The organism is Pseudomonas sp. Irchel 3F3, assembly GCF_900187545.1.
In the GTDB taxonomy this organism is placed as follows: Bacteria; Pseudomonadota; Gammaproteobacteria; order Pseudomonadales; family Pseudomonadaceae; genus Aquipseudomonas; species Aquipseudomonas fortuita.
On record NZ_FYDS01000005.1, the window covers coordinates 114,418 to 172,088 of the forward strand.

Annotated in this window: 51 protein-coding genes and 1 tRNA gene (2 of these 52 only partly in view); 29 read left to right on the plus strand and 23 right to left on the minus strand. The window is 62.2% G+C overall.

The window, feature by feature from the left end; translation table 11 throughout:
- The 4 genes from CKW35_RS11810 to CKW35_RS11825 form a co-directional block, all read left to right on the plus strand.
- A protein-coding gene (locus CKW35_RS11810) for a carbohydrate porin (RefSeq protein WP_023047125.1) crosses the window boundary here: on the plus strand, positions 1-1,265 show its 3' portion. It extends 70 nt beyond the left edge of the window; 1,265 of the gene's 1,335 nt are visible here — the last part of the coding sequence; its start codon lies off the left edge, out of view; the stop codon is at positions 1,263-1,265.
- A 32-nt stretch (positions 1,266-1,297) separates the two neighbouring features.
- Positions 1,298-3,709 (plus strand): glucose/quinate/shikimate family membrane-bound PQQ-dependent dehydrogenase, encoded by a 2,412-nt coding sequence (locus CKW35_RS11815; protein WP_095115982.1) that lies wholly within the window; start codon positions 1,298-1,300, stop codon positions 3,707-3,709.
- Between the two features lie 240 nt (positions 3,710-3,949).
- A complete protein-coding gene (gene lon, locus CKW35_RS11820) occupies positions 3,950-6,367 on the plus strand; it encodes an endopeptidase La (protein ID WP_016488814.1) in 2,418 nt (805 codons plus the stop codon).
- Between the two features lie 107 nt (positions 6,368-6,474).
- Positions 6,475-6,867 carry a protease inhibitor I42 family protein gene (locus tag CKW35_RS11825; RefSeq protein WP_016488815.1) on the plus strand — a complete coding sequence of 131 codons (393 nt, stop codon included), beginning with the start codon at positions 6,475-6,477 and terminating at the stop codon, positions 6,865-6,867.
- Between the two features lie 6 nt (positions 6,868-6,873).
- On the opposite strand, the gene CKW35_RS11830 is transcribed toward CKW35_RS11825, so the two are convergent.
- Together CKW35_RS11830 and CKW35_RS11835 are read right to left on the minus strand one after the other, a co-directional pair.
- On the minus strand, positions 6,874-7,809 hold the full coding sequence (locus tag CKW35_RS11830; RefSeq protein ID WP_016488816.1) for an alpha-xenorhabdolysin family binary toxin subunit B: 936 nt from the start codon (positions 7,807-7,809) through the stop codon (positions 6,874-6,876).
- A 1-nt stretch (position 7,810) separates the two neighbouring features.
- A complete protein-coding gene (locus CKW35_RS11835) occupies positions 7,811-9,001 on the minus strand; it encodes an alpha-xenorhabdolysin family binary toxin subunit A (protein WP_024717449.1) in 1,191 nt (396 codons plus the stop codon).
- Between the two features lie 202 nt (positions 9,002-9,203).
- On the opposite strand from CKW35_RS11835, the gene cmoA reads away from it, so the two are divergent.
- Together cmoA and cmoB are read left to right on the plus strand one after the other, a co-directional pair.
- Positions 9,204-9,947, plus strand: a complete 744-nt coding sequence (cmoA, locus tag CKW35_RS11840) for a carboxy-S-adenosyl-L-methionine synthase CmoA (protein WP_016488818.1) — start codon at positions 9,204-9,206, stop codon at positions 9,945-9,947.
- A complete protein-coding gene (gene cmoB, locus CKW35_RS11845; protein ID WP_016488819.1) occupies positions 9,944-10,900 on the plus strand; it encodes a tRNA 5-methoxyuridine(34)/uridine 5-oxyacetic acid(34) synthase CmoB in 957 nt (318 codons plus the stop codon). The genes cmoA and cmoB overlap by 4 nt, the downstream gene beginning before the upstream one ends.
- 69 nt (positions 10,901-10,969) lie before the next feature.
- On the opposite strand, the gene CKW35_RS11850 is transcribed toward cmoB, so the two are convergent.
- Complete coding sequence (locus CKW35_RS11850) at positions 10,970-11,173, minus strand: hypothetical protein (RefSeq protein WP_016488820.1); 204 nt, start codon at positions 11,171-11,173, stop codon at positions 10,970-10,972.
- 258 nt (positions 11,174-11,431) lie between these two features.
- Between CKW35_RS11850 and CKW35_RS11855 the strand changes: the two genes are divergently transcribed.
- Together CKW35_RS11855 and CKW35_RS11860 are read left to right on the plus strand one after the other, a co-directional pair.
- Positions 11,432-12,106, plus strand: a complete 675-nt coding sequence (locus CKW35_RS11855) for a heavy metal response regulator transcription factor (RefSeq protein ID WP_016488821.1) — start codon at positions 11,432-11,434, stop codon at positions 12,104-12,106.
- The gene (locus CKW35_RS11860; RefSeq protein WP_095115984.1) at positions 12,103-13,485 is read left to right on the plus strand and encodes a heavy metal sensor histidine kinase; all 1,383 of its coding nucleotides are present in this window, start codon (positions 12,103-12,105) and stop codon (positions 13,483-13,485) included. Before CKW35_RS11855 ends, CKW35_RS11860 begins: the two co-directional genes overlap by 4 nt.
- A 66-nt stretch (positions 13,486-13,551) precedes the next feature.
- On the opposite strand, the gene pdxJ is transcribed toward CKW35_RS11860, so the two are convergent.
- The 10 genes from pdxJ to rpoE form a co-directional block, all read right to left on the minus strand.
- Complete coding sequence (gene pdxJ, locus CKW35_RS11865; RefSeq protein WP_219740260.1) at positions 13,552-14,274, minus strand: pyridoxine 5'-phosphate synthase; 723 nt, start codon at positions 14,272-14,274, stop codon at positions 13,552-13,554.
- A 61-nt stretch (positions 14,275-14,335) separates the two neighbouring features.
- Positions 14,336-15,019, minus strand: a complete 684-nt coding sequence (recO, locus tag CKW35_RS11870) for a DNA repair protein RecO (RefSeq protein ID WP_016488824.1) — start codon at positions 15,017-15,019, stop codon at positions 14,336-14,338.
- Positions 15,020-15,175: 156 nt separating this feature from the next.
- Positions 15,176-16,078 carry a GTPase Era gene (gene era / locus CKW35_RS11875; protein WP_003252061.1) on the minus strand — a complete coding sequence of 301 codons (903 nt, stop codon included), beginning with the start codon at positions 16,076-16,078 and terminating at the stop codon, positions 15,176-15,178.
- Entirely contained in the window at positions 16,071-16,760 is a 690-nt protein-coding gene (gene rnc / locus CKW35_RS11880; RefSeq protein WP_016488825.1) for a ribonuclease III, read from the minus strand. The genes era and rnc overlap by 8 nt, the downstream gene beginning before the upstream one ends.
- Before the next feature lie 161 nt (positions 16,761-16,921).
- Positions 16,922-17,776, minus strand: coding sequence for a signal peptidase I (gene lepB / locus CKW35_RS11885; RefSeq protein WP_016488826.1), 855 nt, complete (start codon positions 17,774-17,776; stop codon positions 16,922-16,924).
- 5 nt (positions 17,777-17,781) lie between these two features.
- Positions 17,782-19,581, minus strand: coding sequence for a translation elongation factor 4 (gene lepA, locus CKW35_RS11890; RefSeq protein WP_024717450.1), 1,800 nt, complete (start codon positions 19,579-19,581; stop codon positions 17,782-17,784).
- A gap of 182 nt (positions 19,582-19,763) precedes the next feature.
- Positions 19,764-21,170 (minus strand): DegQ family serine endoprotease, encoded by a 1,407-nt coding sequence (locus tag CKW35_RS11895; protein WP_371262331.1) that lies wholly within the window; start codon positions 21,168-21,170, stop codon positions 19,764-19,766.
- 209 nt (positions 21,171-21,379) lie between these two features.
- Positions 21,380-22,345 carry a MucB/RseB C-terminal domain-containing protein gene (locus CKW35_RS11900; RefSeq protein WP_095115988.1) on the minus strand — a complete coding sequence of 322 codons (966 nt, stop codon included), beginning with the start codon at positions 22,343-22,345 and terminating at the stop codon, positions 21,380-21,382.
- Positions 22,346-22,353: 8 nt separating this feature from the next.
- A complete protein-coding gene (locus CKW35_RS11905; protein ID WP_016488830.1) occupies positions 22,354-22,950 on the minus strand; it encodes a sigma-E factor negative regulatory protein in 597 nt (198 codons plus the stop codon).
- A 31-nt stretch (positions 22,951-22,981) separates the two neighbouring features.
- Positions 22,982-23,563: an RNA polymerase sigma factor RpoE gene (gene rpoE / locus CKW35_RS11910; protein WP_003252049.1), complete on the minus strand. Its 582-nt coding sequence runs from the start codon at positions 23,561-23,563 to the stop codon at positions 22,982-22,984.
- A gap of 445 nt (positions 23,564-24,008) precedes the next feature.
- Here rpoE and nadB point away from each other — a divergent pair, with 445 nt between their 5' ends.
- Positions 24,009-25,613, plus strand: coding sequence for an L-aspartate oxidase (gene nadB / locus CKW35_RS11915; protein WP_023047119.1), 1,605 nt, complete (start codon positions 24,009-24,011; stop codon positions 25,611-25,613).
- A gap of 102 nt (positions 25,614-25,715) precedes the next feature.
- On the opposite strand, the gene CKW35_RS11920 is transcribed toward nadB, so the two are convergent.
- Positions 25,716-26,174 (minus strand): protein YgfX, encoded by a 459-nt coding sequence (locus tag CKW35_RS11920; protein ID WP_016488832.1) that lies wholly within the window; start codon positions 26,172-26,174, stop codon positions 25,716-25,718.
- On the minus strand, positions 26,158-26,412 hold the full coding sequence (locus tag CKW35_RS11925; protein WP_016498168.1) for a succinate dehydrogenase assembly factor 2: 255 nt from the start codon (positions 26,410-26,412) through the stop codon (positions 26,158-26,160). Before CKW35_RS11925 ends, CKW35_RS11920 begins: the two co-directional genes overlap by 17 nt.
- A 134-nt stretch (positions 26,413-26,546) precedes the next feature.
- Between CKW35_RS11925 and CKW35_RS11930 the strand changes: the two genes are divergently transcribed.
- Positions 26,547-27,488 (plus strand): folate-binding protein YgfZ, encoded by a 942-nt coding sequence (locus CKW35_RS11930; RefSeq protein WP_016488834.1) that lies wholly within the window; start codon positions 26,547-26,549, stop codon positions 27,486-27,488.
- Between the two features lie 55 nt (positions 27,489-27,543).
- Positions 27,544-28,350, plus strand: coding sequence for an HDOD domain-containing protein (locus CKW35_RS11935; protein WP_016488835.1), 807 nt, complete (start codon positions 27,544-27,546; stop codon positions 28,348-28,350).
- A gap of 126 nt (positions 28,351-28,476) precedes the next feature.
- Here CKW35_RS11935 and CKW35_RS11940 read toward each other — a convergent pair whose 3' ends face one another.
- Together CKW35_RS11940 and CKW35_RS11945 are read right to left on the minus strand one after the other, a co-directional pair.
- Complete coding sequence (locus CKW35_RS11940) at positions 28,477-29,856, minus strand: sensor histidine kinase (RefSeq protein ID WP_070086524.1); 1,380 nt, start codon at positions 29,854-29,856, stop codon at positions 28,477-28,479.
- A complete protein-coding gene (locus tag CKW35_RS11945) occupies positions 29,849-30,520 on the minus strand; it encodes a response regulator (RefSeq protein ID WP_016488837.1) in 672 nt (223 codons plus the stop codon). The genes CKW35_RS11940 and CKW35_RS11945 overlap by 8 nt, the downstream gene beginning before the upstream one ends.
- A 200-nt stretch (positions 30,521-30,720) precedes the next feature.
- Here CKW35_RS11945 and CKW35_RS11950 point away from each other — a divergent pair, with 200 nt between their 5' ends.
- From CKW35_RS11950 to CKW35_RS11975, 6 genes are all read left to right on the plus strand, one after another.
- The gene (locus CKW35_RS11950; RefSeq protein WP_016488838.1) at positions 30,721-32,010 is read left to right on the plus strand and encodes an OprD family porin; all 1,290 of its coding nucleotides are present in this window, start codon (positions 30,721-30,723) and stop codon (positions 32,008-32,010) included.
- Positions 32,011-32,056: 46 nt separating this feature from the next.
- The gene (locus tag CKW35_RS11955) at positions 32,057-33,037 is read left to right on the plus strand and encodes a tripartite tricarboxylate transporter substrate binding protein (protein WP_016488839.1); all 981 of its coding nucleotides are present in this window, start codon (positions 32,057-32,059) and stop codon (positions 33,035-33,037) included.
- 199 nt (positions 33,038-33,236) lie between these two features.
- The gene (locus CKW35_RS11960) at positions 33,237-33,695 is read left to right on the plus strand and encodes a tripartite tricarboxylate transporter TctB family protein (protein ID WP_016488840.1); all 459 of its coding nucleotides are present in this window, start codon (positions 33,237-33,239) and stop codon (positions 33,693-33,695) included.
- Positions 33,696-33,698: 3 nt separating this feature from the next.
- Positions 33,699-35,213, plus strand: coding sequence for a tripartite tricarboxylate transporter permease (locus CKW35_RS11965; RefSeq protein WP_016488841.1), 1,515 nt, complete (start codon positions 33,699-33,701; stop codon positions 35,211-35,213).
- Positions 35,206-36,231 (plus strand): AbrB family transcriptional regulator, encoded by a 1,026-nt coding sequence (locus CKW35_RS11970; RefSeq protein WP_095115990.1) that lies wholly within the window; start codon positions 35,206-35,208, stop codon positions 36,229-36,231. The genes CKW35_RS11965 and CKW35_RS11970 overlap by 8 nt, the downstream gene beginning before the upstream one ends.
- 122 nt (positions 36,232-36,353) lie before the next feature.
- Positions 36,354-38,036, plus strand: coding sequence for a bifunctional metallophosphatase/5'-nucleotidase (locus tag CKW35_RS11975; RefSeq protein WP_095115992.1), 1,683 nt, complete (start codon positions 36,354-36,356; stop codon positions 38,034-38,036).
- A 25-nt stretch (positions 38,037-38,061) separates the two neighbouring features.
- Here CKW35_RS11975 and ung read toward each other — a convergent pair whose 3' ends face one another.
- A complete protein-coding gene (gene ung, locus CKW35_RS11980) occupies positions 38,062-38,754 on the minus strand; it encodes a uracil-DNA glycosylase (RefSeq protein ID WP_016488844.1) in 693 nt (230 codons plus the stop codon).
- 125 nt (positions 38,755-38,879) lie between these two features.
- Here ung and CKW35_RS11985 point away from each other — a divergent pair, with 125 nt between their 5' ends.
- On the plus strand, positions 38,880-39,986 hold the full coding sequence (locus CKW35_RS11985; protein ID WP_016488845.1) for an enoyl-CoA hydratase/isomerase family protein: 1,107 nt from the start codon (positions 38,880-38,882) through the stop codon (positions 39,984-39,986).
- A 30-nt stretch (positions 39,987-40,016) separates the two neighbouring features.
- Here CKW35_RS11985 and CKW35_RS11990 read toward each other — a convergent pair whose 3' ends face one another.
- Positions 40,017-40,466, minus strand: coding sequence for a hypothetical protein (locus tag CKW35_RS11990; protein ID WP_016488846.1), 450 nt, complete (start codon positions 40,464-40,466; stop codon positions 40,017-40,019).
- Between the two features lie 212 nt (positions 40,467-40,678).
- Between CKW35_RS11990 and CKW35_RS11995 the strand changes: the two genes are divergently transcribed.
- From CKW35_RS11995 to CKW35_RS12025, 7 genes are all read left to right on the plus strand, one after another.
- Positions 40,679-42,160, plus strand: coding sequence for a diguanylate cyclase (locus tag CKW35_RS11995; RefSeq protein ID WP_016488847.1), 1,482 nt, complete (start codon positions 40,679-40,681; stop codon positions 42,158-42,160).
- Positions 42,153-42,365, plus strand: a complete 213-nt coding sequence (locus CKW35_RS12000) for a cysteine-rich CWC family protein (protein WP_083283714.1) — start codon at positions 42,153-42,155, stop codon at positions 42,363-42,365. The genes CKW35_RS11995 and CKW35_RS12000 overlap by 8 nt, the downstream gene beginning before the upstream one ends.
- 9 nt (positions 42,366-42,374) lie before the next feature.
- The gene (locus CKW35_RS12005; protein ID WP_016488848.1) at positions 42,375-43,067 is read left to right on the plus strand and encodes a pseudouridine synthase; all 693 of its coding nucleotides are present in this window, start codon (positions 42,375-42,377) and stop codon (positions 43,065-43,067) included.
- A gap of 345 nt (positions 43,068-43,412) precedes the next feature.
- Positions 43,413-44,300, plus strand: a complete 888-nt coding sequence (locus tag CKW35_RS12010) for an alpha/beta fold hydrolase (protein WP_095115995.1) — start codon at positions 43,413-43,415, stop codon at positions 44,298-44,300.
- A 110-nt stretch (positions 44,301-44,410) separates the two neighbouring features.
- Positions 44,411-44,484, plus strand: a tRNA-Gly gene (locus CKW35_RS12015).
- 210 nt (positions 44,485-44,694) lie between these two features.
- Entirely contained in the window at positions 44,695-46,401 is a 1,707-nt protein-coding gene (locus tag CKW35_RS12020; RefSeq protein WP_016488850.1) for a SulP family inorganic anion transporter, read from the plus strand.
- Between the two features lie 217 nt (positions 46,402-46,618).
- Positions 46,619-47,629: a DUF4917 family protein gene (locus tag CKW35_RS12025; protein WP_016488851.1), complete on the plus strand. Its 1,011-nt coding sequence runs from the start codon at positions 46,619-46,621 to the stop codon at positions 47,627-47,629.
- Here the strand turns inward: CKW35_RS12025 and CKW35_RS28850 are convergent.
- The 4 genes from CKW35_RS28850 to CKW35_RS12045 form a co-directional block, all read right to left on the minus strand.
- Positions 47,597-47,860 (minus strand): SWIM zinc finger family protein, encoded by a 264-nt coding sequence (locus CKW35_RS28850; protein ID WP_134792750.1) that lies wholly within the window; start codon positions 47,858-47,860, stop codon positions 47,597-47,599. The genes CKW35_RS12025 and CKW35_RS28850 overlap by 33 nt on opposite strands.
- A 301-nt stretch (positions 47,861-48,161) precedes the next feature.
- Positions 48,162-48,437, minus strand: a complete 276-nt coding sequence (locus tag CKW35_RS28555; RefSeq protein ID WP_083283771.1) for a hypothetical protein — start codon at positions 48,435-48,437, stop codon at positions 48,162-48,164.
- Between the two features lie 189 nt (positions 48,438-48,626).
- Positions 48,627-49,841, minus strand: coding sequence for an SAM-dependent methyltransferase (locus CKW35_RS12040; RefSeq protein ID WP_016488853.1), 1,215 nt, complete (start codon positions 49,839-49,841; stop codon positions 48,627-48,629).
- Between the two features lie 143 nt (positions 49,842-49,984).
- A complete protein-coding gene (locus CKW35_RS12045; protein WP_095115996.1) occupies positions 49,985-50,602 on the minus strand; it encodes a TPM domain-containing protein in 618 nt (205 codons plus the stop codon).
- 186 nt (positions 50,603-50,788) lie between these two features.
- Here CKW35_RS12045 and bglX point away from each other — a divergent pair, with 186 nt between their 5' ends.
- The 4 genes from bglX to CKW35_RS12065 form a co-directional block, all read left to right on the plus strand.
- On the plus strand, positions 50,789-53,080 hold the full coding sequence (gene bglX / locus CKW35_RS12050; RefSeq protein ID WP_095115998.1) for a beta-glucosidase BglX: 2,292 nt from the start codon (positions 50,789-50,791) through the stop codon (positions 53,078-53,080).
- 147 nt (positions 53,081-53,227) lie between these two features.
- Positions 53,228-54,985: an ATP-binding protein gene (locus CKW35_RS12055; RefSeq protein WP_016488856.1), complete on the plus strand. Its 1,758-nt coding sequence runs from the start codon at positions 53,228-53,230 to the stop codon at positions 54,983-54,985.
- Entirely contained in the window at positions 54,979-56,313 is a 1,335-nt protein-coding gene (locus CKW35_RS12060) for a sigma-54 dependent transcriptional regulator (RefSeq protein ID WP_060519969.1), read from the plus strand. Before CKW35_RS12055 ends, CKW35_RS12060 begins: the two co-directional genes overlap by 7 nt.
- Before the next feature lie 230 nt (positions 56,314-56,543).
- A protein-coding gene (locus tag CKW35_RS12065) for an MFS transporter (protein WP_024717451.1) crosses the window boundary here: on the plus strand, positions 56,544-57,671 show its 5' portion. 192 nt of this gene lie beyond the right edge of the window; the window shows 1,128 of its 1,320 coding nt (coding positions 1-1,128); it begins with the start codon at positions 56,544-56,546; its stop codon lies beyond the right edge, outside the window.

The following is a 57,671-nucleotide window of genomic DNA, read 5'->3' on the forward strand; positions in this document are numbered from 1 at the left end:
GCGAAATGTTCGCCAGCGACTCCCCATGGATGCTCGGTGACTGGGGCGGCACTCGCAGCGAATTGCTGGAAAAAGGCTACGACTTCACCCTCGGCTACACCGGCGAGATGGGCAGCAACCTGCACGGTGGCTTCGACCACGACCGTACCGCTCGCTACAGCGACCAGTTCACCTTTGGCAGCCACCTGGACCTGGACAAGATTTTCGGCTGGCATGACACCGAGTTCCAGCTGACCCTTACCGAGCGCCACGGCGACAACATCAGCAACGACCGCATCAACGATCCTCGCGTCGGCGGCTTCACCTCGGCCCAGGAAGTCTGGGGCCGTGGCGAAACCTGGCGGCTGACGCAGATGTGGATCAAGCAGAAGTACTTCGAGGGTGCGCTGGATGTGAAATTCGGTCGCTTCGGCGAAGGCGAAGATTTCAACAGCTTCCCTTGCGACTTCCAGAACCTGGCCTTTTGCGGCTCGCAGGTAGGCAACTGGGTGGGTGGCATCTGGTACAACTGGCCGGTCAGCCAATGGGCCCTGCGCGTGCGTTACAACCTCAGCGACACGCTTTACACCCAGGTGGGCGTGTTCGAGCAGAACCCCTCCAACCTCGAATCTGGCAACGGCTTCAAGCTCAGCGGCAGCGGCACCCAAGGCGCGGTAATGCCAGTCGAACTGGTATGGACCCCACGTATCCAAGGTTTGAAAGGGGAATATCGCGCTGGCTACTACTACAGTAATGCCAAGGCACAGGATGTTCTCAAGGACAGCAACGGCCAGCCGGCCGCCCTCAGCGGCGCCGCCTACCGCAGCAGTTCGAGCAAGCACGGCATGTGGCTCGGCGCCCAGCAGCAAGTAACCTCGCTGGCATCCGACCAGTCGCGAGGCCTGAGCCTGTTCGCCAACGCCACGGTGCACGACAAGAAGACCAATGCCATCGACAACTATGTGCAGGCAGGACTGGTATACAAAGGGCCTTTCGACGCCCGCGCCAAGGACGACATCGGTTTCGCCCTGGCCCGCGTGCACGTCAACCCCGCCTACCGCAAGAACGCCCGCCTGGCTAACCAGGCCGCAGGCCTCTACGACTATGACAATCCAGGTTTCCTGCCGGTGCAGGACACCGAGTACAGCGCCGAGCTGTACTACGGCATCCACTTGGCCGACTGGCTCACCGTACGCCCCAACCTGCAGTACATCCGCCACCCGGGCGGGGTGTCGCAGGTCGATGGCGCCCTGATCGGTGGCCTGAAGATCCAGAGCAGTTTCTAACCACCCTTTTTTGACCTGACGGAGAACCTACGATGAGCACTGAAGGTGCCAACCAAGGAAGCCGCTGGCTCCCTCGCCTGATCGGCGCGCTGCTGTTGCTGATGGGCCTGGCCCTGTTGGCCGGTGGTATCAAGCTAAGCCAGCTGGGCGGATCGCTGTACTACCTGATTGCCGGTATCGGCTTTGCCCTCTCGGGCATCCTGCTGCTGGCCCAACGCCGCATTGCCTTGGGCCTGTACGGCCTGGTGCTGCTGGGCAGCACTGTATGGGCGCTGCTTGAAGTGGGCCTGGACTGGTGGCAACTGGTGCCACGCCTGGCCATCTGGTTTGCCATCGGCGTGGTGCTGCTGCTGCCGTGGGCACGTCGTCCGTTGATCGGCCCGGCCAGCAAAGCCAACACTGCACTGCTCGGCGTTGCGGTGGTTGCTTCGGGCGCATGTGCGCTGGGCAGCCAGTTCACCCACCCCGGCGAAGTGTTCGGCGAACTGGGCCGCGAAAGCAGCGAAATGGCCAGCGCCGCCCCATCCATGCCTGATGGCGAATGGCAGGCTTACGGCCGCACCGAGCATGGCGACCGTTATTCACCGCTGCGCCAGATCACCCCGCAGAATGCCTACCGCCTGGAAGAAGCCTGGCGCATTCGCACCGGTGACCTGCCGACCGACAACGACCCTGTGGAGCTGACCAACCAGAACACCCCGCTGAAGGTCAACGGCATGCTCTACGCCTGCACCGCACACAGCCGCTTGCTGGCCCTGGACCCGGACACCGGTGCGGAAATCTGGCGTTACGACCCGCAGGTCAAGAGCCCGACCGGCACCTTCAAAGGCTTTGCCCACATGACCTGCCGCGGCGTTTCGTACTATGACGAAAACCGCTATGTCAGCCGCGACGGCAGCCCGGCGCCGAAAATTACCGACGCCGGCCAGGCCGTAGCCCAGGCCTGCCCACGCCGCCTGTACCTGCCTACCGCAGATGCCCGCCTGATTGCCATCAACGCCGACAACGGCAAAGTCTGCGAAGGCTTCGCCAACCAGGGCGTGATCGACCTCACCACCGGCATCGGTCCCTTCACCGCCGGCGGCTATTACTCCACCTCGCCTGCCGCGATCACCCGTGACCTGGTGATCATTGGTGGCCACGTCACCGACAACGAGTCGACCAACGAGCCGTCGGGCGTGATCCGCGCCTACGACGTGCACGACGGCCACCTGGTGTGGAACTGGGACAGCAACAACCCGGATGACACCAAGCCGTTGGCCGCCGGCAAGATGTACAGCCGCAACTCGGCCAATATGTGGTCGATCGCCAGCGTCGACGAAGACCTGGGCATGATCTACCTGCCGTTGGGCAACCAGACCCCGGACCAGTGGGGCGCCGACCGCACCCCGGGCGCCGAGAAGTACAGCGCCGGCGTGGTCGCCCTTGACCTGGCCACCGGCAAGGCCCGCTGGAACTACCAGTTTACCCACCACGATTTGTGGGACATGGACGTGGGCAGCCAGCCGACCTTGGTCCACCTGAAGACTGACGATGGGGTGAAACCCGCGATCATCGTGCCGACCAAGCAAGGCAGCCTGTACGTGCTCGACCGCCGCGACGGTACGCCGATCGTGCCGATTCGCGAAATCCCCACCCCGCAAGGCGCAGTGAAGGGCGACCACACCTCGCCGACCCAGGCCCGCTCCGACCTCAACCTGCTGGGCCCTGAGCTGACCGAACAGGCCATGTGGGGCGCTACGCCATTCGACCAGATGCTGTGCCGCATCCAGTTCCGCGAACTGCGCTACGAAGGCCAGTACACCCCGCCTTCCGAGCAGGGTTCGCTGATCTACCCGGGCAACGTGGGTGTATTCAACTGGGGCAGCGTGTCCGTCGACCCGGTCCGCCAACTGCTGTTCACCTCGCCCAACTACATGGCCTTCGTGTCGAAGATGGTCCCGCGCGAGCAGGTGGCCGAAGGCAGCAAGCGCGAAAGCGAGACCAGCGGCGTGCAGCCGAATACCGGCGCGCCGTACGCGGTCACCATGCACCCATTCATGTCGCCGCTGGGCGTACCGTGCCAGGCACCGGCCTGGGGCTATGTCGCCGCCATCGACCTGTTCACCAACAAGGTGGTGTGGAAACACAAGAACGGCACCACTCGTGACAGCACCCCGGTTCCGATCGGCCTGCCGGTTGGCGTGCCGAGCATGGGCGGTTCGATCGTCACCGCCGGTGGCGTCGGCTTCCTCAGCGGCACCCTGGACCAATTCCTGCGCGCTTATGATGTAAACAACGGCAAGGAACTGTGGAGTGCCCGCCTGCCAGCGGGTGGCCAGGCCACGCCGATGACCTACACCGGCAAGGATGGCAAGCAGTATGTGCTGGTAACCGCCGGCGGCCATGGCTCGCTGGGCACCAAAATGGGCGATTACATCATCGCTTACAAATTGGCTGACTAAGTTACCGAGCCCTGCTTGCAGGGCTCATTCCCCTGTACCGGCCTCATCGCCGGCAAGCCAGCTCCCACAGGTAACCCACCATTTTCAAGGTCGGTGGAATACCTGTGGGAGCTGGCTTGCCGGCGATGAGGCCGGTGCAGGCCATCACAGATGAAACCCTCCCCTGATCCCTTCATCTACCATTGAAACCGATTCCCCTGCGCCCCATCTAAGCACCATAGCCATTCACGCAGGTGCCCCATGAGCGACCAGCAGGATTTCCCGGAACACCCTGACGAACACAGCGAAGTCGAGCACACCTCCCCGGCCGAACCCGGCCACGCCCTCGCCCTGCCCGGCCAGCAACTGCCGGACAAAGTCTACGTGATCCCGATCCACAACCGCCCGTTCTTCCCGGCCCAGGTACTGCCGGTCATCGTCAATGAAGAACCTTGGGCCGAAACCCTCGACCTGGTGGCCAAGTCACCGGACCACTGCCTGGCGCTGTTCTTCATGGACACCCCGCCGGAAGACCATCGCCATTTCGACACCTCGGCCTTGCCGCAATACGGCACGCTGGTCAAGGTGCACCATGCCAGCCGTGAAAACGGCAAACTGCAGTTCGTCGCCCAGGGCCTGACCCGGGTACGCATCCGCAACTGGCTCAAGCATCACCGCCCACCCTACCTGGTCGAAGTCGAATACCCGCGCCAGTCCGCCGAGCCGACCGACGAGGTCAAGGCTTACGGCATGGCCCTGATCAACGCGATCAAGGAGCTGCTGCCGCTCAACCCGCTGTACAGCGAAGAGCTGAAGAACTACCTCAACCGCTTCAGCCCCAACGACCCGTCACCGCTCACCGACTTCGCCGCCGCGCTGACCTCGGCCACCGGCAACCAGTTGCAGGAAGTACTCGACTGCGTGCCCATGCTAAAGCGCATGGAAAAGGTCCTGCCGATGCTGCGCAAAGAGGTGGAAGTCGCGCGCCTGCAGAACGAGATCTCGGCCGAGGTAAACCGGCAGATCGGCGAACACCAGCGGGAGTTTTTCCTCAAGGAGCAACTCAAGGTCATCCAGCAGGAGCTGGGGCTGACCAAGGACGACCGCAGCGCCGACCTGGAACAGTTCGAACAGCGCCTGGAAGGCAAGACCCTGCCGCCCCAGGCGCGCAAGCGCCTTGATGAAGAGATGGGCAAACTGGCCATTCTCGAAACCGGTTCGCCCGAGTACGCCGTCACCCGCAACTACCTCGAATGGGCCACCGCCCTGCCGTGGGGCGTGTACGGCAAAGACAAGCTCGACCTCAAGCATGCACGCAAAGTCCTTGATCAGCACCATGCCGGCCTCGACGACATCAAGGAACGCATCATCGAATTCCTCGCCGTGGGCGCCTGGAAAGGCGAAATCAGCGGCTCCATCGTGCTGTTGGTGGGCCCGCCCGGGGTGGGCAAGACCAGCATCGGCAAATCCATTGCAGAGTCGCTTGGCCGGCCGTTCTATCGTTTCAGCGTTGGCGGCATGCGCGACGAGGCCGAAATCAAGGGCCACCGCCGCACCTACATCGGCGCACAACCCGGCAAGCTGGTACAGGCCCTGAAAGAGGTCGAAGTGATGAACCCGGTCATCATGCTCGACGAGATCGACAAGATGGGCCAAAGCTATCAGGGCGACCCGGCTTCGGCATTGCTGGAAACCCTTGATCCGGAGCAGAACGTCGACTTCCTCGACCACTACCTCGACCTGCGCCTGGACCTGTCCAAGGTGCTGTTCGTGTGCACCGCCAACACCCTCGACTCGATCCCCGGGCCGTTGCTCGACCGCATGGAAGTGATCCGCCTGTCCGGCTACATCACTGAGGAAAAACTGGCCATCGCCAAGCGCCACCTGTGGCCCAAGCAACTGCAAAAAGCTGGCGTTTCCAAGACCAGCCTGAGCATCAGCGACAGCGCCCTGCGCCTGGTTATCGAGGGCTATGCCCGCGAGGCCGGCGTGCGCCAGCTGGAGAAGCAACTGGGCAAACTGGTGCGCAAAGCGGTGGTCAAGCTGATGGAAGACCCCGAAGCCAAGCTGAAGATCGGCACCAAGGACCTGGAGGCCGCACTGGGCATTCCCGTATTCCGCAGTGAGCAGGTACTGGCTGGCAAAGGGGTAATCACCGGCCTGGCCTGGACCAGCATGGGCGGTGCCACGCTGCCGATCGAGGCGACCCGCATCCACACGCTCAACCGCGGCTTCAAGCTGACCGGCAAGCTGGGGGACGTGATGAAGGAATCGGCCGAAATTGCCTACAGCTACGTCAGCTCCAACCTCAAGCAGTTTGGCGGCGATCCTGGCTTCTTCAACGAAGCGTTCATCCACCTGCACGTTCCTGAAGGCGCCACGCCCAAGGACGGCCCGAGTGCCGGCGTCACCATGGCAAGTGCCCTGTTGTCCCTCGCCCGCGATCAGGCACCGAAAAAAGGCGTAGCCATGACGGGCGAGCTCACCCTCACCGGCCAGGTGCTGCCGATTGGCGGGGTACGCGAAAAGGTGATTGCGGCGCGGCGGCAGAAGATCTTCGAACTGATCCTGCCCGAGCCTAACCGCGGCGACTTCGAGGAGCTGCCGGACTACCTGCGAGAAGGCCTGACAGTGCATTTCGCCAAGCGCTTTGCCGACGTGGCCAAAGTTCTGTTCTGACCTGTTCCGTCCTCCTCGCGGCTTTAGCCGCGAAGAGGACGGCACTGGGCACACAAAACCCCACCAGCATCGGTTATCCTCAGGCATCGTCAGCCTACGGAGCCAACATGACCGCCCCTCGTCTGCTCGTTCCCCTGAGCTTTACCCTGCTTTCTGCCTGTGCCCAATACCCCACACAGCCTGTCGAGCTGGATGCCGAAAGTGAATGCCCAACGCGACTGCAGGTAGGCCAGACACTGACGTTGAGCTTGCCCGGCAATCCATCCACCGGCTATCGCTGGCTCGTCAAGAATGCCGCATCAGCTGTGCTGCGCAGCCTCGGCCCGGAGGTCTACAACGCCCCCGATGATCAAGACGTGGTCGGAAGCGCCGGTGTCTCCACCTGGCGCTTCCAGGCTACCAGCACCGGAGATGCCCAGTTGCTACTGGTCTACCAACAGCCATGGGCTGCAGAAGTCGCCCCGGTACAAACCTTCGACTGCAAGATTGTCGTCCGCTGAGGGCAATCAACTGCGGTCATACAGCAGTTGCACCACCTTCAGGTACTCACACAAACCGTCCAGCGCGACTGTGGCAGCTTCCAGATCCATGGTTGCGCTGAGTCTGGCGGCCTGCGCCTGCCACTCAGACTCTACCTTGCGAAGCTCATGTAGCCACCCGTTCTTCAGCGGCACCAAGCCCGACAGCGCCGTGACCGCTTCCAGTTCTTCCCGCGCCGCTTGCAGGGTTCGCTGCACCTGCCGCTGGTCGTCCACTGCAGCCTCGATCTTGCTATCCAGCCGGCCACGGGCTTTGCCCAGGTCGACGAATGTCTTGGCCCCGTCAAGCGCATCAGCATGCCGTGCAAGCTTTTGCGTCACAGCCTTGAACAGGCCGGCGTCGAATTTCGGATCGGTGATCAATCCCATTATCTGATCGACTTCATCATCGCTCGGGATGAGGCCTTTCAGTGCGCTTGCAACCGAAGGTTTCTCGAACAGCTCGATAGCCTGGACAATATCTGCACGCTGCTGTTGCAGTTGCATCAATCGTTCATCGAATGCGACTGCCTGTACTTGAAGGCCGGCCGTTCGCGCTGCCAACTCTGGCAAGGCGTCGACAAGCGCCGATAGCGAAAACAGCTCCAACCGCAAGTTTTTCCTGGCCAAGTGCGCGTGATGCTGATTCAAACGCTCCAGTACACTGGCGAGCCTGCGCTGCGAAGCGGCGCTGTCCACACCCGGAATAAATCGCCGATCCTCCAGCAATACGATACCGCCTATCAAGCTCTCCTTGAACGCGCGCTCGACAGCCAGCAACAGTGTACACAGTTCATCCAGTTGCTCGCGTGCGGCAGGCAGCACGTTCATTTCCCAACTTCCAATGAGCTGGAATATCTGATCCTGCAGATTTTGCATCTCTACAACATCTGGCGTGACGGTTTGAGTATTGGCAATTTCCATGTCAGGCTTCCTCATACTCGTCAATCAGTTCATTGAACAGCTCTGACAGCGTATGGCACACACTGCCTATTTTGGTCCACGGTTTGATAACCTCCGAAAAATCAAGAACAAAGGATTCAAGCTGGACGACGGTACTCAGTTCTTTGGCTTCATTGACAGAGTTGTCGGCATACGAAGCGAGGAACAACCAAACATCGGCCAACCGCTTGGTCGCCGCCGACAGATCCTTGCACCTGAATTGCAAATCTCTGACCAGCGTCGAAACACGCTCGAAGTCCTTCAAGGCCGGCGCCAGCTTGCCCAGTGCATTGGCCAACTCATCGCGTCTTTCAATCAGCGCATTCTTTGTAGCCCTGATAGCTTCTGCCTTGTTTCCGAATACGCCACCGGTTATCACCAGACCGATCGGCCCCAACAAGATACCGGTGAATGCATAGCCAACATGGGCATCGTACTCAGCCTTCAACTGGTCGACCTGCTCGTCCCACTGATCGAGTTGCTTGCGTTTTTCCAGGATTTCCTCATGGGAAACCTTCTCATCGAAGTGCTTCAACAAGCGTCCCATACGCGGCTTGAGTTCACGCTTGATTTCATTGTTGAACCAGTTGGCACGGCTGTCGACGTCAACGATACGCCGGCGAGTGCATTCAATTTCCTTCACCAGTTCGGAAATGCCGAGCGTCAGCACACTGGCGATCTGTGCTTGTTCATGTTCGCTGAGCGCCGAGGTGTAAACATCGTCGCCCTCCTCGGCCTTGCGTTTCTTGATCGCCATGAACACGTCGCTGCTTTCAAGGTTTTCCAAAAGGCTACTGCCACGCTGCACCAGGCTTTCGGCAAACATCTCAATTTCAGGCCCCAGCTGTTTTATACTGCGTTCCAGTATGTCCCATTCAGCGGCATGCCGGTGCAGCGCCACGTAAAGCTCATTGACCATCGACGCTTTAATACCGAGGGCGGCGTAATCGACCTCCCTCTCGATTTCCACCTGCGTCCGCGGTAAATGGTTAACGGTATTGACGTACCGCTTAATGCATTTCAAATTATCTGCCGTCAGCAAACCACCAACTTGCTGACCACCATCGAGCCGGCTTTCAATGAATGAAAAATAGCGTTCTGGCAATATTTTCACTCTGGAAACCAGGTCCAGATCATCGACGGGTAGCTCTTCCTGCACAGTTGCTATATTCATTTCTCAACCCATGAAACCAATGAAGTAAAGGCAGTTGGAGTGTCCACCCGAACCCCCCTGAATACATTCACCCGGATAACTTAACGCTGTGGGAAAGTTCACTGCTGCGGGCATGAACGCTCCGACCCTGAAGCATTGCCATGGCAAGATGCGTGGCCATTGGATAAAATGCGCACCCGTTTCACCCTGTATCGAGCCCACCGTGAGCAAACAACCCGACCGCCTTTTCTCGCAGCCCCTGGAGCAGGTGCCCGATTTCGTCTTCAACGAAGACGTGGTGCGCGTGTTCCCGGACATGATCAAGCGTTCGGTGCCCGGTTACCCGACCATCGTCGAAAACCTCGGCGTACTGGCTGCGCGTTTCGCCCAGCCAGGCACCGCTCTGTACGACCTGGGCGCATCGCTGGGCGCCGTCACCCAGTCGCTGCGTCGCCATGTTCGCAGCGACGGCTGCCGGGTGATCGCGGTGGACAATTCCGCCGCCATGGCCGAACGCTGCCGCCAGTACCTCACCGCTCAGGACTCGATGTTCCAGGAGCTATTGCCGGTGCAAGTGCTGGAAGCCGATATCCTTGCCCTGCCCTTCGAGCCTGCCTCGGTAGTGGCGATGAACTTCACCCTGCAATTCATCGCCCCCGACCAACGCCTGGAATTGCTCGGGCGTATTCGCCAGGCGCTGCTGCCGGGGGGTGCGCTGATCCTTTCGGAGAAGCTGCGTTTCGCCGATGAGCAAGAGCAGGACCTGCTCAATGAACTGCACCTGGACTTCAAGCGCGCCAACGGTTACAGCGAACTGGAAATCGCCCAGAAGCGCAGCGCCATCGAAAACGTGATGCGCCCCGATACGCTCCAAGCACACCAGGAGCGCCTGCGCGCCGCCGGTTTCTCCAAAGTGGTGCCGTGGTTCCAATGCCTTAACTTCGCCTCGTTGATAGCCCTGCCATGATCGATCTGTCCCCCCTCGTCCGCCGCCTGGCGGGCACGCCACTGGCTTCCTGGTCGCAAGGCCTGCAAGCACAACTGGAAGCCAAGCTGGAGAAAGGCCACGGCGACCTCGACCGCTGGCGCGGTGCGCTCGATGCCCTGCCTGCCCTGCAACCCAGCGAAATCGACCTGGTCAACGGGCTGCGCCTGGACTGCGATTGCGACGACGCTACCCGCGCGCAGATGCGCCAGGCACTCATGGGCCTGTCGCCCTGGCGAAAAGGGCCGTTCGATCTGTTTGGCGTGCATGTAGACACCGAATGGCATTCGGACTGGAAATGGTCGCGGGTAAGCCCGCACCTGGACCTCAAGGGCAAACGCGTGCTCGACGTCGGCTGCGGCAACGGCTATTACCAGTGGCGCATGCTCGGTGCCGGCGCTGACATGGTAATTGGTGTCGACCCCAACTGGTTGTTCTTCTGCCAGTTCCAGGCCGTGCAGCAGTACCTGCCGGAGCTGCCAGCCTGGCACCTGCCCTTCGCCCTTGAAGAACTGCCTGCAAACCTGGAAGGCTTCGATACCGTGTTTTCCATGGGCGTGTTCTATCACCGGCGCTCACCCATCGAGCACGTGCTGGCGCTCAAGGACTGCCTGGTCAAAGGAGGCGAGCTGGTTTTGGAAACATTGGTAATCGAAGGTGACGAAAACCAGGTGCTGGTACCGGAGGACCGCTATGCACAGATGCGCAACGTCTGGTATCTGCCGTCGGTACCCGCCCTGGCGCGCTGGTTGCGCCGTGCCGGCTTCAGCGATGTGCGTTGCGTCGATGTGAGCGTTACCAGCGTCGAGGAGCAGCGCAGCACCGAGTGGATGCGCTACCAGTCGCTGGGCGACTTCCTCGACCCGAACGACCACAGCAAGACCATCGAAGGCCTGCCTGCCCCCCGCCGCGCCACCCTGCTGGCGCGCAAATAAAAAAGGCGCCCGGTCGGGCGCCTGAATCCACCTGCGGCGAGGAGCTGTCGCGGCGCAGGTGTTGTGACCTCAATCCTTGGCCACCTCGCGGGCCTTCTCTTGCGCCTTTCGTTCGCGTTCGGCGACGGCCTGTTGTTTGTCGCCGTGCAAGCGCTGCTGGTCTTCGCGGAAGGCTTGCCAGAACTGCTTCGAGCGCTCCGCACCGCCCTCGGCATAGACACTGGCACTGCCCAGGGCAAGGGCGGCCAACAGCAGGTATTTGGTCAGGTTCATCGTGTTTGCCTCGTGGTAACCGATCAGACACGGCCATCCTAGCGAGGGGCAGCTAACAGCAAGGTGAGGCGGGGATTACAGTCCTGCAATCTGGCCTTGTGTTGCCTACCAGGGCCCTGGCCTACAGCCAGATAACAGCAGAATGACAAATCCGTTATCTGCACCGCAGGCCTTTTCTCATGCCGTAACATCCTGGTTCTTGACCCTGATGTCACTACAGGGTCGAGAATTGCCCCCTTTCATCACACCGAGCACCCCATGCGCCTACTGATCATCGAGGACGAGCTGCGTACCGCCGATTACCTGCAACAAGGCCTGCGTGAAAACGGCTACGTGGTCGACTGCGCCCACACCGGCACCGACGGCCTGCACCTGGCCCGCCAACAGCCCTATGACCTGGTCATCCTCGATGTCAACCTACCTGAAATCGATGGCTGGACCGTGCTGCAGCGGCTGCGAGCCGAATCGGCCACGCGCATCATGATGCTTACCGCCCACGGTCGCCTGGCCGACCGGGTCAAAGGCCTGGACCTGGGCGCTGACGACTACCTGCTCAAGCCGTTCGAATTCCCTGAACTTCTGGCGCGCATCCGCAGCCTGCTGCGGCGTAACGACCAGCAACTGCAGCCCAGCACCCTGCGCGTCGCCGACCTGGAACTGGACCCTGGCCGGCACCGCGCCTACCGCGCCGGGCAACGCATCGACCTGACCGCCAAGGAGTTCGCCCTGCTGCACCTGCTGATGCGCCAGACTGGCGAAGTGCTTTCGCGCACTCAGATCATCTCCTTGGTATGGGACATGAATTTCGACTGCGACACCAACGTGGTCGAGGTTTCGATCCGCCGCCTGCGGGCGAAGATCGACGACCCGTTCGACAACAAGCTCATCCATACCCTGCGCGGCGTAGGCTATGTCCTTGAGGCCCGCGTTTGAAAAACGCGAGCCTGTCGTTGCGCCTGGGCCTGAGCGTGACACTGATGGGCGCCGCGCTGGTGCTGCTGCTGGCCTGCCTGGCCGTGTTCGCCCTGGATCACGAACTGGACAGCCGCGCACGCAAGGATCTGGCGCGCAAGATGCTGCAGGTCGAGCACAACCTGCGCGTCGATCTGCGCAGCGAGGACCTGGGCAGTCGCGCCCATCCACTGCTCGACCTGGTCATGGGGCATGACAACCTCAGCCTCAGCGTACTGGCCCTGGAAGGCCGCCACCCGCACCTGCTCAGCCTGGGCCCGGCCCTGGAGTCGCGGGTGAGCGAGTTGCACACCGATGCCCGCCTGGCCTTTCACGCATGGCGCGACAGCAGCGGCAACCAGTTCCTCACCGCGACCCGGCAGATGCGCCTGCGCGACAACACGCCGGTGAAGGTGATGATGTCGCTCAACCGCGCCGACGACAACGCCCTGCTGCAGGCCTACCTGCACTCGACCTTGCTCGCCTTGCCACTGCTTCTGGTGTTGATCGGCGCGGGTGCCTGGTGGCTGATGCAGCGCGGCCTGAAACCGCTGCGGCGCTTCCGGCGTATTGCCGGGCAAGTGTCGGCCCAAGACCTGCAACACCGCCTGCCGGCTACCGGCCTGCCGCAAGAACTGGCGCAACTGGCCTGCAGCATCAACGTGATGCTCGACCGCCTCGATCAGGGCGTGAGCCAGTTGTCGCAGTTCTCCGACGATCTGGCTCATGAGTTGCGTACCCCGTTGAGCAACCTGATGGGCAAGGCGCAAGTGACCCTGGCCCGTGAGCGGGACAACGCCAACTACCGGGAAGTGCTGGAAGACAGTATCGAGGAGCTGACCCGGCTCAACCGCATCATCAATGACATGCTGTTTCTCGCCCAGGTCAGCCAGCCGCAAACGCAGGTTGCATTGAAACCCTTGGCCTTGGCTGACGAGGCAGCGCGAGTGGTCGAGCTGTTTGCCTTCAGTGCCGAGGTGAAAGCGGTTGAGCTGCGTGTGCAGGGCTGGGGGACGGCGCTGGGGGACCGGCTGATGTTTCAGCGGGCATTGTCGAACCTGTTGAGCAATGCCATCCGGCACAGCCCTGAGGGTGAGCGAGTCGAGTTGCGGATTGAACGTTCAGGCAGCGAAGTATGGCTTTCGGTAGAGAACCAGGGGCCTGGCATTGCTACAGAACACCAGTCGCGCTTGTTCGAGCGGTTTTACCGGGTGGGCCCGGGGCGTTCGCGGCTGGAGGGCGGAACCGGGTTGGGGTTGGCAATCGTGAAGTCGATCATGCAGCTGCATGGCGGGCGGGTCGAAGTGAATAGCAGCCCCCTTGGGCCTACCCGCTTCACTCTGGTGTTTCCTGCCGAATAATCGATTGCCTGTTCTGGCCTTTTCGCGGGTTTACCCGCGAAAGGGCCAGAACAGGCAACCAAACTCTCAGCGCGAAGCCGCCACGATCAGTGCCTTCATCTCGGCCACTGCGGCTTTGAAGCCTACAAACAAGGCATGCGCCACCAGCGCATGGCCGATGTTCAGTTCATTGATGCCCTTGATCGCCGCCACCGCCTCGACGTTGTGGTAATGCAGCCCGTGGCCAGCATTGACGATCAACCCCTGCCCCACGCCAAACGCAACGCCATCGACGATACGCTTGAGCTCCTCGGCCACTTCGGTGGGGGTTTCGGCATCGGCATAACGCCCAGTATGCAGCTCGATGGCCGGCGCCCCCACCCGGCGAGAGGCCTCGATCTGGCGCTCGTCAGCATCGATGAACAACGACACTTCGGCACCGGTTCGGGCAAGACGCTCCACTGCCGCCTTGATCCGTGCCTCCTGCCCCGCCACGTCCAGGCCACCTTCGGTGGTCAGTTCCTGACGGGTTTCAGGCACCAGGCAGATGTGCGCCGGGCGGATCTTTTCGGCAAAGGCCATCATTTCTTCGGTGACGCCCATTTCGAAGTTCATGCGGGTCTGCAGCACATCCTTGAGCAGCAGCACATCGCGGTCCTGGATATGCCGACGGTCTTCACGCAGGTGCACGGTGATGCCATCGGCGCCCGCTTCCTCGGCATCCAGGGCAGCCTTGACCGGATCAGGGTAACGCGTGCCCCGGGCCTGGCGCAGGGTCGCCACGTGGTCGATGTTTACGCCGAGAAGCATGCGGTTGCTGTGAGTCACGAAAGGCTCTCCTGAAGGTTTAGCCCCACAGCATACGTCGTGATCAGCGCTTGCGAAACAGTTCCCGGCTGACCAACGGTTTTGCGCCCAGATGAACCGCCAGGGCCTGGCGCATCAGGCGCTTGGCCGCGAGCAAAGCGCCTGCGGTGTCCCAGTCGGCGTCGGCCAGGGCCAATAGCTCGATGCCGCGGAACAGGCCGGGTTGCACCCATTCGACCCGCTCCAGGCCGGCATCCACACGCAAGCGGTACAGCCCGTCGGCCGCGATGGGTTGATCGTTGACGTCATGATTCAAGGAGAACGCATAACCCAGTTCGTCCAGCAGCCGCCATTCGAACGAGCGCAGCAGCGGCTCCAGCGGGCGCCCGGCGGCCAAGGCCTGCAAGGTCAGGGCGTAGTGCTCGAACAGGGCCGGGAATGGCGCTTCGGCGGGCAGCAGGCGCATGAGTAGCTCATTAAGGTACAAGCCGCTGAACAGGGCATCCCCGTGCAGCCAGGCCGCTATGCCGGCGCTGTCCATCCGCCCCACATTCTTCAGCTCGCCACGCCCGCGCAGCTCCACCTCAAGTGGCACGAATGGCCGCACCAGGCTGCCGCCCTTGCCACGCGCACGCCGCAGTACGGCGCGCACGCGGCCCTGCGGCGTGAACAAGTCCACCAGCGCGCTGGTTTCCTTGTAGGCACGGCTGTGCAGCACGTAGGCTGGCTGGCCGACAGGTTGTTCCATTAGCGTTCACCCAGCCCGTGATTGTGGGAGCGGCCTTGTGTCGCGAAAGGGCCGCAACGCGGCCCCCCGGATTTCAGCATTGCCGCCAAAATGGCTGGGGCTGCTTCGCAGCCCTTTCGCGACGCAAGGCCGCTCCCACAAGGGCCGCCTTGAGCCTTAGAGGTCGCCGTAGCCCAGCGAGCGTAGGGCGCGCTCGTCGTCGGACCAGCCGCCCTTCACCTTGACCCACAGGTTGAGCATGACCTTGGAGTCGAACAGCACTTCCATGTCCTTGCGCGCCTCGGAGCCGATACGCTTGATACGCTCGCCCTTGTCGCCAATGATGATTTTCTTCTGGCCGTCGCGCTCGACCAGGATCAGCGCGTGAATATGCAGCACATGGCCCTGCTGCTTGAATTCTTCAATTTCCACGGTGATCTGGTACGGAAGCTCGGCACCCAACTGGCGCATGATCTTCTCGCGCACCAGTTCGGCGGCCAGGAAGCGGCTGCTACGGTCGGTAATCTGGTCTTCGGGGAAGAAGTGATCGTTCTCGGGCAGGTGCTTGGCGATCTGTGCTTCCAGCGCTTCGAGGTTGTGCCCCTGCTGCGCAGAAATCGGCATGACTTCGGCGTTTGGCAGTTGCTCCTGCAGCCACTGCAGGTGCGGGATCAACTCGGCCTTCTCTTCCATGCGGTCAGTCTTGTTGACTGCGATGATCAGCGGGCCGGTCACGTACTGCACGCGCTCCAGCACCAGTTGGTCTTCGTCGGTCCACTTGGTACGGTCGACCACGAAGATCACCACGTCAACGTCCTTGAGGGCCGCCGAGGCGTTGCGGTTCATGTAGCGGTTCAAGGCTTTGTCGTTGGCCTTGTGCATACCGGGGGTGTCAACGTAGATCGCCTGCACATCACCTTCGGTCTTGATACCGAGCATGTTGTGGCGGGTGGTCTGCGGCTTGCGCGAAGTGATCGCCAGCTTCTGCCCCAGGATGTGGTTGAGCAAGGTCGACTTGCCCACGTTGGGGCGGCCGACAATGGCCACGTAGCCGCAGCGAGTCGGGTTGCTATCAGTCATTGCCATTCTCCACGCCCAGGGCGATCAGTGCGGACGCGGCAGCGACTTGCTCGGCAATACGCCGGCTAACGCCCTGACCACGGCTCTTGTTGTTCAGCAGCACGACTTCGCATTCGACGAAGAAGGTACGGCAGTGCGGTTCACCCTGGATATCCACGACTTCGTATCGCGGCAGCTCACAGCTGCGTGATTGCAGGAATTCTTGCAGCCGGGTTTTCGGGTCTTTGTTGGTGTCGACCAGGGTCAGGCCTTCGAACTCGTCGGCCAGCCAGGCCAGTACACGTTCGCGGGCCGTGTCCATGTCAGCGTCCAGGTAAATGGCACCGATCAGTGCCTCCAGGGCGTCGGCCAGGATCGATTCGCGACGGAACCCGCCACTCTTGAGCTCACCCGACCCCAGGCGCAGGTATTCGCCCAGGTCGAAACCACGGGCCAGGCGGGCCAGGGTCTCGCCCTTGACCAAGCGCGCGCGCAGCCGCGACAGCTGGCCTTCGCGTGCCTGAGGGAAGCGCTCGAACAGCGCTTCGCCGGCGACGAAGTTGAGAATGGCGTCACCGAGAAACTCCAGGCGCTCGTTATTGCGCCCGGCATAGCTGCGATGGGTCAGCGCCAGAAGCATCTGGTCCTGATTCTTGAAGGTATAACCGAGCTTTCGCTCCAGATGGGCAAGGGAAGCACTCATGCAACCACCCGTTTGTTGTTCAACGCGTTGTTCAAATCAACATCCTGAAAGACTGTTTGGCTGTGGCCCGCCGCCGTTTGCGACGAATCTCCCGATCCCTGAGAACACAGCCTATGTCAGAAATGCATTCGGCGCTGTCTGCTGGACAGCGCCGAAGGGTATCAATGGATCAGGCCGACCCGCGACAGGTTGGGCAGGTGGCTGAGCTTGGGCTCTGGCCAGCTCATCCACACCGCGAAGGCCTTGCCGACGATGTTCCGGTCCGGAACCATGCCGTGCAGTTCCTTGGGGATGTTCGGGTCATCCCAGTAACGGCTGTCGTTGGAGTTGTCGCGGTTGTCGCCCATCATGAAGTAATGGCCTGCCGGCACGGTCCACTGCTGGTCCGGCGGCATGCGATAACGGCTCATTTCCTTGCGGATCAGGTGTTCGGCCGCGCCGAGTTTTTCCTTGTACAGCTCGGCGCTGCCCAAGGTGCCCGGTTCGGTACCCACCAGTTGTTCGGCAATCGGCTGGCCGTTGACGAACAACCGCTTGTCGTTGGTGTAGCGGATCTGGTCGCCCGGCAGGCCGACCACTCGCTTGATGTAGTTGACGTTCGGGTCGCTCGGATAGCGGAACACCATTACATCACCGCGTTGCGGGTCACCTACCTCGATGACCTTCTTGTCGATCACCGGCAGGCGAATGCCGTACGAGAACTTGTTCACCAGGATGAAGTCGCCCACTTCCAGGGTCGGTTTCATCGACCCCGAAGGAATCTGGAACGGCTCGACCAGGAATGAACGCAGCACCAGCACGATGAACAGCACCGGAAAGAACGATTTGCCGTACTCGACCAGCAACGGCTCCTTGTTCAGGCGCTCGACAACGGCCATCTCGGGCTGGCTGACGCTGCCCTGATAGTTGGCGATTGCCGCACGCCGGCGCGGGGCCAGGAACAGCAGGTCGATCAAGCCCAGCAGACCGCAGACGAAGACGGCGATGACTAGCAACAGCGGGAAATTTAGCGACATAGGACCTAGCTATCCAACCTGAGCACGGCGAGGAAGGCTTCCTGTGGAATTTCCACGTTGCCGACCTGTTTCATGCGTTTCTTACCGGCCTTCTGCTTCTCCAGCAGTTTCTTCTTACGGCTGACGTCACCACCGTAGCACTTGGCCAGTACGTTCTTTCTGAGCGCCTTGACGGTTGTCCGCGCGATGATCTGGCCGCCAATGGCTGCCTGAATCGCCACATCGAACATCTGCCGAGGGATCAGTTCCTTCATCTTCTCGGTCAACGCACGGCCTTTGTAGGCCGCGTTGTCGCGGTGCACGATCAATGCCAGGGCATCGACCTTGTCGCCATTGATCAGTACGTCCAGTTTGACCAGGTTGGCCGACTGGTAGCGATCAAAATGATAATCCAGCGAAGCATAGCCGCGGCTGGTGGACTTGAGACGGTCGAAGAAGTCCAGGACCACTTCGTTCATCGGCATGTCGTAACGCACCTGCACCTGGCTGCCGAGGAACTGCATGTCGCGCTGCACGCCACGCTTCTCGATGCACAGGGTGATGACGTTACCCAGGTGCTCCTGCGGCACCAGAATGGTCGCGGTGACGATCGGCTCGCGGAAGTCGGTCACTGACGAGACGTCCGGCAGCTTTGACGGGTTATCGACGATGATGGTTTCACCGGTCTTGAGCTCGAGCTCATAGATCACGCTCGGTGCTGTGGTGATCAGGTCCAGGTCGTATTCGCGCTCAAGGCGCTCCTGGATGATCTCCATGTGCAGCATGCCGAGGAAACCGCAACGGAAGCCGAAGCCCAGGGCGTCGGAGCTTTCCGGCATGTACTGCAGCGACGAGTCGTTGAGGGTGAGCTTCTGCAATGCGTCGCGGAAGTCTTCGAAGTCGTCAGAGCTGACCGGGAACAGGCCGGCGTAAACCTGCGGCTGGATTTTCTTGAAGCCCGCCAGCACTTCGACCTCGGGGGTCGAGGACAAGGTCAGGGTGTCACCCACCGGCGCACCGTGAATGTCTTTGATGCTGGCGATGATGAAGCCTACTTCGCCGGCTTTCAGATCAGCGGTCTGGGTGTGTTTTGGAGTGAACACCCCCACGCTGTCGACCAGGTGCACCTTGCCGGTGGACTTGACCAGAATCTTGTCGCCTTTCTTGACGCGGCCCTGGCGCACCCGCACCAGCGAGACCACGCCCAGGTAGTTGTCGAACCAGGAGTCGATGATCAGCGCCTGCAAAGGTGCGTCGATCTCGCCTTCGGGCGCGGGGATGGTGTGCACCAGGCGCTCGAGAACCTCGTCCACGCCCATGCCGCTCTTGGCGCTGCAAGCCACGGCGTCGGTGGCGTCGATGCCGATGATCTTCTCGATCTCGTCCTTGACGCGGTCCGGGTCGGCCTGGGGCAGGTCCATCTTGTTCAGCACTGGCATGACTTCCAGGCCCTGCTCGATGGCGGTGTAGCAGTTGGCCACGGACTGGGCTTCAACACCCTGGCCGGCGTCAACCACCAGCAGTGCGCCTTCACAGGCTGCCAGCGAACGCGAGACTTCGTAGGTGAAGTCGACGTGGCCGGGGGTGTCGATGAAGTTCAGCTGGTAGGTCTTGCCGTCTTGCGCCTTGTAGTGAAGCGTCACGCTGTGGGCTTTGATGGTAATCCCGCGTTCGCGCTCCAGGTCCATGGAATCAAGCACCTGGGCTTCCATTTCGCGTGCCGACAGGCCACCGCACATCTGGATGAAACGGTCGGCCAGCGTCGACTTGCCATGGTCGATGTGGGCGATGATGGAGAAATTGCGGATATGACTCAAATCACTCACGGGTCAACACTCGAAAAGGCTGCGAGCCGGGACGCCCGCCGAAAAATAGCCGGGAATTGTACCTCAAGCAGCAGGGATATGGGAGATTCCTCTATCGGGCTGTGCAGCGCTTTGGCGTCTGCAATTGTGAATTTTCATGAAAAAGGGCAGCCGTAGCTGCCCTTTCCTGCCTACAAATCCGCTTATTCTGCGAGCTTGAAGGTGATGAAGCTGGCACGCCCCTGACGCAGCACGCGCATGGACACCGAGCGGTTCTTCGGCAGTTCCTTGGCGATTTCGGTGAATTCCTTGGCCGAACCAATGGCCTGGTTGTTCAGGTGGCTGATGACGTCACCCGGACGCAGGCCGATCATCGCTGCAGGGCCATCCTGCACTTCCTTGATAACCACGCCGCCCTTGAGTTCGAGGGACTTTTTCTGCTCGGCGGTCAGGTCAGCCACCGATACGCCCAAGCGGTTGCTGCTGCGCTCGGCGCTGCCTTCGGCGCCGGCACCGGTACCGATGTCGGCATCGTCATCCGGCATGGCGCCCACACCGACGTCCAGGGTCTGGCGCTTGCCGTTGCGGATGATCTCCAGCTTGGCCTTTTCACCGTCCTTGAGGCTACCGACCAGGTGCGGCAAGTCGGCCGACATGACGATCGGCTGGCCGTTCATGCTCAGGATCACGTCACCCACCTGCAGGCCACCTTTGGCTGCCGGGCCGTTTTCCAGCACTTGGGCCACCAGCGCACCCGCTGGTTTATCCAGGCCGAAGGATTCAGCCAGGTCCTTGTTGACCTCTTGAATCACCACACCCAGCCAGCCGCGGCTGACCTTGCCATCTTTCTTCAGCTGATTGGACACATCGAGCGCCACATCGATCGGGATGGCGAACGACAGGCCCATGAAGCCGCCAGAACGGGTGAAGATCTGCGAGTTGATACCCACCACTTCGCCCTTCATGTTGAACAGCGGGCCGCCCGAGTTACCCGGGTTGATGGCGACGTCGGTCTGGATGAACGGGACGTAGGTCTCATTAGGCAGCGTACGGCCCTTGGCACTGACGATACCTTTGGTCACCGAATGGTCGAAGCCGAACGGCGAACCAATGGCCAGCACCCACTCGCCCACCTTGAGCTTCTCGGAATCACCCAGCTTCACGATCGGCAGGTTCTTGCCTTCGACTTTCAGCAGGGCCACGTCGGTGCGCGGGTCGGTGCCGACCAGCTTGGCCTGCAGCTCGCTGCGGTCCGACAGGCGGACGATGATTTCGTCGGCGTCGGCCACCACGTGGTTGTTGGTCAGCACGTAACCATCGCTGGAAATGATGAAGCCCGAACCCAGCGATTGCGCCTCGCGCTGGCGGTCGCCACGCGGCGAACGCGGCTGCTGCGGCATGTTGCGCTCAAAGAACTCGCGGAACATCGGCGGCAGGCCTTCCAGGTCCGGCATCTGCCCCGCGGCGATACGACGATCTGGCAGCTTCTGCTTGGTACTGATGTTGACCACGGCCGGCGAGGCCTGCTCGACCAGCGTGGTGAAGTCCGGCAAGGCTTCCTCGGCCTGGGCGGTGAGCACCTGGCCGAGCATGAGCACAGCGGCGAACATTGATAGGTAGGATTTCAAGCGTGGTGTAGACATACGGCTCCCGTCACAACGAGCGGTAGTTTAGAAAGGCCCCTGCACAATGCAGGAAAGGCCAGGCTCCTAGAAGCCTGACCTATAGAAAATTTGCCAGTAGATTGCAAATGACAATGCTTTAATTTCATTTCAGGCGCATATCCGTTCGCCTTGGCATGGCCCTCAAAAGCGCGCCATTACTGGCGCGCCTGGGCATCCTGGGGCCGCATCGACAACGCGACGCGTTCTGCCGTACCCAGCGGAATTTCGCCAACTACGGTGACCATCACCTTGCCTTTGGGGGTGTTAAGCCGTCGCGAAACCGCCGAGGTCGGGCCAAGCTGGGTACGCACATCGGTCCCGGTATCGTCCTTCACGGGTTCAAGGAACACCGAGAAGCGCGCCAACCCATCGTCGTACATCAGGCTACTGACCGTGCTGTCATGTTTGGGATCACGCCGTACCGAGCTGTTGACAAGCTCGAACCCTGGCGGGAGCCAGTCCGAGCGCCAGCCAGCGACGCTGTCGTTGCTGACAGAGGCAACACGCTGCACCGGCTTGCATGAAGCACTGGGGCGCAGGTCATCGTCGACAGGCGGTTCGTCGGTATCGAGGCGAGTCATCTGGAAGCGCTCCAGCAACTGCGCTTTGTCGTTGAGCATCAACGAACGCAGTGGCAGGCCTGTGGCGCGGTCCAAATGCAATTCGAAGGCATAGCGGTGCTGGTCGCGAGGAGTGAGGGTCAAGATCACGGCATCGCGCCCGGCGACCCGTGACTTGCCTGCAACGCTCAAATCGTACCAGCCCATCAGTTTCAGCGGATCAAGCACACGCTGCGCAGTGTCCGTAGGGGCGGTCACTCCGCTGACCAAGGCCCCACTGACACACTGCACCTTGCCATCCACGCGCAGTATCTCCTGGGCGGCGCCATCAAGCTGTAGCAACCGCTCGCTGACTTTGCCGTCCTGGACCCTGTGCCAGATATCGTGGGAAGAGAAGCTACCGTTGCGTTCGTAGACGAACGAGCCCTGGTAACTTTGCTTTTTCTCGGCCAGTGCCAGCTTGTTCAGCCACTCGTTCGCCTCGGGCGATGAGTTGGCTGCCAATACCGGCACCGTCATGCAGCTGCCAATCAGCAGCGACAGAAGAGGTAGCGCGCGCATGATCCTCCTTATTTAGCGGGGTTTTCCATGCTGGCGGCACGGGCATACGGCAGGGCAGTTTCAGTACCCTTGAGCGCGGACTCCTGTGCATGCTGGCGCAGATAGCCCGGCAGACGCTGATCCCAGCCGGCCTGGTTTTGCAGCACGCCGTTAGCCATCGGCCCGGTCGGTTGCTCACTGCTTTCACTATAGCCTGCCAAAACAGCAGGGCCCTGAGTTTGTGGCATGCTCAGGCCTTGTTGCGCAGGCTGCTGCGCAGCCAGCTCGGCGCCGGTGATTTCATCCTGGTTGTACATCCGCACGCCTGCCAGCACCGCAACGGTGACCGAGGCGGCAACCGCCAGACGAGCGACGCTGCGCCATGGCCCCTTGTTGACCTTGGCCGGTACGGCTTCGTCAGCCAGCGCCGCAGACACCGCCGAGGCGATATCCAGGTTGGGCAGCAGCAGCTCCTTGTGCATGGCTGCACGGGCTACCTGGTAACGCGACCAGGTGGCACGGGTTTCAGCATCGTCTACGGCGCTCAGCACCCGACGCAGTTCCAGTTCGTCCGCTTCGTTATCCATTACCGCGGACAGCGATTCCTGCAAAGCTTCACGACTCATGGCGGTTCCTCTCTTGGCTGTCGCCGCTGTCTCAGGTTTCCTGCAACAACGGCTGCAGGGCTTTGTCTATGGCCTCCCGAGCGCGGAAGATTCGAGAGCGCACGGTACCCACCGGACATTGCATGACACTGGCAATGTCTTCGTAACTCAGCCCGTCAAACTCGCGCAGGGTCAATGCCGTACGCAGGTCTTCGGGCAGTTGCTGGATGGTGCGATGGACAGTGCCTTCGATTTCATCCCGCAACAACGAGCGCTCTGGGGACTCGAGATCCTTGAGGCCATGATCGCCGTCGTAAAACTCCGCATCCTCAGAGCTCACATCACTGTCTGGTGGCCGTCTTCCACGGGACACCAGGTAGTTCTTCGCCGTGTTGATGGCGATGCGGTAGAGCCAGGTATAAAACGCACTGTCACCGCGGAAATTGCCAAGCGCACGATAGGCCTTGATAAAGGCTTCCTGTGCGACATCCTGGGCCTCGTGGGTATCGTGAACGAACCGCACGATCAACCCGAGAATCTTGTGCTGATACTTCAGCACCAACAGATCGAAAGCTCGCCTGTCACCACGCTGAACGCGCTCGACAAGCTGCTGATCCTCTTCCTGGGTTAGCATGAACACTCCTCAGTGAACTCGAAGGAGCGTTGCAACAGCCATCGATCAGGCTTGCAACCATAGACTCGGGCTTTTCGCAAAAGTTCTCCCCTCCAAGCAAGTTTCCTGCAGCCCTTGGTCGGCTTGCACGGAAGACGCGGCGCGGGCACGGCCGGCTACGTCGATAATCAGGTTTCGAATACGCAGGGACAACCCGAACAGGTCTTGCCGCCCCGCGTCGCCTCGACAAATTGTGACGTGCGGGCAACCTTCATAGGATTTCCGGCCATGTCGGAAAGTTCCCACAAAGGTTGCCGCGCGCCTCGGTAAGTGGCCAAGTGGCATGGAAATTGGCCACCTCGGGCTGCTATAAAGGCAACCTGGCCAAGTTTAACGATAGTTTCACAATGCCATCTGCGCGTGACTATTGTGCCGCGCCCCCTCTAAAGATTACTAGTGTCCCGACATGAGCCAACAATTCCAACATGATGTCCTGGTGATCGGCAGCGGTGCCGCCGGTCTCAGCCTGGCACTGAACCTCCCCAGCCACCTGCGTGTTGCCGTCCTCAGCAAGGGCGACCTGGCCAACGGCTCGACCTTCTGGGCCCAGGGCGGGGTCGCGGCAGTACTGGACAACACCGATACCGTGCAGTCGCATGTCGAGGACACCCTCAATGCCGGCGGCGGTCTGTGCCATGAAGAGGCGGTGCGTTTCACCGTCGAACACAGCCGCGAAGCGATCCAGTGGCTGATCGAGCAAGGTGTGCCCTTTACCCGCGACGAGCACTCCAGCGTTGACGACGGAGGCTTCGAGTTCCACCTCACCCGCGAGGGCGGCCATAGCCATCGGCGTATCATCCACGCCGCCGACGCCACTGGCGCAGCCATTTTCACCACGCTGCTGGAACAGGCCCGCCGGCGCCCGAACATCCAGTTGCTGGAGCAGCGCGTGGCGGTCGACCTGATCACCGAACGTCGCCTGGGCCTGCCGGGCGAGCGCTGCCTGGGCGCCTACGTGCTCGACCGCAACACCGGTGAGGTGGACACCTTCGGCGCGCGCTTCACCGTACTGGCCACCGGCGGTGCAGCAAAGGTCTACCTGTACACCAGCAACCCCGATGGCGCCTGTGGTGATGGCATCGCCATGGCCTGGCGTGCGGGCTGCCGGGTGGCGAACCTGGAATTCAACCAGTTTCATCCGACCTGCCTGTATCACCCACAGGCCAAAAGCTTCCTGATTACCGAAGCCCTGCGCGGTGAAGGTGCGCTGCTGCGCCTGCCCAATGGCGAGCGCTTCATGCCACGCTTCGACCCGCGCGAAGAGCTTGCCCCGCGCGACATTGTGGCCCGCGCCATCGACCACGAGATGAAACGCCTGGGCGTGGACTGCGTGTACCTGGACATTACCCACAAGCCGGCCGATTTCATCATGGGCCACTTCCCCACCGTGTACGAACGCTGCCTGGCCTTTGGCATCGATATCACCCGCCAGCCGATCCCGGTCGTACCGGCGGCGCACTACACCTGCGGCGGGGTGATGGTCGACGACCGCGGTCACACAGACGTGCCAGGGTTGTACGCCATCGGCGAAACCAGCTTCACCGGCCTGCACGGCGCCAACCGTATGGCCAGCAACTCGCTGCTGGAATGCTTTGTCTATGGCCGCGCCGCCGCTGCCGACATCCAGGCGCACCTTGAACACGTGACAATGCCCAAGGCCCTGCCAGGGTGGGATGCCAGCCAGGTCACCGACTCGGACGAGGATGTGATCATCGCGCACAACTGGGATGAGCTGCGGCGGTTCATGTGGGACTACGTGGGTATTGTGCGCACCAGCAAGCGCCTGCAGCGGGCCCAACACCGCATTCGCCTGCTGCTGGACGAAATCGACGAGTTCTACAGCAACTACAAGGTCAGCCGCGACCTGATCGAACTGCGCAACCTGGCGCAGGTGGCCGAATTGATGATTCTGTCAGCCATGCAGCGCAAGGAAAGCCGTGGGTTGCATTACACACTGGATTACCCGGGGATGCTGGACGAGGCCAAGGACACCATCCTCAGCCCACTTTGAAATGTGCAGCGTGTGTGAGATCGAGCGCCGCCCGCGCGGCGCATCGCGAGCTGCGCTCGGTCTCCCGGGCTCTGAACCTGCCACGGCGAACACCTCTCGGCCCTACCCCACCGCTGTCGTTGCCCAGCGCCGTCGGCTGAACTTCAGCCGCACCCGCAGGCGCCGATGCTCATCCCCCCCCAGCGCATCCTGCGGTATGCACTGGCTCTGCCCCATCCATCGCCCCGCCCGCTCAAAGCGCAACACCACCAGCCGCGGCAACGCCACGCTGTCCCGGCACAACCGCACCGGTTGCCAGCCACGGGCACGGCAGAACACCTGCCAGCCGCGCACATCACGGCGCAGCCCAACAACGGCATGCTCATGGGTTAACAGGATTCGTCGGGGAATGGCCCAGCCAGCGTGGGCGATACAGGCGGCGACAACAGAAAAGGAAAGCCAATCAGGCAACGGGCTCGCCCACACGGCAAGCCACGCCAGCACCTGGCAACCCAGGTAGGCCGCTAGCAGCAGGCGCGAGCCTTGCCAGCGGCACTCGAAGCACTCACTTGGGCTGGACACGGTCCAGGATGATGCGGACCATGCGTTGCAGCTCCGGGTCTTCGGACTCGGTGCGCTCCATGAACCAGCCGAACATGTCCTGGTCCTCGCAGCTCAACAGACGCACGTACAGTTCGCGATCGGTCTCGTTGAGGGTGGAGTAGACTTCCTGGGTGAAAGGCACCAGCAGTACGTCCAGTTCCAGCATGCCGCGGCGGCTATGCCAGAAAAGCCGGTTGAGTTCAGTTTGTTCGACCATGGGGCCCTCCTCGAATGGCCCGCCAGTATACAGGCAGGCGAGCATGGCGACACCGGGCGTTGGTCTAGTCACCTACCTATTTTGTTACCGGCGTTCTATGATGGCCGCCAGTCTTTAAGCCACCGCGATGACCCATGGCCGATTCCGCTTTCTTCTGCCCCCTGTCCCACGAGGGCATCCTCGCCGTCCGCGGCTCCGATGCAGGCAAGTTCCTGCAAGGCCAGCTGACCTGCAACATCACCTACCTCAGCCAGGAACATTCCAGCCTCGGCGCCCGCTGCATGGTCAAGGGGCGCATGCAGTCGAGCTTTCGCATCTTGCCCGAAGGCAACGGTTACCTGCTGGCCATGGCCAGCGAACTGCTAGAGGCGCAACTGGCCGACCTGAAAAAGTACGCTGTGTTCTCCAAGGCCACGCTGACCGACGAAAGCGCCGCCTGGGCACGCTTCGGGCTGCAAGGCGGTGACGCTGCGCTACAGGCGCTTGGGCTCGACGTGCCTGCAAACGCCGGCAGTACCGTGCGCCATGAAGGCCTGATCGCCATTGCCGTGTCCGCAGGACGTGTGGAGTTGTGGGTACCGGCGGACAATGCCGACACGGTACGCCAGGCCCTCGCCAGCGCCCTGCCTGAAGGCAGCCTCAACGAATGGCTGCTAGGCCAGATTCGTGCCGGTATCGGCCAGGTCATGGGACCGACCCGTGAGCTGTTCATCCCGCAGATGATCAACCTGCAGGCCGTCGACGGCGTCAGCTTCAAGAAAGGCTGCTACACCGGTCAGGAAATCGTCGCCCGCATGCAGTACCTGGGCAAGCTCAAGCGCCGCCAGTACCGACTGGCACTGGACCAGCAGGCCATCCCGGCCCCGGGTGCCGCGATCTTCTCGCCCACCCACGGCTCGGCGGTCGGTGAAGTAGTCATTGCCGCCGGCAACGGTGCTGGCTGCGAACTGCTCGCGGTGCTCAGCGCCGACGCGGTGGAAGACGACAACCTGCACCTGGGCAGCCTCGAAGGCCCACGCCTGCAGGTGCTGACCCTGCCTTACGAACTGGACCGCGACCGGGAAATCCAGCGCTGACCAGCCTGCCCCGCCCCCGTGGCGGGGCCGCACCACCACTGCGGTAGACACGTCAATGAACAAGCTGGCCGAGATGGTTCAAGCACAGTTGCTCGATGCCATCGAAAAGGATGACCTGGTCCTGCCAACCCTGCCCGAGGTTGCCTTGAGCATCCGCGAAGCAGCGGAAGACAGCGAGATCAGCGTAGCGGCCCTGAGCAAGGTGATTGGTCGGGATGCGGCCCTTTCAGCGCGCCTGATCAAGGTAGTCAACAGCCCACTGCTGCGTGCGGCGGTCGAGGTGACCGACCTGCATACCGCCATCACGCGACTGGGCATCAACTACAGCTGCAACCTGGCCATTGGTTTGGTGATCGAGCAGATTTTCCATGCACGCTCACCGGCGGTTGAACAGAAGCTTCGCGAGATCTGGACCAACAGCCTGGAAGTGGCAGGCATCAGCTACGAAATTTGTCGCCGCTATACCCAGCTCAAGCCTGAACAGGCCACCTTGGGCGGGCTGGTCAACCAGATCGGTGCGCTGCCAGTGCTGATCTATGCCGAAGAGCACAACGAGCTGTTGTCCGACCCGGTTTGCCTGCATTACGTGATCGAGCAGATCCAGCCGGTACTGGGGGACAAGATTCTCAAGGCCTGGGAGTTTCCGGAGCAGTTGATCAATTTGCCGAGCCAGGTTCAGGACCTGGACCGGCAGACCGACAAGGTCGACTACATCGACATCGTGCAGATCGCCCGCTGTATCAGCCAGCGTGGTCGTCAACGTCCGTTGGCGGCACTGCCCGCGTACCGCCACCTGAGGTTGCCTTTTGGTACCGAGCTGGAAGTGGATGAACTGCTTGAGGCGCGCAGTATGTTGCGCTGAGCTGTGTCAGCCTGCCCGGGCCCTATCGCCGGCAAGCCAGCTCCCACTTCGACTGCCTTGACCTCAAGGCATGCGGTGTCCTGTGGGAGCTGGCTTGCCGGCGATAGGGCCAGCGGAATCAACACATCAATCGGCGATGAAACTCACTCGTACCCGCAACCCGCCCTTCTCGCCATCATGCAGGCTCACCTGCGCCAGATGCGCCCGGCAGATCTCGCCGACAATCGCCAGGCCAAGCCCGCTACCCTGCGCACTGCGCCGGTAAAACCGCTCGAACACCCGCTCGCGCTCAGCCTCGGGAATACCTGGCCCATCATCCTCTACCTCCAGCACAGCTGGCGCCACCACCCGCAAAATCACATTGCCCCCCGCCGGCGTATGCGCCAGGGCATTGTCCACCAGGTTGCTCAACAGCTCGTTGAGCAGCGTCGGTTCACCCTTGAGCCATACGGGGGCCTCGGCCTCCAGGGCCAGCGCCACCCCGCGCTTGTGCGCCAGGGGCGCCATGGCCATACCCAGCTCACGGGCCAGTTGGCTCAGGTCCAGGCGATGCGCACCGCCTTCGGCAATTGCCCGTGCACCGTTCTCGACCCGCGCCAATGACAACAGCTGGTTGGCGAGGTGGGTCAGCTTGTCGGTGCCCTGGGCGGCAGATTCCAAGGTCTGCCGCCACTCCTGCGGCTCGGACGAGCGCAACCCCAACTCGACCCGCGCCTTCAGAGCTGCCAGCGGCGTACGCAGTTCATGGGCGGCGTCGGCGATGAACTGCGCCTGGCGCTCGAACTGGCCGCGCAAGCGCTCGGTAAAGTGGTTCAAGGCTCGCACCAACGGGCTCAGCTCGCGCTGCACCTGCACCACCGGCAAGGCCCGCAAATCATCCGGTTGGCGCTCCTCCACCGCCGTGCGCAGGCGCTCCAGCGGCCGCAACGCCGCGCTCACGGCAAACCACACCATCACCAGCGCGCCCAGCGCCAGCATGCCCAAACGCAGCAGGGTATCGGCCATCAGCCCACGGGCCATGCGCACCCGCGCTTCCTCGGTTTCGGCTACGCGGATCTCCGCCATGCCGTTCATGTTGGGCTCGCTCACTGCCTTCAGCAGGCTGACCACCCGTACATCCTGGCCAAGGTAGGTGGCGTTGTAGAACCGTGCCAGGGCCGGGTAGTCATCGGTGCGTGGGGTGCCTGGCGGCGGCGGCGGCAGGTTCTCATAGCCGGAAATCAGCCGCTGCTTGATGTCTAGTACCTGGTAGTAGATACGCCCGGCACTGTCGTAGGCGAAGGTGTCCAGCGCCACGTAGGGCACATCCGCGCTCAGCGAACCGTCACGCTGCGACAGGCCGGCGGCGATGGTCCGCGCCGAGGCCAGCAGGGTGCGGTCGTAGGCAGTGTCGGCGGCCTCGCGGCCATTCCAGTAAGCGCTCAGGCCGCTGGCCAGCATCAGCACTACCAGCAGCAGCGCCAGATTACCCAGCAAGCGCCCGCGCAGGCTGCCGTTGTCACGCATCGCGGTGCTCTAGCAGGTAGCCCAGGCCGCGGAAGGTGACGATGGCCACCGGGTGGCCGTCGAGCTTCTTGCGCAAGCGGTGGATGTAGATCTCGATGGCGTCGGGGCTGGCCTCTTCGTCCAGGCCAAACACCTGCGCCGCCAACTGCTCCTTGCTCATCACCCGGCCCGGGCGGGCGATCAGCGCTTCCAGCACGCTTTGCTCACGCGAGGTCAGGGTCAGGTTGTCGTCACCGAGGGTGAAGCGCCGGGTATCCAGGTCGTAAACCAGCGGCCCGCAGCGTTGCTGACGCTCGCCACCGAGCACACTGCGGCGCAGCAGGGCCTTGACCCGTGCTTCCAGCTCGGTCAACTCGAACGGTTTGGCCAGGTAGTCGTCGGCGCCCAGGTTAAGGCCATGGACCCGGTCCTTGACGTCACTGCGTGCCGTCAGCATCAGCACCGGCACGGTCTTGCCACGGCCACGCAGGCGCGCCAGCACCTCGAAGCCATCCATGCGCGGCAAGCCGACATCCAGCACAACCACGGCGTACTCCTCACTGGCCAGAGCCAGGTCGGCAGCCACGCCGTCATGCAGCACATCCACGGTCAGGCCGTGGCTTTTCAAGGCCTGGGCCACGCTTTCGGCCAGTTGCAGGTGGTCTTCGACCAGCAGCACACGCATCGGTTTCTCCCTGCTCGGGTGGGGCGGTGGCGCGGAGTGTACCGCTGTCCTCAGGCCTGTGAAGCCCCTTGTAACAAACCTTTCTCACTGAAAGGTTAGCGAAAGGTTCGTTGCCTAGCATCGCACCACGGTCGCTCCTCGCGCCGAAAAAAGCACCAGCAAGGTGCAACAAATAAGAACAATAAACGGAGTCATCGACGATGCTGTCATCGCAGCCGCAGGCGTTCACGCCTACCCGTTCCTTTGCCGCACGCCCCTCAGCCATCGCCAGCGCCCTCGCGCTTGCCGGTGTCGCCCCGATGAGCCAGGCCGCCTTCTTCGAAGACAGCACGGCCACCTTCGAAACCCGCAACATGTACTTCAACCGCGACTTTCGCGACGGTACCAGCGCGCAACAATCCAAGCGCGACGAGTGGGCCCAGGGCTTCATCCTCAATTTTGAGTCCGGCTATACCGATGGCACCGTAGGCTTTGGCCTGGACGCATTGGGCATGCTCGGCGTCAAGCTCGACTCCAGCCCCGACCGCACCGATACCGGCCTGCTGCCGACCCACGATGACGGCAAGGCCGCCGACGAATACTCCAAACTGGGCCTGACCGGCAAAGTAAAGCTCTCCCAGACCGAGCTGAAAATCGGCACCCTGATCCCTGAACTGCCGACTCTGCAGCCCAACGACGGGCGCATCCTGCCGCAAACCTTCGAAGGCGGCCTGCTCACGTCCAGGGAAATCAAGGGCCTGACCTTCACCGGCGGGCGCCTGGACAAGGCCAAGGACCGCAACGACACCAACTGGGAAGACCTGGCGCTGAACAACAAGAATGGCCGCTTCGGTGGCACCTTCAGCGCCGACAACCTGACCCTGGGCGGCCTGGACTACCAGTTCACCGACCGCATCACCGGCAGCTACCACTTCGCCCAGCTCGACGATATCTACCGCCAGCACTTTATCGGCATGGTCGCCACCCAACCCTGGGGCCCGGGCACCTTCGGTGCCGACCTGCGCCTGGCGGTGAGCGACGATGCTGGCGCCGCCAAGGCCGGCAACATCGACAACACCACCATCAACGGCATGCTCAGCTACGCCCTGGGCGGGCACAAGGTCAGCGCTGCCTGGCAGCAGCTGTCGGGCGACAGCGCCTTCCCATATGTCGATGGCGCCGACCCGTACCTGGTCAACTTCGTCCAGATCAACGACTTCGCCGGTGCCGACGAGCGTTCCTGGCAGGCGCGTTACGACTACAACTTTGCCGCGCTCGGCGTACCCGGCCTGACCTTCATGACCCGCTACATCAGCGGTGACAATGTCAGCCGCGCGACCGGTGGTGAAGGCAAAGAGTGGGAACGCAACACCGAACTGAAGTACGTGGTACAAAGCGGCCCGTTGAAGAACGTCGCCGTGCGCCTGCGCAACGCCACCTTCCGCTCCAACTTCGCCCGCGACGCGGACGAAGTGAGGCTGTTGGTCAGCTACAGCGTGGCGCTGTGGTAACCCCATAGCGGTAATCCAATAACAACAACGCTCACGGAGATAGACGATGACCTTTTCACTGCGCCGCCTCGTTCTCGCTACCGGCTGCCTGCTGTTGGCCGGCAACGCTCTGGCCGCCGAACCGAAACGCCCTGAATGCATCGCCCCCGCCTCGCCGGGCGGTGGCTTCGACCTGACCTGCAAGCTGGTGCAAAGCGCCCTGGTGCAGGAAAAGATCCTCAGCAAACCCATGCGCGTCACCTACATGCCCGGCGGTGTTGGCGCGGTGGCCTACAACGCCGTGGTCGCCCAACGCCCGGCCGATGCCGGTACCCTGGTGGCCTGGTCGAGCGGCTCACTACTGAACCTGGCCCAAGGCAAGTTCGGCCGCTTCGACGAAAACGCAGTGAAGTGGCTGGCGGCTGTCGGCACCAGCTACGGCGCCATCGCCGTGAAAAGCGACTCGCCCTACAAGACCCTCGATGACCTGGTCGCGGCATTGAAAAAAGACCCGAGCAAGGTGGTGATCGGCTCTGGCGGCACCGTCGGCAGCCAGGACTGGATGCAGACTGCCTTGATCGCCAAGGCTGCCGGCATCAACCCGCGTGACCTGCGCTACGTGGCCCTGGAAGGCGGTGGCGAAATTGCCACGGCGCTGCTGGGCGGTCACATCCAGGTCGGCTCTACCGACATTTCCGACTCCATGCCGCACATTCAGAGCGGCAACATGCGCATCCTTGCAGTGTTTTCGGAAAACCGCCTGGACGAGCCCGAGATGAAAGACATCCCCACCGCCAAGGAGCAAGGCTACGACATCGTCTGGCCGGTAGTGCGCGGCTTCTACCTTGGGCCAAAGGTGAGCGACGAGGACTATGCCTGGTGGAAGGCTTCGTTCGACAAGATGCTGGCTTCGGAAGACTTCGCCAAGCTGCGTGACCAGCGCGAGCTGTTCCCGTTCGCCATGACCGGCGAAGAGCTGGACGGCTACGTGAAGAAGCAAGTGGCCGACTACAAGGCACTGGCCAGGGAATTTGGCCTGATCCAGTAAGCCTGTCGGATTCACCACCACCCCTGTGGGAGCGGCCTTGTGTCGCGATCGGGCGCGAAGCGGCCGCTAAACCTGCCGATGCGATGTGCCCGAAGCATCGTATCGGCTGTGCCAGGGGCCGCTGTGCGGCCCATCGCGACACAAGGCCGCTCCTACAGGACTTGCATCTCACTTGAGCAATCCCAACGAGGATTCCCCAATGATCCTGCAACGCATCTTCGCCCTGGCCCTGCTGGCGGTGTGCGCCGCCCTGGCCGTGATGGCCTGGCCCTACCAGGCGGCGTTTTCCTATGAACCGGTAGGCCCGCGCGCCTACCCACTGCTGATGCTTGGCCTCATGAGCCTGGGCCTCTTGTACCTGGTGTTCCGCCCCACGCCCATCGTGCGCAAGGACGACGAACCGGAACTGGACCGCGAAACCCTGACCAAGATCACCGCCTGCGTAGGCCTGCTGATCGTCTTCGCGGCCACCTTCGAAGCCCTGGGCTTCATCCTCAGCGCCATCCTGGTCGGCCTGCCCATGGCCCGGTTGTATGGCGGCCGCTGGCTGCAGAGCGCCATCGTGGTAGCCGGCATGAGCCTGCTTCTCTACTGGCTGTTCGACCGCGTGATGGACGTGCCCCTGCCCCTTGGCCTGCTCAGCGTACTGGAGAACTGACACATGGATACCTTGAGCTACCTGGGCCAGGGCTTCGGCGTTGCCCTGTCCCCTTACAACCTGGTCACCGCCCTCTCCGGCACCCTGATCGGCACTGTGGTCGGCCTGCTGCCGGGCCTGGGCCCGATCAACGGCGTGGCCCTGCTGATCCCCATCGCCTTCGCCCTGGGCCTGCCGCCAGAGTCGGCGCTGATCCTGCTGGCCGCGGTGTACCTGGGCTGCGAATACGGCGGACGTATCAGCTCGATCCTGCTGAACATCCCGGGCGAAGCCTCGACCGTGATGACCACCCTGGACGGCTACCCGATGGCTCGCCAAGGCCTGGCAGGCGTTGCCCTGTCGCTGTCGGCCTGGAGCTCGTTCATCGGCGCCTTCATCGCCACCTGCGGCATGGTGCTGTTCGCCCCGCTGCTGGCGAAATGGGCCATCGCCTTCGGGCCGGCGGAATACTTCGTACTGATGGTGTTCGCCATTGTCGCCCTGGGCGGCATGGCGGGTGACAAACCGTTGAAAACCTTCATTGCCGCCCTGATCGGCCTGTTCCTGTCGGCCGTGGGCATCGATGCCAACAGCGGCGTTTACCGCTTCACCGGTGACAGCGTGCACCTGGCCGACGGTATCCAGTTCGTGGTGCTGGTGCTGGGCCTGTTCTCCATCAGTGAAATCCTGTTGCTGCTGGAAAAGACCCACCATGGTCACCAGGCGGTAAAAGCGACCGGGCGCATGCTGTTCAACTTCAAGGAAGCGGCTTCGGTATTTGTGGTCAACATCCGCTGCGGCCTGCTCGGTTTCATCATGGGCGTTCTGCCTGGCGCCGGTGCAACGCTGGCGAGCGCCGTGGCCTACATGACCGAGAAACGCCTGGCTGGGGAAAGCGGCAAGTTCGGCAAGGGCGATGCCCGTGGCCTGGCAGCCCCGGAAACCGCCATCGGCGCGTCCTGCTGTGGCGCGCTGGTCCCGATGCTGACCCTGGGGGTACCTGGCTCTGGCACTACCGCAGTGATGATCGGCGCCCTGACCCTGTACAACATCACCCCCGGCCCAATGCTGTTCGAACAGCAGCCGGACATTGTCTGGGGCCTGATCGCTTCGCTGTTCATCGCCAACATCATGCTGGTGATCCTCAACATTCCGATGATCCGCATCTTCACCCGTATCCTCGCCGTGCCGAACTGGGCGCTGGTGCCGGTGATCGCCATCATCACGGCCATCGGCGTATACGCCGTGCATGCCACCACCTTCGACCTGTTCCTGATGGTCGGCATCGGCATCATGGGTTACATCCTGCGCAAGCTGGACTTCCCGCTGTCGCCGATCCTGCTCGGCTTCATCCTGGGCGGGCTGATGGAGCAGAACCTGCGCCGCGCACTGTCGATCTCCAACGGTGAACTGGGCATCCTCTGGTCGAGCCCGATCAGCATGGGCGTATGGGCGCTGGTGGTGTTGATGCTTACCCTGCCGCTGCTGCGCATCTGGCGCAAACGCAGCCTGCAGCGTCGGGCCCTGGCCGATGCCTGATCGACCGTTGCCGCTGTTTGTCGCAACCGGGCTGGTCGGCCTTGCTGGCGGTTACCTCGCCAGCAAGGTCGGCTGGCCTTTGCCATGGATGGTGGGTTCGCTGCTGGCGATCATACTGGTGCGCTGCCTGACACCTTGGCAACTGCCGGAGATTCCCAACGGCCGCAAATGCGGGCAGTGCATCATCGGCATCGGCATTGGCCTGCACTTTACGCCAGCGGTGATCGAACAGGTGGGCAGCCATTTTGCGCTGATCCTCTTCGGCGCCCTGTTCACCACCCTGTCCAGCGTAATCAGCGTGTGGCTGCTACGGCGCACCGGTGAAGACCGCGCCACGGCATTCTTCGCCAGCATGCCTGGAGGCTCGGGTGAGATGGTCAACCTGGGGGCCCGTAACGGTGCAGTGCTCAGCCAGGTGGCGGCGGCGCAGAGCCTGCGGGTACTGGCGGTGGTGCTGTGCGTGCCCGCGCTGTTCAAGTTTCTGCTGGGTGACGGGGTGCCGCTCAATCACGCCGGTAGCGTCAGCTGGGGCTGGCTGGGGGTGATCACTCCGCTCGGCATCGCCGTAGCATTCCTCTGGCAACGGTTGCGCCAACCCAACCCCTGGCTGTTCGGGCCATTACTGGTGGCGGCCACCGTCAGCCTGGCCGCTAACCTGCAGATCGCCCTGCCCAATGGCGCCAGCCAGATCGGCCAGTGGCTGATCGGCAGCGGCCTGGCCTGTCACTTCAACCGCGCATTCTTCCGCCGGGCCCCGTCGTTTCTGGCCCGCACGCTGCTGGCCACGGCACTGTGCATGGCCATTGCCGGCAGTGCCGCGTGGGTGTTGAGTGAGATGACAGCGCTGGACCTTCGTTCGCTTACCCTGGGCATGATGCCTGGAGGTATCGCCGAAATGAGCCTCACGGCCGAAACGTTGCAATTGTCAGTGCCGCTGGTGACGGCGCTGCAGGTGATGCGGTTGATCTTGGTGTTGTTTCTCGCAGAACCGCTTTTCCGCTTGTGGGATAACAGGTAATCGCGCTGCAAGCCCCCTGAAAATAGATAGTTACCACTTGCCCAGTGCCTGGGTGAATAGAGTCGGTTTGCTGCCCTCATCGGCGGCAAACCCACACACTTCCCGGCACTCAAGAGGTAATGATGAAGGTCCGTCTTTCTTGCAACTGTCGCTCGGCCATTGCCTGGGCTTGCCTTGCCTTCAGTGGAGGCAGTCTTGCCGCAGAATCACCTGCACCCGTCCAGATCAACGTGGTCGCCATCAATGATCTTCATGGTTACATGGAACCCAACCCTCAAGACTACCCCAGCGCGCAGGGTGTTACCCGCCTGACTTATGGCGGCATTGCCACACTCGGCGCCATGCTCGATGAACTGCGAAAGCAAGACCCCGAACTGCTGTTCATTGGGGCGGGCGACCTGATAGGGGGCAGCCCCGCAACTTCAGCGCTCTGGGCTGACGAGCCAGTGCTTGAGGCCCTGAACTCGATGGGCATGATTGTCAGCTCATCCGGGAACCACGAACTGGATGCCGGCAAGGCGGAGTTCCTCCGCCAGATTCACGGAGGGTGCGAATCAACGCGCCCGGAAAAGGCGTGCAAGTTCCGCGGCACCTTTCCAGGAAGTGGCTTCCCTTACATAGCCTCCAACCTGATCGATACCACGACGGGCAAACGCTTGCTGCCGGCCTACCATATCCAGGAGGTAAAAGGCGTCAAGATAGCGTTTGTCGGTGCAGTGCCGCGGAACATGGAAAAAGTGGTTTCGGCGAGAGCATTCACAGGGCTCAAAGCCACGGACGAAGCGCACGCCATCAATGAAGTGATTCCGGAGCTGAAAGCCAAAGGCGTCAATGCAATCATTGCAGTCATGCACCAGGGGGGACATACCTCCGAGCCGTTCGACAAGCAGGATTGCAGCCAGCTGGATGGCGCAATCGTAAACGTGGCGAAACGGCTGGATCCCGCAGTAGATGCCGTGATCAGCGGCCATTCGCATGCCAGCTATCAATGCAAGGTCGGTGACCTGAGCATTACCCAGGCTGGCAAATACGGCCACTTCATGACCCAGTTGAAGTTGGAGGTAACGCCAGGAACCCATAACGTCAAAACCATCACCGCCCGCAATCTTCCGGTAGACCCGCAGGCTTACGTGCCGAATGCCAAGTTGACCAGCTTGCTGGAAGAAGTGCGTCACCGCTCCGGGGAAAAATTGCTCGAACCCATAGGCCGCATCGCCACAGCAGACCTTAACCGCAAAGTAAATGCCGCCGGTGAAACCACCTTGGGGAACTTCGTCACGGATGCCCAACTGGCCATGACCCAGGCATTTCAGACACAGATTGCCTTCCTCAATCTGGGTGGGTTGCGAAGTGATCTTATACAGCCTGCCAACAGTGACCTGACCTACGAACAGTTATTCGCCGTACAACCGTTCGATAACCCACTGGTGGTTCAGGAGCTGACAGGCAAGCAGATCATTGAACTGCTCAACCTTCAATGGAACAGGGGCAATTTCAATCCACTGCAAGTATCCAAAGGTTTCCATTATGAATGGGATGGATCACGGCCGGCTGGCAGCCGGGTTGTCGAGGAAAGCGTACGTCTCGACGGCAAACGCGTTGAACCATCGACCTATTACCGGGTGGTCAGCAATCTGTTCCTGGCCGATGGTGGCGGTGGCTTGACTACGCTCAAGGAAGGAAGGCAACGTCAGGACGCTGGCATCTCCGACGTGGAGGCCTTGGTTGCGTATGTGCGCCAGAACCATGCGCGGGGTGTTGCAATTGGCCAAAGCGGCGAGCCACGTATCAGCATGACCCCCTGAGCAATCACGTACCCCACTGGGTTTTTCACAACGGGGGCAGTGCCCAGTCAATGGGCACAAGCCCCCGCTGCTCCAGGAAGCTGTTGGCCCGGCTGAAATGCCCACACCCCAGAAACCCGCGGTAAGCGGACAACGGCGACGGATGCACCGACTTCAGCACCAGGTGCTTGGTCCCGTCGATCAGCTTCTGCTTGCTTTGCGCATGCGCCCCCCACAACAGGAACACCACGTTCGGGCACTGCTCGCTGACCACCTGGATCACCCGATCGGTAAACAACTCCCAACCCTTCTTGGCATGCGACGCGGCATTGGCACGCTCCACAGTCATGGTGGTGTTGAGCAGCAGGACGCCCTGCTCGGCCCAGCTCTGCAGGTAGCCGTGGCTGGCGATCGGGATGTTCAGGTCGCGCTGCAATTCCTTGTAGATATTGACCAGCGACGGCGGCGTGGCCACGCCCGGCTGCACCGAGAAACACAGGCCGTGCGCCTGGCCCGGCCCGTGATAGGGGTCCTGGCCGAGTATGACCACCTTCACCTGATCCAGCGGTGTCGAGTTGAGCGCATTGAAGATCAGCGGCCCTGGCGGGTAGATTTCCTTCCCGGCGGCCCGCTCGCTGCGCAGGAACTCGCGCAGTTGATGCATGTAGGGCTGGTCGAATTCAGCGCGCAGTGCGGCTTTCCAGCTGGGTTCGAGTTTGATGCGATCGTCGTCAGTCATGGGGGCATCCGTAAACAATGGCGCGACACTAGGTAAGCCCATCCCGCTTGTCAAACGATCCGACCGACGACCGGCATGTTCGGGCAGGCAGGCCATACTTGTGCGATGACTGAGCGAGGTAGTCCATGGCCATTCATTGTGAGGTACTCACCGGCGCCGACGGCGCCCGCATCGGCATCGCAACCCTGGATGCGCCCAAGGCGCTCAATGCCTTGAACCTGCCCATGATCGAGGTGCTGGGCGAACAACTGCATGACTGGGCGCGCGACCCTGGGGTCGTCTGCGTGCTGCTGCGCGGTAACGGCAGCAAAGCATTCTGCGCCGGGGGCGATGTGCGGGCACTGGTGCAGGCTTGCCGTGAGCACCCCGGCAGCGTGCCGCCCTTGGCCGCCACGTTCTTCGCCGCCGAATACCGCCTGGATTACACCCTGCACACCTACCCCAAGCCGCTGCTGTGCTGGGGCCATGGGCATGTGCTGGGCGGCGGCATGGGGCTGCTGCAGGGCGCCAATGTACGCATTGTCACACCCAGTAGCCGGTTGGCGATGCCGGAAATCAGTATCGGCCTGTACCCCGACGTGGGTGCCAGTTGGTTCCTCGCCCGGCTGCCGGGCAAGCTGGGGTTGTTTCTGGGGCTGACCGGAGCGCCGATCAATGCACGCGACGCCCTCGATCTGGGCCTGGCGGACCGCTTTTTTGGGGAGCACCAGCAAGAGGCACTGATCGAAGAGCTGCTGCAACTGAACTGGCAGGAGCAGACCGCCCTGCAATTGAACAGCCTGCTCAAGGCCGAACAGCACCGCGCCTGCGCCGAGCTGCCCGAAGCCCAGTGGCTGCCACGGCGGCAGGTGATCGATGCGTTGCTGGATGTGGCCGATGCTGCAGCGGCCTGGCGGGCGTTGGAGGGGCTCAAGCACCATGACGACCCACTGCTTGCAGAAGCAGGCCAGCGGCTGCACGACGGCTGCCCGCTGACCGCGCACCTGGTGTGGGAACAGATTCGCCGGGCGCAGCACCTGTCTTTGGCGCAAGTGTTCCAGATGGAATACTGCATGAGCCTGAATTGCTGCCGCCACCCGGAATTCAGCGAAGGCGTGCGAGCCCGCTTGCTGGACAAGGACAACCACCCCCGCTGGCACTGGCCGGATGTGGCTCAGGTGCCGGCGGCGGTGGTCGAGGCGCATTTTTCCAAGGCGTGGGAGGGGCGGCATCCATTGGCGGATCTGAGTTGACTTCAAGGATCTGGGGCAGCGTTCATTCAACTAACGCTGCCAGTTTCCGCCTCGCCCTTGCCCAGGTCGGCCATCCCGGCGTCCGCCATCATTACCCTGCCCATTGGAGTGCCAGTCGCCGTGCTGGTAGCGCTGGCTGCCATCACGATAATCATGCCGGTCCCGATCCTGCCTGTAGTCCTGCCGATTGCGGTTGCCATAGTCATAGCGCGGGTTGCCGTGCCACTGGTTCACACCCGGCTGCGGATACGGCCGGTATTGCGGCGCGGGCGCCGACCGATAGTAATAACGCGGTGCCGGCTGGTAGTAATAGCGCGGTTGCGGCGCCACGTAGTAACGGTCATAGCGGTAGTACCCTGGCGACACGTAGCGGTCGGTAGAGTAGTAATCCGAGCGATAATAGCCCCCGCTCTCGTAGTACGGGGCGCAGGCAGAAGTCATCAGCCCCAAGAGGGCGATCAACAGGATTCGAGAGTACATGGCGGCCTCCTGGACCGCTGGAGTGCCCGAACAGCGGCGCTGGCGAGCATCGATGCATAACGCGTTCATCGACACTGAATAAGACCGCGAAGCCGAGGTGCAGTGCCGTTTATGCAATAATTTGATACAGGTGCGATAACCCCAAAAAACTTGCAGTCATTTGCCGGCCATCTCACTAGAATGGGCGCCCTGGCACACATCACGGGAAGATCATGCCGTTACGTTCCGCTCTGTTTTCGCAGCGCTCGCTGATCTTTACCCTGCTGGTGCTACTGGCCTGCGGCTTCCTCGCCACTTCACTGCTCAGCTACTTCGCCTCGCGCAGCGCCATTCGCGACGGCATCATCAATACCGAACTGCCGCTGACTTCCGACACGGTCTACTCGGAAATCCAGAAGGACCTTATCCGTCCGGTGCTGATCGCCTCGATGATGGCCCAGGACACCTTCCTGCGCGACTGGGTGCTGTCCGGCGAGCAGGATACCGAGCGCATGACGCGCTACCTTGGCGAAGTCATGGGCAAGCAGGACACTTCCACATCCTTTTTCGTGTCTGACCGCACCCTCACTTATTACCAGGCCAAAGGCGTGCTGAAGCACGTCGAACCAGGCACCTGGCGAGATGCCTGGTATTTCCGCCTGCGTGACCTCAAAGCCCCCTATGAGATCAACGTCGATCTGGACATGGCCAACCAGGACAGCCTGGCGGTCTTCATCAACTACCAGGTGCACGACTACCAGCACCGCTTCATCGGTGCCGCCGGCGTCGGGCTGAGCGTATCGTCGGTAGTCAAGCTGATCGACCAGTATCAACGCCGCTACCAGCGTTCGGTGGTGTTCACCGACGCCAAGGGCAGGGTGTTGATGACCGGCTCGGAAGGTGGCCCGCATGGTCTGCGGGTCGGCCAGCCGCTCAGCGACAACCCCGAACTGAACGACGTACTGGCCGAGCAGTTGGTGCCCGGTGAAGGCAGCCACGAATACCGCGACAGCGACAACCACAGCCACTTCCTGAATGTGCGCCACCTGCCCGAACTGGACTGGTACCTGTTGGTGGACAAGCGCGAAACCGGCGCCCTCGACCGCATCCGCCACTCTCTGTACCTGAACCTGGCCATCTGCGCGATGATTACGCTGGTGGTCCTGGCGCTGGTGCATGCCATGGTCCGCCGTCACCAGGCCAGCACCGAAGCCCTGGCTACCCTCGACAGCCTCACCGGCCTGCCCAACCGGCGCAGCTTCGACCTGCTCGCCGCCCAAGCCCTGCACGAAGCCCAGCGCGACAGTGGGCCGCTGGTGGCATTGCTGATCGACCTGGACCACTTCAAGGCGCTGAACGACACCCATGGCCACCTGGCAGGCGACGAAGTGCTGCGCCAATTCGCCAATGTACTGCAAGGCAGCCTGCGCCAGTCAGATATACTGTGCCGCTGGGGCGGTGAGGAATTCATCGTGCTGCTGCGTGAAGCCGAAGGCCGACAGGCCATCGAGGTGGCGGAAAAGATCCGCCGCCGTGCCGAACAGTTGACCTTCAGCTACGAAGAACAGCCGCTGCGCCTGACTATCAGCATCGGCCTGAGCAGCCTGCAGCCAGGGGATACCCTGCACGCCCTGCTGACCCGCGCCGATCGTGCGCTTTATCGTGCCAAGCAGGCCGGCCGCAACCGCGTCTGCAGTGAAACCCGCCATGAATGACAGCCAACACTGCCCCGCTTGCGGAGCCCTGAACCAATGCAGCCTGGCCGACCCGCGTCGGGCCACCCAGGCTTGCTGGTGCTATAGCGTAAGTATCGATCCGGCCGTGCTGCAGGCCCTGCCCGCCGAGTTGCGGGACAAAGCCTGCCTGTGCCCGCGCTGCGCCGCCGTTGAGGCACAACTGCGCTCCACTAGTCCCCACTGACCTGCTCCAATGCGCCTCGACCGTTTCCTCGCCAACCTCCCCTGCCACAACCGCCAGCAAGTTCGCCTGATGCTGGCGCAACGCCGTGTGCGCCTGGATGGCCGAGTAGTCAGCGACCCGCTGACCGAGGTGCGTGAATTCAACCGTGTCGAGCTGGACGAGCAATTGCTCCAGGCGGGCCGCCCCGCGCGTTACCTGATGCTGCACAAGCCACAGGGTTGCGTCAGCGCCACCCAGGACCCGCAACACCCCACCGTGCTCGACCTGCTGCCCACAGCACTGCGTGATGACCTGCACATTGCCGGGCGCCTGGATTTCAACACCACCGGGTTGATGCTCCTGACCAACGATGGCCAATGGTCTCGGCGCCTGACCCAGCCTGCCACCAAGCTGCCAAAGCATTATCTGGTGGAAACCGAAAACGAAATTGGCGAGCACTATGTGGCCAGGTTCCGTGAGGGCTTCTACTTTGCCTTCGAGAACCTGACTACCCAGCCCGCCCAGCTGGATATCCTCGGCCCGCGCCGGGCTCGGCTGGCGATCGTCGAAGGGCGCTATCACCAGGTCAAACGCATGTTCGGGTTCTTCGACAACAAGGTGGTGATGTTGCACCGGGAGAGCATGGGAGCGATCCGCCTGGACCCGGGATTGGCGCCGGGGGACTTCCGGGAGCTGACGGCGGCAGAAATAGCCACTGTATAGGCCGGCACAGACAGTGCAGGGTCGTCATACGACCACTGAGCGACAAAAGTCACATTTCCCCCCGAACGGCACTTGCGCGATCCGCGACCCACTGCTTGAATCCAAATCGTCAGTCTGCATGTGACTACCAAGTCACGCTTGCAGTCGAAGACACTTTTTGCCGGCTACCCAAAGCCTTGATGCCTTGGGGCACGGCAAATTGCCCGCCAAAAACAATACCGTCGACGCACGTGCCAAGGATCGACACAGGGCCCCCCGGTTTCTCTTCAGGCAAATGCCTACCTGTCATAAAGAACGTGCACCCTAGGTGACGCGAATACCCTTTTTGCGCCAGGAGTCGATGACATGAGGCCAGAAATCGCTGTACTTGATATCCAAGGTCAGTATCGGGTTTACACGGAGTTCTATCGCGCGGATGCGGCCGAGAATACGATCATCCTGATCAATGGCTCGCTGGCCACCACCGCCTCGTTCGCCCAGACGGTACGTAACCTGCACCCGCAGTTCAATGTAGTACTGTTCGACCAGCCATATGCCGGCAAGTCCAAGCCGCATAACCGTCAGGAGCGCCTGATCAGCAAGGAGACCGAGTCGCATATCCTCCTGGAGCTGATAGAGCACTTTCAGGCAGACCATGTAATGTCGTTCTCGTGGGGTGGCGCAAGCACGCTGCTGGCGCTGGCGCACCAGCCGCGGAACGTGAAGAAGGCAGTGGTGAGTTCGTTCTCGCCGGTGATCAACGAGCCGATGCGCGACTATCTGGACCGTGGCTGCCAGTACCTGGCCGCCTGCGACCGGTATCAGGTCGGCAACCTGGTAAACGACACCATCGGCAAGCACTTGCCGTCACTGTTCAAGCGCTTCAACTACCGGCACGTCAGCAGCCTGGACAGCCACGAGTACGCGCAGATGCACTTTCACATCAACCAGGTACTGCAACACGACCTGGGACGAGCGCTGGAGGGTGCGCGGAATATCGACATCCCGGTACTGTTCGTCAACGGCGACCGCGACGAATACACCACGGCCGAAGATGCCCGGCAGTTCGGCAAGCATGTGGGCAGAAGCCAGTTCAGCGTGATCCGCGACGCGGGGCATTTCCTCGACATGGAAAACAAGACCGCCTGCGAAAATACCCGTAGCGCCCTGCTGGGCTTCCTCAAGCCGACTGTGCGTGAGCCTCGTCAACACTACCGGCAGGTTCAGCAGGGGCAGCATGCGTTGGCCATCTGAGCGCCTCGGCACTCTGTAGCTGATCCCGCAAGCCATGGGGTGCCGACAAGCTTTTTTATAACTTGGGCTTCTAATTCTTGGAGGGTTCTGGTAAAAAGTGCTGCGCAGACGCGGGTATAGTTTAGTGGCAAAACGAAAGCTTCCCAAGCTTTAGTTGAGGGTTCGATTCCCTCTACCCGCTCCACATTGCATTCCAGCATGACGTTCCAGCAACGTCATCGCAGTCAAAAGGAGCCTTGGCTCCTTTTTTCGTTTCTGCCCCCACGTTGACCTGGCCCATGGCCAATTGCCTGCTGATCCGCTTCAATGCCCTGCGGATGTATACGCGTGCACGCGAAACGGCTTGTGGCGCATATGCTCAATGGATTCGTGAAACATTTCGAAAGGATGACGCATGTTTCTTTCCCGCTGGCTACCGGGCCTTGCCAACCTGCTGCACTACCGCCGCGAGTGGCTGCATGCCGACCTGCAGGCCGGGCTCTCGGTCGCAGCGATCCAGATCCCCATCGCCATCGCCTATGCGCAAATCGTCGGCCTGCCGCCACAATACGGCCTGTATGCCTGCGTTCTGCCCATGATGGTCTATGCCCTGGTCGGCAGCTCGCGGCAACTGATGGTCGGCCCCGATGCCGCCACCTGCGCGATGATCGCCGGTGCTGTGGCTCCGCTGGCCATGGGCGACCCGCAGCGCATCGTCGAACTGTCGGTAATCGTCACCGTGCTGGTCGGCGTGATGCTGATTGCTGCCGGCCTTGCCCGTGCCGGCTTCATCGCCAGCTTCTTCTCGCGGCCAATCCTGATCGGCTACCTCAACGGCATCGGCCTGAGCCTGATCGCGGGGCAGCTGTCCAAAGTAGTAGGGTTCAAGATCGAAGGCGACGGTTTCATCCTCAGCCTGATCAATTTCTTCCAGCGCCTGGGGGAAATTCACTGGGTCACGTTGCTCATCGGCCTGTCCGCCCTGGGCTTGCTGATCTGGCTGCCGCGGCGCTACCCGCGCCTGCCTGCAGCCCTCACGGTAGTGGCGCTGTTCATGCTGCTGGCCGGGCTGTTCGGCCTTGACCGCTTCGGCGTTGCCGTCCTGGGCCCGGTACCTGCCGGCATCCCGCAGCTGGCCTGGCCGCACAGCAACCTGGAGGAAATGAAAAGCCTGTTGCGCGACGCCCTGGGTATTGCCACCGTCAGCTTCTGCAGCGCGATGCTGACAGCGCGCAGCTTTGCCGCCCGGCATGGCTATGCGATCAACGCCAACCACGAGTTCGTCGCCCTGGGCGTCAGCAACCTGGCGGCCGGCATCTCCCAGGGCTTTGCCATCAGCGGCGCCGACTCGCGTACGGCAGTCAACGACATGGTCGGTGGCAAAAGCCAGCTGGTGGGCATCATCGCGGCATTGGTGATCGCCCTGATCCTGCTGTTCTTCACCGCGCCCATGGCGTGGATCCCGCAAGGTGCACTGGGCGCCGTGCTGCTCATGGCCGGTTGGGGGCTGATCGACATCAAGTCACTGGGCAGCATCCGGCGTCTTAGCCGCTTCGAGTTCTGGCTGTGTCTGCTGACCACGGTCGGCGTACTGGGTCTGGGCGTGCTGCCCGGTATCGTGTTTGCCGTCACCCTGGCGATCCTGCGCCTGCTGTACAGCATCTACCAGCCCACCGATGCCGTACTGGGCTGGCTGCCTGGGACCGAAGGCCAGGTCGACATCCGCAAATTCAAGGACGCGCGCACCGTGCCAGGGCTGGTGGTGTACCGCTTCGACGACGCGATCCTGTTCTTCAACGCCGACTACTTCAAGATGCGCCTGCTCGAGGCGGTACAGAGCCAGGACCAGCCCAAGGCCGTGCTGTTCGATGCCGAAGCAGTCACCAACATCGACGTCAGCGGCATCGCTGCCCTGCGTGAAGTACGCGACACCCTGGCCGCGCAAGGCATCTTCTTTGCCATCGCACGCGCCCGGGGTACGTTCCTGCGCATGCTGGTACGCTCGGGGATGGCGCGGGAAATGGAAGACAAGCTGCTGTTCGGATCGGTACGGGCCGGGATTCGCGCGTACCGGGTGTGGCGCAACCGGAACCGCAGTGTGCCGGCTGCCGAGCAGGACTAAAGAGGTGTTTTATGACCACTGGCCCTATCGCCGGCAAGCCAGCTCCCACAGGTACGACGCAAGGCTCATGGGCTGTGCCGTACCTGTAGGCGCTGGCTTGCCGGCGACAGGGCCAGTGCAGCCAACACAAGACCCTGGCGTGGACACCAACCCTCGCACACCGTGCATGACATGCTAAAGTCGCCCCCGTTCTCCGCTCCACCCAACGGACCCCAGCATGCCCGCACTTGACGCCACCCTCACCCCCTGGCCAGAACTCGCTGCCCGCCACCCCTGCGACGCCCTGCTGCTGGGCAACGGTGCCAGCCGCGCAGTGTGGAAGCCGTTTGGCTACTTCTCGCTGTTCGAGGAAGCGCAACGCGCCGGCCGCAAGAAAGGCCTGGCGGTCAGCGACCAGGCGCTGTTCAAATCCTTGGGCACAGAACTGTTCGAGCCCGTGCTCAGCGCCCTCAACACCACCGTGCGCGCCAACGCCGCGCTGGCCATCAACTCCACCGCGCCGCTGAACCGCTACTACTCGATCAAGGAAGGGTTGATCCACGCCGTGCGCACGGTGCACCTGCCGTGGTCACTGATGCCAGCCACCACCCTGGCAGCCCTCAACCAGGCCCTGCGCGGCTACCGCAGTATCTACACCAGCAACTACGACTTGCTGCTGCCCTGGGCCGTACAACATGCTCCGCAGGGCTTCGCCAACCTGTTCGACGAGCAAGGCTTTTTCGATGTGCGCCGCACCCGCAGCGAAGGCACCCGGGTGCTGCACCTGCATGGCGGCCTGCACTTGCTCAAGCTGCCTGACGGCACCACACGCCAACGCAGCGCCGACAACGCCGAGCTGCTCGATGGCTTTGCGGTGAACATCCCCGGAGAGGTGCCGCTGTTCGTCAACGAAGACCGCAGCGACGAAAAACTGCGCGCCATCCGCAACTCGGACTACCTGAGCTGGTGCCTTGGGCAGTTGGCCCGGGAAAGCCAAGGGCTATGCCTGTTCGGGCAGCATCTGGACAGCAGTGACCAGCACCTGCTCGAAGCCATCCGCCAGGCGCGGCCACAGCATCTGTCGATTGCCATAAGGCCATTGAGCGAGGCTTCAGTGATCAACCAGAAGCAACACTATATTGATCGATTCGGAAATCTGGCGGGGACGCAGGTGCATTTCTTTGATGCCAGTACGCATCCGTTGGGGCTGGCGGCGTTAGCTACTGAGATGCCGCTTAACCGAAGATGAGGTGGGCTCGGTGCACAAGCTCAATGGGCCAAGCCAGACTCGCCGAAAACACGCTTGTATGAACTGGAAACATTGACAGCCATCGCTATGCGAGCCAGCTCCAAGGTGCCCTGAGCAATCGAGTAGCTGCCTCGCTCCTGCAACCAGAGCAAAATGTCGGCAAGGTGCCAGAGAGAAGTACTGCCATCGTGAACAGGTGCAGGAAAGCTGACCGAATGCGCCACCATCAATTTCCGCATGTTTTGCCGAGACATGCCGATGATCTCAGCCACATCGGTAAGCCCCACGAGATCGGGAGTCGCTTCGATCAGGCGAGCCCGCGGAACAATTTTGCCAACGTCAGCAAGCGCGCTCTCGATAGCCTCTTTGGCAGAGGAAGATTCGCGAATGAATGCCAGTGCCAACCGACCCGGCTGACCTACGCCAACCAACGCATCATCACACCCGCCTTCAGCCAGACGCTCCAATAGCACATCGGTATCTTCGTTTTCGCCCAATTGATACTTCAGGGTGAACTCGTACTCCATTGCGATTACTCCTTCCAAGCATTCGGCGCATGAGCTGCCTTCCGGCTGCCCGAACAGTTGTCGACCACACGCTTTAGCTGTCGCGCAAAATTGCCAGCACTCTTCGGCGTGCTCCATACGCTGACAATGCAGTATTCCCCGCACCGGCAATCGGCATCATTGAGGGGGCAATACATCTTTCCCCAACAGTGCCCACCGCCCACTACGATTTTCCATCCCTTTGACTCTGCGTGCCTCAAGGCCTGCTCGACCTCTTTCTTGGCGTGACAGGGGCGTGCCATCAGCTTTCTCCAGTGTGAGCCCGCCACTCGAGAGTTGTCAACTGACAACCAAAACGCTCGACAAGCGTGCACGCCACACTACAGAAAGGCTGATGAAAGAAATCGCCGCAAAGTGCGATTAGGAATTTCCCTACATCGATTGGAGATTCATACCCAATGTGCGCCTCAATCAGGTCCGACGTGCAGCCGTCAGAGCAACCCATCCGCCCGCAGTAACGTCTCCAGGCAATGCTCCTGCACCCCATAGAACGCCTTGAGCTGGCCAATCTTCTCCAGCAACGCCCCGTTATCTGCCGCCTTGGGCCGCTTCACCGCAAGAATCATCTTGTTCTTGTTGGTGTGCTCCAGCGAGATAAACTCGAACACCTTGGTCTCGTAACCGCAGGCTTCCAGGTACAGCGCGCGCAGGCTGTCGGTCAGCATTTCGGCCTGCTGGCCCAGGTGCAGGCCGTACTGCAGCATGGGTTGCAGCAACCCCGGGCTATGCAGTTGCGGGCGGATCTGTTTGTGGCAGCACGGCGAGCACATGATGATCGCGGCGTTGCAGCGGATACCGGTATGGATGGCGTAGTCGGTGGCGATGTCACAGGCATGCAGGGCGATCATCACTTCGATGGCCTCAGGCACCACGCTGCGCACATCACCGCACTGAAACTCCAGGCCCGGGTGGTCGAGGCGTGCGGCAGCGCTGTTGCACAGGTCGACCATGTCCTGGCGCAGTTCCACGCCAGTTACCTGTGCGTCGCGGCCCAGGCTGTTGCGCAGGTAATCGTGCATGGCGAAGGTCAGGTAACCCTTGCCCGAGCCAAAGTCGGCCACCCGCAGTGCCTGCCCGGCCGGCACCGGAGCGCTGGCCAGGGCGTGGTCGAAGACCTCGATGAACTTGTTGATCTGCTTCCATTTGCGCGACATCGACGGAATCAGCGCGCCTTGTGCATCGGTTACGCCCAGGTCACGCAAAAACGGGCGCGACAACGCCAGGTAACGCTTCTTCTCGCGGTCATGGCCGCTGCTGGCAGTGACATCACGCGGTGCCTGTGCGCCGTGACGCTGCAGCATCGGCTTGCCCTTCTTGCTGAAGGTCAGCTGCACTTCGCCGTCAGCATCGAACAGGTGGGCGTTGCGGAAGCTGTCTGGCAGCAGCTCGGCGACCAGCGCCTGGGCCTGGTCCAGCGGCAGGTTGCGGGTGATGTCACGCGTCTGGTGGCGGTAGACCAGCGAAAGGCACGGCTGGCCCTTGACCTGCAGCGGCTTGGCGATGATCCGTTGCAATGTCTGGTCGGCACCGACATGGCGCGCCAGCACCAGTTTGACCAAGGTATCGCCGTGCAGGGCGGCGTTCAGCAGGTCGAGAAACTGAGCGCGCGCATCCGGCGCGGAGTGGGCGGAAGTACTGGCGGACATGGAGAAACGGTGCCTCGAATAGCGGGAAGCGCATTCTACACCCTGTGGGAGCGGGTTTACCCGCGAATGCGTCGGTAGCCTCCAGGCAGCATTGGCGGGTGAACCCGCTCCCACAGGGACGCGTCAAGCCAGGCGGATCCGAATCAATCGAGAATGACCAGCCGGTTGGGCAACTCGTTACGGGCATGGGTTGCCGGCACGTGCTGGCCAAGCAGCTCGCCACACGCCTCGATGCACTCGACAAAGCCCTGCAACGTCTGGCCCTGGCGCACCTGTTCGGCAAGGCGGGCACCCATGGCCGCGCGGGCTTCAGCATCCAGGCAGTGTTCGATACCCCGATCGACCAGGATCTCCACATGCCGCTCCGCCTCGCTGACGAAAATCAGCACGCCCGTGGCGCCTGCGGTGCGCTGCAGGTTCTGCTCGCGAAACTGCTGGCGGGCCAGCCGAGAAGCATGCCAGCGACGCAGGCCACGGGGGATCAGCCAGCCGGCCAGGCGCGGGTTGCGTAGCAGCAGGCACAAGCCGACGAACAGCAGCACGTTGGCCACCAGCAAGCCACGCACGCCGGGCCAGCCCACCAGCCAATGCAACAGGCCCGGTACCGCCAGCGCCAGCACGGCGGCCCAGAACAACGGCCAATAGGCGTAATCGTCGGCACGGCGGGCCAGCACCGTCACCAGTTCGGCATCGGTGCGCCGTTCGGCACGCGCAATGGCTTCGGCAATCTGCCGTTGATGGTACTCGTCGAAGGGGGTCATGCCGTCGGTCTCTTGAGCGTTCTTATAGTTGTTGTCCCGGCACTCGGGGCTTCATCCGCAGGGGACATATTCAGGCATAATCCGCTGCTGGAACCTAAGCCTGCAAATCGTACAACAATAGCCGCCTGAAAACTCCGGCCGCGCGCGTATCACCCTGGATACGGCAGAGGCCCCACAACGGAATTGATGATGAAACTGTCTTTGCTGGGCCTGGCCATGGGCCTTGCCAGTCAGGCGGCTCTTGCCGCCCCCTACGCCCCGCCCCTGCAGGACAAGCAGGCGTTCATCGAGCACCTGATCAGCCAGATGACCGAAGCCGAGAAGATCGGCCAGCTGCGCCTGATCAGCATCGGCCCGGAAATGCCCCACGAAAAGATCCGCGAGGAAATCGCAGCAGGCCGCATCGGCGGTACCTTCAACTCGCGCACCGCACCCGAAAACCGCCCCATGCAAGACGCGGCCATGCGCAGCCGACTGAAGATCCCGATGTTCTTCGCCTACGACACCATTCACGGCGAACGCACCATTTTCCCGATCGGCCTGGGCATGGCCGCCACCTGGGACATGGACGCCGTCGCCAAGGTCGGCCGCACTGCCGCCATCGAAGCCTCGGCCGACGCCCTGGACATGACCTTTGCCCCCATGGTCGATATCGCCCGTGACCCGCGCTGGGGCCGTACCAGCGAAGGCTTCGGCGAGGACACCTACCTGACCTCGAAGATCGGCCAGGTGATGGTGCGCTCGTTCCAGGGCAGCAGCCCGGCCAACCCCGACAGCATCATGGCCATCGTCAAGCACTTCGCCCTGTATGGTGCAGTGGAAGGCGGGCGCGACTACAACACGGTCGATATGAGCCTGCCGAAAATGTACAACGACTACCTGCCGCCGTACCGCGCCGCGCTTGACGCCGGTGCTGGCGGGGTGATGGTGGCGCTGAACTCGATCAACGGTGTGCCGGCCACCTCCAACACCTGGTTGATGAATGACCTGCTGCGCAAGGAGTGGGGCTTCAAAGGCGTGACCATCAGCGACCACGGCGCCATCCAGGAGCTGATCCGCCACGGCGTCGCCCGTGACGGCCGTGAAGCCGCCAAGCTGGCGATCAAGGCCGGCATCGACATGAGCATGAACGACACCCTGTACGGCGAAGAGCTGCCAGGCCTGCTGAAGTCCGGCGAAGTGACCCAGCGCGAACTGGACCAGGCGGTACGCGAAGTGCTCGGTGCCAAGTACGACATGGGCCTTTTCAAGGACCCCTACGTGCGCATCGGCAAAGCCGAAACCGACCTGAAAGACTATTACGGCAACGACCGCCTGCACCGCGAAGCTGCGCGCGACGTGGCACGCCGCAGCCTGGTGCTGCTGGAAAACCGCAACCAGACCCTGCCGCTGAAAAAGGCCGGCACCATCGCCCTGGTCGGCCCGCTGGCCGATGCCCCGATCGACATGATGGGCAGCTGGGCCGCCGACGGTAAACCGGTGCATTCGGTGACCGTACGCGAAGGCCTGCGCCGCGCCGTGGAAGGCAAGGCCAAGCTGGTCTACGCCAAAGGCTCCAACGTCACTGGCGACAAGGCGATCCTCGATTACCTGAACTTCCTCAACTTCGACGCCCCGGAAATCGTCGACGACCCGCGCCCGCCTGCGGTGCTGATCGATGAAGCGGTCAAGGCGGCCAGGCAATCCGATGTGGTGGTGGCAGTGGTCGGCGAGTCCCGCGGTATGTCCCACGAGTCTTCGAGCCGTACCACCCTGGAAATTCCGGCCAGCCAGCGCGAGCTGATCAAAGCCCTCAAGGCCACCGGCAAACCGCTGGTGCTGGTGCTGATGAACGGCAGGCCGCTGTCGATCAGCTGGGAGCGAGAGCAGGCCGACGCCATTCTCGAAACCTGGTTTGCCGGAACTGAAGGCGGTAATGCCATTGCCGACGTGCTGTTCGGTGACTACAACCCGTCCGGCAAGCTGGCCATCACCTTCCCGCGCTCGGTCGGGCAGATCCCGATGTACTACAACCACACCCGCATCGGTCGGCCCTTCACCCCTGGCAAACCGGGCAACTACACCTCGCAGTACTTTGAAGAGCCCAACGGCCCGCTGTACCCGTTCGGCTATGGTCTGAGCTATAGCAGCTTCGAGCTGTCGGGCCTGAAGCTTTCGAACAAGGACATGAAGCGTGGGGATACACTGGAGGCCAAGGTGACGGTGGCGAACACCGGCAAGGTAGCCGGCGAGACCGTGGTGCAGTTGTACCTGCAAGATGTGTCGGCGTCGATGAGCCGCCCGGTAAAAGAACTGAAGAACTTCCAGAAGCTGATGCTCAAGCCGGGCGAGTCACGCACCTTGACCTTCCGCATCAGTGAGGAAGACCTGAAGTTCTACAATGGCCAGCTGCAGCGGGTTGCCGAGCCAGGGGAGTTCAATGTCCAGGTCGGGCTGGATTCCCAGGCGGTGCAACAGCAGAGCTTCGAACTGCTGTAACTGAAAGGTCGCCTGTACCGGCCCTTTCGCGGGCTTGCCCGCTCCCGCAGGATACTCACAGCCCGATGGACCTGTGCAGTACCTGTGGGAGCGGGCAAGCCCGCGAAGAGGCCAACCCCGATATCACCATCATCCGGATCCGCCCCGATGCCCTTTTCCTTTCGCGCCCTGCGTCTGGGGCTGATCACCCTGTTGATCGTGCTGGGCACCGCCCTCAGTGCCGGGTGGGCCATGCACCAGGCCAAGCGCCAGGCCATGGAAGACGACGCCCGGCGTGCCAGCCAGCAGTTGGGCCTGTACGCCAATACCTTGCACACCCTGATAGACCGCTACCGCGCCCTGCCCGCCGTGCTGGCGCTGGACCCGGAACTGATCGCCGCCCTGCGCGACCCTGTCAGCGAACAGGTGCAGAACGCCCTGAACCGCAAGCTCGAACGCATCAACGGCGCCGCAAATTCCTCCACGCTCGAACTGCTTGACCGCACCGGCCTGGCCATCGCCGCCAGCAACTGGCGGCTGCCCAGCAGCTACGTCGGCTCCAACTACGGCTTCAGGCCCTACTTCAAGCAGACCCGCAGCCAGGGCAGTGGCCGCTTTTACGCCGTGGGCGTGACCAGTGGCGTGCCGGGCTACTTCCTCGCCAGCGCGGTGAACGACGAGCATGGCCGCTTCCTCGGCGCCATGGTGGTGAAGCTGGAGTTCCCCGAACTTGAACGCGAGTGGCGCCAGGGCAGCGACATCCTGCTGGTAAGCGACGCCCGCGGCATCACCTTCATTGCCAACCAGGACGGCTGGCGTTACCGCGAGCTGCAGCCGCTCAGTGGTGCCGACCGTGCCGAATTGGCCGAAACACGCCAGTACGACAAGCAACCGCTGGTGCCGTTGCAGCATCAGGTGCTGACGCGCTTTGCCGCCAACAGTACCCTCAGCCGTGTGCAAGGCCCCGAGGGCAGCGCCGAGTACCTGTGGGAAAGCCTGCCACTGGAAAGCGAAAACTGGACCCTGCACCTGCTGCGCAAACCGCAGGTCGCCGCCGACGGCCGCAATGCCGCCCTCGGCGCCGCTGCCGTCTGGCTGAGCCTGGTGTTCGCCGCCCTGTTCGTCAGCCAGCGCCTGCGCCTGGCCCGTCTACGCCAACGCAGCCGGCAAGAACTAAAGCGCCAGGTCGAGGAGCGCACCCGCGAACTGCGTACTGCTCAAGAAGGCCTGGTGCAATCAGCCAAGCTGGCGGCGCTCGGGCAGATGTCGGCCGCCATGGCCCACGAAATCAATCAGCCACTGACCACCCAGCGCATGCAACTGGAAACCCTTCGCCTGCTGCTCGACCATGGCCGCCATGACGAAGCGCGCCAGGCATTGGAGCCACTGGAGCAAATGCTGACGCGCATGGCCGCGCTCACCAGCCACCTGAAAACCTTTGCCCGCAACAGCCCGGTCGGGCTGCGCGAGCGCCTCGACCTGGCCACCGTTGTCGACCAGGCACTGCATCTGCTGGAAACCCGCATTCGCACTGAGGAGGTAGAGGTTGCCCTGTACCTGGCGCGCCCGGCCTGGGTACGCGGCGATGCCATCCGCCTGGAGCAAGTGCTGATCAACCTGTTGCGCAATGCCCTCGACGCCATGGCCGACAAGCGCTACAAACGCCTGGAGGTGCGCATCGAGCCCGAGGGCGAGCGGTGGTGCCTGAGTGTGCTGGACTCGGGGGGCGGCATTGCCCAGCCCGACCTGGCCAAGGTCTTCGACCCGTTCTTCACCACCAAACCCGTGGGCGAAGGACTGGGCTTGGGCCTGGCCATTTCCTACGGCATCGTCCACGAGGCCGGTGGCCAGTTGCAGGCCGAAAACCTGCCCGGTGGCGCACGCCTGAGCCTTATCCTGCCCCGTGACCTGGAGCCTGTATGTTGAATTCAGTGATCGTCGTCGATGACGAAGCCAGTATCCGCACCGCGGTCGAGCAATGGCTGAGCCTGTCCGGCTTCGGCGTGCAACTGTTCGCACGCGCAGAAGAGTGCCTGGCACACCTGCCGCAGCACTTTCCCGGGGTAATCATCAGCGATGTGCGCATGCCGGGCATGGATGGCCTGCAGTTGCTCGAACGCCTGCAGGCGGAAGACCCCGACTTGCCTGTCATCTTGCTGACCGGCCACGGCGACGTGCCGATGGCAGTGGAGGCCATGCGCAGCGGCGCCTACGACTTCCTGGAAAAACCCTTCACCCCGCAGCACCTGCTGGGCAGCCTGCGCCGGGCCCTGGAAAAGCGCCAGCTGGTGCTGGAAAACCGCCGGCTGCACGAACAGGCAGACCTCAAGTCCCGCCTGGAAGGCACGCTGCTGGGCATGTCACAGGGCCTGCAACAGCTGCGCCGACAAGTACTGGAGCTGGCCAGCCTGCCGGTCAATGTGCTGATCCGTGGCGAAACCGGCAGTGGCAAGGAGCGCGTGGCCCGCTGCCTGCACGATTTTGGGCCGCGCGCCAGCAAACCCTTCGTCGCACTCAACTGCGCGGCCATCCCCGAGTCGCTGTTCGAGGCCGAGCTGTTCGGCCATGAGAGCGGCGCCTTCACCGGCGCCCAGGGGAAGCGCATCGGCAAGCTGGAGTACGCCAACGGAGGCACGGTGTTTCTCGATGAAATCGAAAGCATGCCACTGGCGCAACAGGCCAAGCTGTTGCGCGTGATCCAGGAGCAGAAGCTGGAGCGTCTGGGTGCCAACCAGAGCATCAGCGTCGACTTGCGCGTCATTGCCGCGACCAAGCCAGATTTGCTCGAGGAAGCTCGCGCCGGGCGCTTTCGCGAAGACCTTGCCTATCGCCTGAATGTGGCCGAGTTGCACCTGGCGCCGCTGCGGGAGCGGCGCGAAGACATTCCGCTGCTGTTCGAGCACTTTGCCCGTGCCGCAGGTGAAAAGCTTGGTCGTAATGCCTTGCCGTTAACGGGTCCACAGCTGGCGCAGCTGCTATCTCATGGCTGGCCAGGCAACGTGCGTGAGCTGGCCAACGCGGCGGAGCGGCATGCGTTGGGGCTGGGTTCGCCAAACATTGAAGTGACACCTGCCGGGCCTTCGCTGGGCGAGCAGATGGAAGCGTTCGAGGCGCAATGCCTGCGCGCAGCCTTGCGACTGCATGGGGGCGAGATCAAGTCGGTGATGGAGGCGTTGCAGCTACCCCGGCGTACGCTTAACGAAAAAATGCAGCGGCATGGGCTGGTGCGCGAGGACTTTGTCGGGCGCGAATGAGCGGATTTCCGCTTACCTGCAATCGTTGATAGGCAAAAATCCGCTTATCTCTGAGCGATCCTGGGGCTGCTTTGCAGCCCATCGCGACGCAAGGTCGCTCCTACAGGCCAGGTACCACACGGTCCTGCACTCAAATGAATCACCCCGCCCCCATTTGGCACACCTTCTGCAATTGCCCTGGCAAGCTGCGCCACGGCGCGCTCCACAAAAACAACGAGAAGGTATCCCTGATGGATAACGCCACCTCCCTGCCCGCCGGGGCGGCCACTGCGCCCGCCGCGGAAAAAACCACCGCCAGCCGCCTGAAGTCGATTTTCAGCGGGTCCATCGGCAACATGGTCGAATGGTACGACTGGTACGTCTACGCCGCATTCTCGCTGTACTTCGCCAAGGCCTTTTTCCCGGCCGGTGACTCCACCGCACAATTGCTCAATACCGCCGCGATCTTCGCCGTGGGCTTCCTCATGCGCCCAATCGGTGGCTGGCTGATGGGCCTGTACGCCGACCGCAAAGGCCGCAAGGCCGCGTTGATGGCCTCGGTACTGCTGATGTGCGCCGGCTCGCTGGTCATCGCCCTGACCCCGGGCTACGAAACCATCGGCGTCGCCGCACCGATCCTGCTGGTCATCGCACGCCTGCTGCAAGGCTTGTCGGTGGGTGGCGAGTACGGCACCTCGGCCACCTACCTCAGCGAAATGGCCAGCAAGGAGCGCCGTGGCTTCTTCTCCAGTTTCCAGTACGTGACCCTGATCTCCGGCCAGCTCATCGCCCTGGCGGTACTGATTGTCCTGCAACAGACCCTGACAACAGAGCAGCTGTATGCCTGGGGCTGGCGCGTGCCGTTCGTGATCGGTGCGCTGTGCGCAGTGGTTGCCCTGTACCTGCGTCGCGGCATGGAAGAAACCGCCTCGTTCACCAAAAAGGAAAAGGCCAAGGAAAGCCTGATGCGCACCCTGCTGCGCCACCCCAAGGAGCTGATGACCGTGGTCGGCCTGACCATGGGCGGCACTCTGGCGTTCTATACCTACACCACCTACATGCAGAAGTACCTGGTCAACACCGTGGGCATGAGCATCAGCGACTCGACCACCATCTCGGCCGCCACGCTGTTCCTGTTCATGTGCCTGCAGCCGGTGATCGGTGGCCTGTCCGACAAGATCGGCCGACGTCCGATCCTGATTGCCTTCGGTGTGCTAGGCACCCTGTTCACCGTACCGATCCTCAGCACCCTGCACACCATCCAGACCTGGTGGGGCGCGTTCTTCCTGATCATGGCAGCACTGATCATCGTCAGCGGCTACACCTCGATCAACGCCGTGGTCAAGGCAGAGCTGTTCCCAACGGAAATCCGCGCCCTG

Coding starts and splice junctions, on each gene's coding strand:
- CKW35_RS11965 (WP_016488841.1), top strand. CDS start 33,699: ATGGATACCTTGAGCTACCTGGGCCAGGGCTTCGGCGTTGCCCTGTCC.
- CKW35_RS11850 (WP_016488820.1), bottom strand. CDS start 11,173: ATGAACCTGACCAAATACCTGCTGTTGGCCGCCCTTGCCCTGGGCAGT.
- CKW35_RS11985 (WP_016488845.1), top strand. CDS start 38,880: ATGGCCATTCATTGTGAGGTACTCACCGGCGCCGACGGCGCCCGCATC.
- recO (WP_016488824.1), bottom strand. CDS start 15,019: ATGGAACAACCTGTCGGCCAGCCAGCCTACGTGCTGCACAGCCGTGCC.
- CKW35_RS11955 (WP_016488839.1), top strand. CDS start 32,057: ATGACCTTTTCACTGCGCCGCCTCGTTCTCGCTACCGGCTGCCTGCTG.
- CKW35_RS11940 (WP_070086524.1), bottom strand. CDS start 29,856: ATGCGTGACAACGGCAGCCTGCGCGGGCGCTTGCTGGGTAATCTGGCG.
- CKW35_RS11935 (WP_016488835.1), top strand. CDS start 27,544: ATGAACAAGCTGGCCGAGATGGTTCAAGCACAGTTGCTCGATGCCATC.
- CKW35_RS28555 (WP_083283771.1), bottom strand. CDS start 48,437: ATGGCACGCCCCTGTCACGCCAAGAAAGAGGTCGAGCAGGCCTTGAGG.
- CKW35_RS11855 (WP_016488821.1), top strand. CDS start 11,432: ATGCGCCTACTGATCATCGAGGACGAGCTGCGTACCGCCGATTACCTG.
- pdxJ (WP_219740260.1), bottom strand. CDS start 14,274: ATGCTTCTCGGCGTAAACATCGACCACGTGGCGACCCTGCGCCAGGCC.
- ung (WP_016488844.1), bottom strand. CDS start 38,754: ATGACTGACGACGATCGCATCAAACTCGAACCCAGCTGGAAAGCCGCA.
- CKW35_RS12025 (WP_016488851.1), top strand. CDS start 46,619: ATGCCCGCACTTGACGCCACCCTCACCCCCTGGCCAGAACTCGCTGCC.
- CKW35_RS11895 (WP_371262331.1), bottom strand. CDS start 21,170: ATGTTCGCCGCTGTGCTCATGCTCGGCCAGGTGCTCACCGCCCAGGCC.
- rpoE (WP_003252049.1), bottom strand. CDS start 23,563: ATGCTAACCCAGGAAGAGGATCAGCAGCTTGTCGAGCGCGTTCAGCGT.
- CKW35_RS11990 (WP_016488846.1), bottom strand. CDS start 40,466: ATGTACTCTCGAATCCTGTTGATCGCCCTCTTGGGGCTGATGACTTCT.
- lepB (WP_016488826.1), bottom strand. CDS start 17,776: ATGTCGCTAAATTTCCCGCTGTTGCTAGTCATCGCCGTCTTCGTCTGC.
- CKW35_RS12045 (WP_095115996.1), bottom strand. CDS start 50,602: ATGACCCCCTTCGACGAGTACCATCAACGGCAGATTGCCGAAGCCATT.
- CKW35_RS11995 (WP_016488847.1), top strand. CDS start 40,679: ATGCCGTTACGTTCCGCTCTGTTTTCGCAGCGCTCGCTGATCTTTACC.
- CKW35_RS12055 (WP_016488856.1), top strand. CDS start 53,228: ATGCCCTTTTCCTTTCGCGCCCTGCGTCTGGGGCTGATCACCCTGTTG.
- CKW35_RS12010 (WP_095115995.1), top strand. CDS start 43,413: ATGAGGCCAGAAATCGCTGTACTTGATATCCAAGGTCAGTATCGGGTT.
- CKW35_RS12000 (WP_083283714.1), top strand. CDS start 42,153: ATGAATGACAGCCAACACTGCCCCGCTTGCGGAGCCCTGAACCAATGC.
- CKW35_RS11825 (WP_016488815.1), top strand. CDS start 6,475: ATGACCGCCCCTCGTCTGCTCGTTCCCCTGAGCTTTACCCTGCTTTCT.
- CKW35_RS12060 (WP_060519969.1), top strand. CDS start 54,979: ATGTTGAATTCAGTGATCGTCGTCGATGACGAAGCCAGTATCCGCACC.
- CKW35_RS12005 (WP_016488848.1), top strand. CDS start 42,375: ATGCGCCTCGACCGTTTCCTCGCCAACCTCCCCTGCCACAACCGCCAG.
- CKW35_RS11950 (WP_016488838.1), top strand. CDS start 30,721: ATGCTGTCATCGCAGCCGCAGGCGTTCACGCCTACCCGTTCCTTTGCC.
- CKW35_RS11900 (WP_095115988.1), bottom strand. CDS start 22,345: ATGCGCGCGCTACCTCTTCTGTCGCTGCTGATTGGCAGCTGCATGACG.
- CKW35_RS11835 (WP_024717449.1), bottom strand. CDS start 9,001: ATGAATATAGCAACTGTGCAGGAAGAGCTACCCGTCGATGATCTGGAC.
- CKW35_RS12020 (WP_016488850.1), top strand. CDS start 44,695: ATGTTTCTTTCCCGCTGGCTACCGGGCCTTGCCAACCTGCTGCACTAC.
- cmoB (WP_016488819.1), top strand. CDS start 9,944: ATGATCGATCTGTCCCCCCTCGTCCGCCGCCTGGCGGGCACGCCACTG.
- CKW35_RS11945 (WP_016488837.1), bottom strand. CDS start 30,520: ATGCGTGTGCTGCTGGTCGAAGACCACCTGCAACTGGCCGAAAGCGTG.
- CKW35_RS11830 (WP_016488816.1), bottom strand. CDS start 7,809: ATGGAAATTGCCAATACTCAAACCGTCACGCCAGATGTTGTAGAGATG.
- CKW35_RS11815 (WP_095115982.1), top strand. CDS start 1,298: ATGAGCACTGAAGGTGCCAACCAAGGAAGCCGCTGGCTCCCTCGCCTG.
- CKW35_RS11905 (WP_016488830.1), bottom strand. CDS start 22,950: ATGAGTCGTGAAGCTTTGCAGGAATCGCTGTCCGCGGTAATGGATAAC.
- CKW35_RS11975 (WP_095115992.1), top strand. CDS start 36,354: ATGAAGGTCCGTCTTTCTTGCAACTGTCGCTCGGCCATTGCCTGGGCT.
- rnc (WP_016488825.1), bottom strand. CDS start 16,760: ATGAGTGCTTCCCTTGCCCATCTGGAGCGAAAGCTCGGTTATACCTTC.
- lon (WP_016488814.1), top strand. CDS start 3,950: ATGAGCGACCAGCAGGATTTCCCGGAACACCCTGACGAACACAGCGAA.
- CKW35_RS11970 (WP_095115990.1), top strand. CDS start 35,206: ATGCCTGATCGACCGTTGCCGCTGTTTGTCGCAACCGGGCTGGTCGGC.
- era (WP_003252061.1), bottom strand. CDS start 16,078: ATGACTGATAGCAACCCGACTCGCTGCGGCTACGTGGCCATTGTCGGC.
- bglX (WP_095115998.1), top strand. CDS start 50,789: ATGATGAAACTGTCTTTGCTGGGCCTGGCCATGGGCCTTGCCAGTCAG.
- CKW35_RS11930 (WP_016488834.1), top strand. CDS start 26,547: ATGGCCGATTCCGCTTTCTTCTGCCCCCTGTCCCACGAGGGCATCCTC.
- CKW35_RS12040 (WP_016488853.1), bottom strand. CDS start 49,841: ATGTCCGCCAGTACTTCCGCCCACTCCGCGCCGGATGCGCGCGCTCAG.
- CKW35_RS11960 (WP_016488840.1), top strand. CDS start 33,237: ATGATCCTGCAACGCATCTTCGCCCTGGCCCTGCTGGCGGTGTGCGCC.
- nadB (WP_023047119.1), top strand. CDS start 24,009: ATGAGCCAACAATTCCAACATGATGTCCTGGTGATCGGCAGCGGTGCC.
- CKW35_RS11925 (WP_016498168.1), bottom strand. CDS start 26,412: ATGGTCGAACAAACTGAACTCAACCGGCTTTTCTGGCATAGCCGCCGC.